The following is a 56803-nucleotide window of genomic DNA, read 5'->3' as shown; positions in this document are numbered from 1 at the left end:
GGAGCGGGACGCGAGAGCGCAGCAGGGCGTCGGTAGCGCCCATGGACGGGTTCACAGCGCCCTCGCGATGGTCCGGCACTCCGGGGCTTGTCGCCGGAAAAGCCCACTACTTCCATCAGTCGGGTTTTGAAAGGAACACTCAGTAGTCGTCCTCGCCGCGCAGCGAGAGGTGGCTGGCCGCCTGCTTGGCTTCGGCCAGGCCCTCGCCCCGCCCGTCGCCGTACTTGATCATCATGCGCAGGTCGTTGGCCGAATCGGCGTGGACCAGCGCCACCTCCTCGGAGATGCGCCCCTGCTTGAAGAGGTCATAGAGCGCCTGGTCGAAGGTCTGCATGCCCTGGTCCCGGGAGCGAGCCATGATGTTCTTGACCTCGGACACTTCGGCCTTGCGGATCAGGTCACCGATCAGCGGCGACTTGAGCATGACCTCGATGGCCGGGCAGCGCCCGCCATCCATCGTGGGCAGCAGCTGCTGGGCGACGATGGCGCGCAGGTTCAGTGACAGGTCGAGCCAGACCTGCTCGTGCCGTTCGTGGGGGAAGAAGTGGATGATCCGGTCGAGCGCCTGGTTGGCGTTGTTGGCGTGCAGGGTCGCCAGGCAGAGGTGCCCGGTCTCGGCGAAGGTCAGGGCATGCTCCATGGTCTCCCGGGTGCGGATCTCGCCGATCAGGATGACGTCCGGGGCCTGGCGCAGGGTGTTCTTCAGTGCCACCTCGTAGGAGTCGGTGTCGATGCCCACCTCGCGCTGGTTGATGATGGCGCGGCGATGCGGATGCACGTACTCGATGGGATCCTCGACGCTGATGATGTGGCCACCGATGGTCTCGTTGCGCTGCTGGATCATCGAGGCCAGGGTGGTCGACTTGCCGGTGCCGGTGCCTCCGACCACGAACACCAGGCCGCGCTTGTGGTTGGCCAGCTCACCGAGCACCGTGGGCAGCGACAACTCCTCCAGGTGCGGGATCTCGAAGGCGATGCGGCGGATCACCATGGCCGGCTGGTTGCGCTGCTGGAAGGCGCTGACCCGGAAGCGACCCCGGCCCTCCAGGCTGAGTGCGAAGTTGGCCTCGTGCTCGTCGATGAAGCGCTGGAGAGGCGCTTCCGGCATCGAGGCCGCCACCAGTTCGTGGACCTGGTCGTTGCTCAGCCCCTGATTGCCCATGGGCGTCAGCTTGCCGGCCATCTTGAGCGTCGGCGGTGCGCCCACGGAGATCAGCAGGTCCGAGGCATCCTTCTCGATCATGATATCCAGCAGCTGGTACAGCCATTCTTTTGCGGTCATATCAGGACTCCTTGCCGGTCACCCGTTCAGCTCGCCAAGACGGCCTTGGCCTTGGCCTGGGCCTCTTCCCGGGCCACCACGTTGTCGGCCACCAGACGCGCCAGGGAGGCGTCGAGGGTCTGCATGCCCAGGTTGCCGCCGGTCTGGATCGCCGAGTAGATCTGCGCCACCTTGTCCTCGCGGATCAGGTTGCGCACCGCCGCGGTGGCAATGAGGATCTCGTGGGCCGCGACCCGGCCGCCGCCCTGGCGCTTGAGCAGCGCCTGGGAAATCACCGCCTGCAGCGACTCGGAGAGCATCGAACGCACCATGGCCTTCTCGTCGCCGGGGAAGACATCGATGATCCGGTCGATGGTCTTGGCCGCCGAGGTGGTGTGCAGGGTGCCGAACACCAGGTGGCCGGTCTCGGCCGCGGTCAGCGCCAGCCGGATGGTCTCGAGGTCGCGCATCTCGCCGACCAGGATGACGTCGGGGTCCTCGCGCAGGGCGCTGCGCAGGGCGGGGGCGAAGCCGTGGGTGTCGCGATGCACCTCGCGCTGGTTGACCAGGCAGCGCTTGCTGCGATGGACGAATTCCACCGGGTCCTCGATGGTGAGGATGTGCTCGAAGCGGTTCTCGTTGACGTAGTCGATCATCGCCGCCAGCGTGGTGCTCTTGCCCGAGCCGGTGGGACCCGTCACCAGCACCAGGCCCCGGGGCAGCATGGACAGGCGGCGGAAGACATCGCCCATGCCCAGGTCCTCCATGGTCCACACCTCGGAGGGAATGGTACGGAACACCGCCCCGGCGCCGCGGGCCTGGTTGAAGACGTTGACACGAAAGCGCGAGACGCCCGGCACCTCGAAGGAGAAGTCGGTCTCCCAGAACTCCTCGAAGTCCCGGCGCTGGCGATCGGCCAGGATGTCGTAGATCAGTTTGCGGACCTCCCGGTCCTCCATGGCCGGCACGTTGAGCCGGCGGATATCGCCATCGACACGAATCATCGGCGGCAGACCCGCCGACAGATGCAGGTCCGAGGCGTTCTGCTTTGCCGAGAATGCCAGCAGTTCGGTAATATCCATGCGTTTCCCCCGCTCCCGGGATAAGGTGCTCTTAGTATGACAGACCTCGCGACATGACGGATCTGGTACTTTCCGATTCCTTGACCGCCGCCCGCCACCGCCTGGCGGCGGCGCTGGCCGATGCCGGCCGCGCCCCCGATGCGGCGCGGCTGCTGGCGGTCAGCAAGACCAAGCCCGCCGCCCGGATCCGCGAGGCCTGGCGGCTCGGCCAGCGCGAGTTCGGCGAGAACTACGTCCAGGAGGCCCTGGACAAGCAGGCCGAGCTCGCCGACCTCGACGACATCGTCTGGCATTTCATCGGCCCCCTGCAGTCCAACAAGAGCCGTGACGTGGCCGCACGCTTCGCCTGGGTACATAGCGTAGACCGCGCGAAGATCGCCCGGCGTCTCAACGATCAACGCCCGCCAGGCCTGGCGCCGCTGAATGTCTGCCTGCAGGTCAACATCAGCGGCGAGGCCTCGAAGTCCGGGGTGACGCTCGAGGAGCTGCCGGCGCTGGCCGAGGCCGTGCTGGCGATGCCCCGGCTCGCGCTGCGCGGGCTGATGGCGATCCCGGCCCCGGCGGATACGCCGGCGGCCCAGCGCGCGCCCTTCGCCCGCCTGCGCGAGGCCCTGGCGGCGCTGCGCGCACGCTTCCCGGACGCCGGCCTCGATACCCTCTCGATGGGCATGAGCGGCGACCTGGAGGCCGCGGTGCAGGAAGGCGCCACCCTGGTACGACTCGGTACGGCCATCTTCGGTGAACGCCGGCGGCCCGAGACCAACGACCGATAGCCCACGACGCCGCCGGCCCGCCGGCGGCTCCACTCGTCGACCCAGACAGGACAACACCATGGCAAGCCAAGTCACCTTCATCGGCGCCGGCAACATGGCCAGCGCCATCATCGGCGGGATGATCGACAGCGGGTATCCCCGCGAGGCCATCACCGCCACCGCCCCCCACGAGGAAGCCCTGACCCCGGTCCGCGAGAAACTCGGCATCCATACCGAGACCGACAACGCCACCGCGGTGGCCCACGCGGATGTGGTGGTCCTGGCGGTCAAGCCGCAGATCATGCACGACGTCTGCAGCGCCATGCGCGATGCCGTCCAGGCGCGCAAGCCGCTGATCATCTCGGTGGCGGCCGGCCTGCCGGCGGAGACCCTGGAGACCTGGCTCGGCGGCGAGCTCGCCGTGGTGCGCTGCATGCCCAACACCCCCTCGCTGGTCGGCGCCGGCGCCGCCGGCCTGTACGCCAACTCGCGGGTCAGTGAGGCCCAGCGCCGGCTGGCCACCGAGCTGCTCGAGGCCGTGGGCCTGGTCGAGTGGGTCGAGGAGGAGGCCCTGCTGGAGGCCGTGACCGCCGTGTCCGGCAGCGCCCCGGCTTACTTCTTCCTGATGTTCGAGGCGATGGAGGAGGCCGGCGCCAGGCTCGGGCTGCCCGCGGACACCGCCCGCCGGCTGGCCATGCAGACCGCCTTGGGTGCGGCGCGCATGGCGATGGCCAGCGACAAGACGCCCGGCGAGCTGAAGCGCAACGTGATGTCGCCGGGGGGTACCACCGAACGCGCCATCGAGCACCTGGAGGACGCGGGTCTGCGCGACATCATGCAGCAGGCCATGACCGCCTGCGCCGAGCGCGCCCGGGAGATGGCCGAGGAACTCGGCAAGCGCTGAGCCGGTAAGCAAACACGCGACATGGAGGAGCCCTGATGGGCAGTCAACTGGGAAACGCCGGCCTCTTGCTGGTCAACACTCTCGTCAACATCTACCTGTTCCTGCTGATGCTGCGCTTCCTGCTGCAGGCATCCCGGGCGGACTACTACAACCCCATCAGCCAGTCGGTGGTGAAGATCACCCAGCCGGCGGTGCGCCCCTTCCAGAGCTTCCTGGGCCCGGTGATGGGCCGCTTCGACCTGGCCACCCTGGCCTGCGGCCTGGTGATCAAGCTGGTGGCCATCATCGCCATCCTGCAGATCGCCGGCTACGGCATGGCCCCGGTGGACGACCTGGCCATCGGCGCCGTGGCGGCGCTGGCCAACGCCATCCTCAAGATCTACTTCTTCGCGCTGATCGTGATGATCATCCTCAGCTGGGTGGCGCCCCGCGCCAGCCACCCCGGGGCCATCCTGATCATGCAGCTGGTGGAGCCGATCATGGCCCCGGTGCGGCGGGTGATCCCCCCGCTGGGCATGCTCGACCTCTCGCCCATCGTGGTGTTCATCGCCATCAGCCTCATCGATGGTATCGTGGTGGGCTCGCTGATCCGCGCCGCCGGCATCGTCGGCGCCCTGGTCGGCCTCTGAGCCAACGCCATAACAACGACTGGACACGATACGCTAGATGACCGAGCTTCCCCGCGATTCGGTCGGCCTGGTGTCGCCCGAGAAGGCGCACTTCGACGACCCGCTTGCCCTGGCCTGCGGCAAGACGCTGCAGGCCTATGACCTGGTCTACGAGACCTACGGCACCCTCAATGCCGAGCGCAGCAACGCCATCCTGATCTGCCACGCCCTCTCCGGGCACCACCACGCCGCGGGCTACCACTCTCGGGACGAGCGCAAGCCCGGCTGGTGGGACGCCCATATCGGGCCCGGCAAGTCGATCGACACCGACCGCTTCTTCGTGGTCTCGGTGAACAACCTCGGCGGCTGCCACGGCAGCACCGGCCCCACCAGCCTCAACCCGGAGACCGGCGAGGCCTGGGGCCCCGACTTCCCGATGATGACGGTGGGCGACTGGGTGCACAGCCAGGCCCGGCTGGCCGACCGCCTGGGCATTGAGCGCTTCGCCGCGGTGGTCGGCGGCAGCCTGGGCGGCATGCAGGTGCTGCAGTGGACGCTGAGCTACCCCGAGCGCATCGCCAACGCCGTGGTGATCGCCGCGACGTCCAGGCTCTCGGCCCAGAATATCGCCTTCAACGAGGTGGCCCGCCAGGCCATCCGCTCCGACCCCGACTTCTTCGATGGCCACTACGCCGAGCACGGCACCCTGCCCCGACGCGGCCTCAAGCTGGCCCGCATGGTGGGTCACATCACCTACCTGTCGGAAGACGCCATGGGCAGCAAGTTCGGCCGCGACCTGCGCAGCGAGGACTTGAACTTCGGCTATGACGTGGAGTTCCAGGTGGAGTCCTACCTGCGCTACCAGGGCGACACCTTCTCGACGTCCTTCGATGCCAATACCTATCTGCTGATGACCAAGGCACTGGACTACTTCGATCCGGCCGCGGCCCACGGCGGCGATCTGGCGGCGGCCGTGGCCCCGGCCGACTGCCCCTTCCTGGTGATCAGCTTCTCCACCGACTGGCGCTTCCCGCCGTGGCGCTCCAGGGAGCTGGTCAACGCCCTGGTCCGTGCCGGCAAGTCGGTCAGCTACGCCAACATCGACTCGCCCCACGGTCACGATGCCTTCCTGCTGCCCGAACCCCGCTACCAGGCGGTGTTCGCCGCCTTCATGCAGCGCGTGGCCCGCGACCAGGGCCTGGAGGACCGCCCATGATGCGCGCCGACCTGAAACGGATCCACGACTGGGTGCCCGAGGGCGCCCGAGTGCTCGACCTGGGCTGCGGCGACGGCACCCTGCTGGCCGCCCTGGCCCGCGACAAGGGCGTCACCGGCTACGGGCTGGAGATCGACCACGAGGGCATCACCGCCTGCCTGGCCCGCGGCGTCAATGTCATCGAGCAGAACCTCGACGAGGGGCTGGCCAACTTCGAGGACGATGCCTGTGACCTGGTGGTGATGACCCAGGCTCTGCAGGCCCTGCGCCGTCCCGACCGCATGCTCGACGAGATGCTGCGGGTCGCCGGGGAGTGCATCATCACCTTCCCCAACTTCGCCTACTGGCGTCACCGCGCCTACCTGGGCCTGCGCGGCTACATGCCGGTCTCCAAGTCGCTGCCCCATGCCTGGTACGACACGCCCAACATCCACCTGTCGACGTTCAATGACTTTGAACACCTGTGCAGGGACAAGGGTCTGATAATCGTCGACCGGGCGGTGGGCATCGGCGACCACGAGGGGCACTGGACCTCGCGGTGGTGGCCCAACCTGTTCGGCGAGATCGCCATCTTCCGGGTGGCCCGCCAGCCGGGCCAAGCCGGCGGATGACGCACGAGCACGGATTTCGCGACGGGAGGGCAGACGGCATGACGATTCGACAGACCCTGGGTGCACTGGCCACCGGCCTGCTGCTGGCCGCGCCCTTGGCCCAGGCTCAGCAGTTCGAGCAGGTCGGCGACTACCAGATCCACTACAACGCCCTGAACACCAGCTTCCTCGCCCCCGAGGTGGCGACGGCGGCGGGCATCCAGCGCAGCCGCGTCACCGGGATGCTCAACGTCAGCGTGCTGCAGGAGCAGGACGAGGGCGCGCCTCGTGCGGTGAATGCCCGGGTCGACGGCCAGGTCAGCGGCCTGACCGGCCAGCCCCTGCCGCTGCGCTTTCGTACCGTGCGGGATGGCGACAGCGTCTACCATATCGCCACCTTCCGCATCCACGAGGGCGAGCCGATGCGCTTCGAGCTCGAGGTGGCCCCCGACCGCAATGCCGCCCCGGTCGACGTCAGCTTCATCCAGCGCTTCTATATCGACCGCTAGGCTTGGGGCAGGTCGCGCCCCAGATCCACCGCCAACGACTCGCCGAGCGCGACGGCGCACGGCCGGCCGTCCTCGCGGGCGAAACGACAGCGCCGGGCCAGCACCTCCACGCCCTGGGCCGCGACCCGCCGCAGCGCCTCGGCATAGGCCGGGTCCAGGTGGGCCGCCGGGGCCACCCTGTCGATGCCCTCGTGGGCCACGCAGAACAGCAGCACGGCGCGCTGCCCCGCGGCGGCGAGCCCCGCCAGCACCTCGAGGTGCCGGCGCCCCCGCTCGCTGACCGCGTCGGGGAAGTAGCCGTGACCGTCCCCCTCGCGCAGCGTCACCTGCTTGACCTCGACATGGGCCACCGCGCCGTCCCCGGCCTCCAGCCGGAAATCCAGTCGTGCGCGCTGGGCACCCTCGACCCGGGCCTCGCGCGTCAGCGTGCCCAGGCCGACCAGTTCCTCGATGCCCCCGGCCACCAGCGCCTCCTCGACGATGCGGTTGGCCCGGCCGGTGTGCACCGAGGCCAGCGCCGTGGCGCCATCCGGCTGCGGCAACTCGATCAGTTCCCAGGTCCAGGCCAGCTTGCGCCGGGGATCGTCGCTGGGCGACAGCCACACCCGGCAGCCCGGGACATCGACCGCGCGCATGGAGCCGGTGTTGGGGCAGTGGGCGACCACCTCGCGGCCGTCGTCGAGGCGCACGTCGGCCAGGAAGCGCTTGTAGCGTCGCAGCAGGGTGCCGGGCACCAGCGCCGGATAGCGCATCAGGCGCCCCCCTGCCGGCCCAGGAAGCGCCCGAGGCGCGCCACCGCTTCCTCCAGCCGGGCGCTGCTGGTGGTGAAGGCGATGCGCACATGGTGCTCGCCGCCCTGCACGGCGAAGTCGGTGCCCGGGGTGATGGCGACGTTCTCCTCCTCCAGCAGGCGCCGGCAGAAGGCCTCGCTGTCGCGGCTGTAGCGGGCGATGTCGAGCCACAGGTAGAAGGCCCCCTGGGGCGGCAGATCCGGCGCCAGCCCGAGGCCCGCCAGGCCGGCGAACAACGCATCGCGGCGCCGCTCGAGCTCGCCGCGGCGCGCCTCCAGCAGCTCGCGGCACTCGGGGCTGAAGGCCGCCAGGGCGGCGTGCTGGGCCGGGGTGGGGGCGGCCAGGAAGACGTTCTGGGCCAGCCGGGTGAGCGGCTCGACGGCCGCCTCGGGGGCCACCAGCCAGCCCAGGCGCCAGCCGGTCATGCCGAAGTACTTGGAGAAGCTGTTGACCACGAAGGCCTCGGGCGCGATGGCGGCGGCCGAGAGCGGGGCCAGCTCGTAGGAGAGCCCCTGGTAGATCTCGTCCACCAGCAGGTGACCGCCGCGCGCCGACACCGTCCCGGCGACCGCGGCGAGCTCCGCGGCATCGAGCATGTGGCCGGTGGGATTGGAGGGCGAGGCCAGCATCGCCAGCCGCGTGGCCTCGCCCCAGTGGCGCGCCACCAGCTCGGCGTCCAGCTGCCAGCCGCTCGCCGGCCCCACCGGCACGGCGTCGACCTCGGCCCCGGCCAGCGCCATGAAGTGGCGGTTGCAGGGATAGGTGGGATCGGCCATCAGCACCCGGTCGCCGGCCTCGACCAGCAACTGGCTGGCCAGCAGCAGGGCCCCGGAGGCCCCGGGGGTGACGATGATCCGCGCCGGGTCGACCTCGGCGCCGAAGTGGCGGGCATAGTGCCCGGCGATGGCCTCGCGCAGGGCCGGCAGCCCGGCGGCCGGGGTGTAGCGGGTCTGGCCCCGGGCCAGCGCCTGCTGGCCCGCCGCCAGTACCGGCTCGGGGGTGGGAAAGTCCGGCTCGCCCACCTCCAGGTGGATGACGTCATGGCCCGCGGCCTCCCGGGCCTGGGCACTTTCCAGCAGGCTCATCACGCGAAAGGGGGCAACGGCGTCGAGGCGCGAGCTCCAGGGCATGGGGGTCTCCTTGCACGGTACGGCTGGCCCGTCGACGACACGCCAGCATGGCGGGCATCTTTCCGGCCTGCCATAGTCAAACTCTGCATGTTACGACTTTTGGAGTGTCGACGCAGTCCTCATCCAGGGAGGTGTTGCAAAGCCCGAGTTTTTTCGCTAAACAAGCATCCCTTTGGCGTGAGATACCTTAGCACCGCGGCGGGTATTGATCAGCAGTCACTCAAGTAACGAGGCAGTCCCATGCCAGTAGCAGAAAAGAAGATGGAAGCGCCCAAGAAATTCACCCCGTACGAGCCGGCGCCGGGTGAAGAGTACATGAACGAGAAGCAGCTCGAGCACTTCCGACAGATCCTGCTGGGCTGGAAACAGGAGCTGATGGAGGAGGTGGACCGCACGGTTCGCCACCTGCAGGAGGAGGCGAACAACTACGCCGACCCGGCCGATCGGGCGACCCAGGAGGAGGGCTTCAGCCTCGAACTGCGCACCCGCGACCGCGAGCGCAAGCTGCTCAAGAAGATCAACGAGACCATCGACAAGATCGACGAGGACGACTACGGCTTCTGCGACGCCTGCGGCGTCGAGATCGGCATCCGCCGCCTCGAGGCCCGTCCCACCGCGACCCTGTGCGTCGACTGCAAGACCCTGGCCGAGCTCAAGGAGAAGCAGCTCGGCGGCTGAGGTCCCGCGCCGATGCCGGCCTCACGACGGGCACCCCCGGGTGCCCGTCCGCATGTTCGCCCTCTCGCCCCGGAGCCGTCCATGAACGCCTACCGCGGCCGCTTCGCCCCGACGCCCTCGGGGCCCCTGCACTTCGGCTCGCTGATCGCGGCCCTGGCCAGCTTCCTCGACGCCCGCCATGTGGACGGTCGCTGGGGGGTCCGCATCGAGGACATCGATCCGCCGCGCTGCCCCCCCGGGGCCGCCGACACCATCCTGCGCCAGTTGGAGGCCTTCGGCCTGCACTGGGACGGCCCGGTGACCCGGCAGCACGACCGCGACGCCGCCTATGCGGCGGCCCTGGCACGCCTCGAGGCGCTGGGCCTGGCCTATCCCTGCAGCTGCTCGCGCAGGCAGTGGCGGGCGTATCCGATCTACCCGGGCTGGTGCCGCGGGGGCGTCAGCGAGCCCGGCCAGCCGGTGGCCTGGCGGCTGCGCAGCGACCTGGGGCAGCGCCCGGTCACCTGGCAGGACCGGCTGTTCGGCCGCCAGACCTTCGACCCGGACGCGCTCGGCGACGTGGTGCTCAAGCGCAAGGACGGCCTCTGGGCTTACCAGTTGGCCGTGGTGGTGGACGACGCCGACCAGGGCATCACCGACGTGGTCCGCGGCGCCGACCTGCTCGACAACACGCCCTGGCAGCGCCAACTGCAGGCGGCCCTGGGGCTGCCGACGCCCCGCTACCTGCACCTGCCGTTGATCCTGGGCGGCGACGGCCAGAAGCTATCGAAGCAGAACATGGCCCCCGCCCTGCCGGAGGCGGACGCCGCGGTGCGTCCCCTGCTGCACCGGGCCCTGGACGTCCTGGACCAGGCCCCGCCCGCCGAGCTGGCCATCGCCCCGGTGGCGGAGCAGCTCGACTGGGCCATCGCCCGCTGGGAGCCGGAGCGCCTGCGCGCCGAGTTCGAGCGTGCCCTGCCGGACGACGCCGCCACGCCCTGAGGAGAGGCCCGTGTACGTCTATCGCATCATGCTGTTCCTGGTCTTCGGCGGCTACCTGCTCTCGCCGCTGCTGATGAGCGGCTGGGGCAACCCCGGGGTCGCCTGGTACCGCCCCTTCGTCATCTGGGGGGTGCTGATCGCGCTGACCCTGTGGCTGGAACAGAAACGCAAGCTCGACGAGCGGCACTAGGGAGACCCCTCGATGACTGCGAGCCTCGCCAGCCTGCTGGCCCTCGGTGTCGGCTACCTCCTGCTGCTGTTCCTCTGCGCCCTGGCCGTGGAGCGCGGCTGGCTGCCGACGCGCCTGGTCCGCCATCCGGCGGTCTACACCCTGGCACTGGGCGTCTATGCCAGCGCCTGGGCGGTCTACGGCAGCATCGAGCAGGCCAGCCGCAGCGGCTTCGGCTACCTGGCCTACTACCTGGGCGCGGCCGGGGCCTTCCTGCTCGCCCCGGTGCTGCTGGTGCCCATCCAGCGCATGACCCGCACCTACCAGCTGGCCTCGCTGGCCGACCTCTTCGCCTTCCGCTTCCGCTCGCGCTGGGTCGGCACCCTGATCACCCTGGTGAGCCTGCTGGCGGTGCTGCCCCTGCTGGCGCTGCAGGTGCAGACCATGGGCAACGCCATCCACCTGCTGTCCGGGGCCGGCTCCCCCGAGTGGCTGGCGCTCGGCTTCTGCAGCCTGATCGCGCTATTCGCGATCCTCTTCGGCGCCCGGCACAGCCATCTCAATGCCCGCCATGACAGCCTGCTGGCGGCGATCGCCTTCGAGTCGGTGGTCAAGCTCGGCGCCATGCTGGCCCTCGGCGCCTTCGCGCTCTACGGCATCTTCGACGGGCCCGCCGACCTCCAGGCCTGGCTCGACGGCCCGGGCCATCCCGCCCAGGCGGAGACCGCCCACCTCGACCCCGCCCAGTGGCGCACCCTGCTGCTGCTGTTCTTCGCCGCGGCCTTCCTGATGCCGCACATGTTCCATATCACCTTCGCCGAGACCCTCAACCGGCGCACCCTGCTCCAGGCCGGCTGGGCGCTGCCGCTGTTCCTGCTGCTGATGGCGCTGCCGGTGCCGCTGATCCTGTGGGGCGCCCAGCGACTGGGCGTCGACACCGCCGGCGCCGGTGCCGCCTACCTGGCCTTCACGCTCTCCTCGTCCTGGTGGGTGGGCGCGCTGGCCTTCATCGCCGGCCTGGCCGCGGCCAGCGGCACCATGATCATCATCTCCCTGGCGCTCTCGGGGATGGTCCTCAACCACCTGGTACTGGTGGCCCACCCGCCGGTCGACCAGCCCGACCTCTACCGCTGGCTGCGCTGGCTGCGCCGGGGACTGATCGCCGCGGTGATCTTCGGCGGCTGGGTGTTCTACCGTACCGTGGGCGTGCACCACGACCTCTCGACCCTGGGCCTGGCCTCCTTCATCGGCATGGCCCAGTGCCTGCCCGGCATGCTGGCGCTGCTCTACTGGCCCGGGGCCAACCGCAAGGGCATGGTCTCCGGCCTCACGGCGGGCGTGCTGGTGTGGCTCGCCGGGCTCTGGGTGCCGCTGCTCAGCCAGTTTCCGCCGCTGGTGATCCTGCCCCCGGGCCTCGAGGTGCTGGCCGGCGACCCCGACTGGTACGTCGTGACCCTGGTCTCGCTGGCCGCGAACATCCTGACCTTCATCCTCGTCTCCCTGGCCACCCGCACCTCGGCCGGCGAGCGCGCCGCCGCCGAGGCCTGCTCGGTGGACGCGGTGATCCGCCCCATGCGCCTGCCGCTGGTGGCCGCCAACGGCGAGGAGATCAAGCATCACCTGGCCCGCGCCCTGGGCGAGGAGGTCGCCAACCGCGAGGTCGACCGCGCCCTGACGGCGCTCAAGCTGTCGCCGCTGGACGGCCGGCCCTATGCCCTGCGCCGCCTGCGCGACCGCATCCAGGCCAACCTCTCCGGCCTGATGGGGCCTTCGGTGGCCCAGGACATCGTCGACCGCTTCCTGCCCTATCGCCAGGACGGCCCCGATGCTACCGAGGACATCCACTTCGTCGAGAGCCGCCTGGAGGCCTATCGCTCGCGGCTCACCGGCCTGGCCCGGGAGCTCGACGGCCTGCGTCGCTACCACCGGCGCACCCTGACCCGCCTGCCGGTGGGGCTGTGCGCCTTCGGCGAGGATGGCGAGCTGCTGATGTGGAACGACGCCCTGGCCGAGCTCTCCGGCATCGAGGGGGAATCGGTGATCGGCGCCCATCGCGACACCCTGCCGCCCCCCTGGAACGCCTTGCTCGGCCAGATCCTGGCCGAGCCCGCGAGCCACCTCTACAAGCAGCCGGTGACCCTGGCCAAGGGCCTGCGTTACCTGAGCCTGCACAAGGCCGAGCTGCACGAGGCCCGACACGAGCCCGGCGGCAACGTCATCCTGGTGGAGGATCACAGCGAGATGAAGTGGCTGGAGGACGAGCTGGTCCACGCCGCCCGCCTGGCCTCGATCGGCCAGCTGGCCGCCGGCGTGGCCCACGAGATCGGCAACCCCATCACCGGCATCTCCTCGCTGGCCCAGAACCTGCGCTACGACACCGACGACCCCGCGCTGCTGGAGACCGCCGACCAGATCCAGCAGCTCACCGACCGGGTCTCGCGGATCGTCGGCTCGCTGGTGGGCTTCGCCCATGGCGGGCGTCACGTCGCCGGCACCCCCTTCGCCCCGGTGTCGATGGCCGCCGTGACCGACGAGGCCCTGCACTTGATCCGCCTCGCCCGCTCGGGGGAGGATGTCCACTACGAGAACCGTTGCCCGCCGGCCCTCGAGGTGCTCGGCGACAGCCAGCGCCTGCAGCAGGTGATGATCAACCTGGTCGGCAACGCCCGCGATGCCAGCGAGCCGGGCGGCCGGGTGGTCATCGATGCCGAGCCCCGGGCGGGCTGGCTGCTGGTCAGCGTCACCGACGAGGGCCACGGCATCGACGAGCGGGTGCGCGATCACCTGTTCGAGCCCTTCACCACCACCAAGCCAGCCGGTGAGGGCACGGGCCTCGGCCTGCCGCTGGTCTACAGCATCGTCGCCGAGCATGGCGGCCAGATCGAGATCGAGTCCCCTCCCGCCGAACAGGCGACCGGCACCCGCATCCAGCTGTGGCTGCCGCTCAACCAAGAGGATGGTGAACCCCCCGATGAGTCGGATCCTGATCGTTGAAGACGAAGCCATCATTCGCAGCGCCCTGCGGCGGCTGCTGGAGCGCCATGACCACACGGTCAGCGAGGCCGGCGCCGTATCCGAGGCCCTGGACCTCGACCCCCAGCGCTTCGACCTGGTGATCAGCGACCTGCGCCTGCCCGGCGAGCCCGGCACCGAGCTGATCGCCCGGGCCGCGCCGGTGCCGGTGCTGATCATGACCAGCTACGCCAGCATGCGCTCGGCGGTGGAGGCCCTGAAGCTCGGTGCCGTGGACTACGTGGCCAAGCCCTTCGACCACGACGAGCTGCTCGAGACCGTCGCCCGGGTCCTGCACCAGCAGGCCACCCACCGCGCCGAGCCCCCCGACATCACCGAGCCCGGCGGCCGGCGCCAGACCATGATCGGCAACTGCCCGGCCATGCAGGCGGTCTACACCCGCATCCGCAAGACCGCCCCGGCCGACGTCACCGTGCTGATCCAGGGCGAGTCCGGCACCGGCAAGGAGCTCGTCGCCCGGGCCATCCACCAGCAGAGCAAGCGCGCCGCCGCCCCCCTGGTCTGCGTCAACTGCGCCGCGATTCCCGAGACGCTGATCGAGTCCGAGCTGTTCGGCCACGAGAAGGGCGCCTTCACCGGCGCCAGCGCCGCGCGTACCGGCCTGGTGGAGGCCGCCGACGGCGGCACCCTCTTCCTCGACGAGATCGGCGAATTGCCCCTGGATGCCCAGGCCCGCCTGCTGCGCGTCCTGCAGGAAGGCGAGATCCGCAAGATCGGCTCGGTGGAGACCCGCCACGTCGACGTGCGCCTGATCGCCGCCACCCACCGCGACCTGCGCGCCCTGTCGAAGACCGGCGAGTTCCGCCTCGACCTCTACTATCGCCTCAACGTGATGCAGATCGATCTGCCGCCCTTGCGCGACCGCGAGGACGACATCCTGGAGATCGCCGACGTACTGCTCGACAAGGCCTGCCGGCGACATGACCGGGAGGGACTGCGCCTGTCCCGGGCCGCCCGGCGGGTCATCCGCGACTTTCCCTGGCCGGGCAATGTGCGCGAGCTGGAGAATGCCCTCGAGCGCGGCGTCATCCTCGCCGAGGGCCACCTGATCCACCCCGACGACCTGGGGCTCTCCCCGGGACCGCGGCCGACCCCGGCGACCCGCCCCCCCGAGCCGCCGGTCGCCCCCGGGCCGGCGGCGACCGGCGGCGAGTCCGACGGCGAGGAGCAGCCGGCGCCCGACGAGGAGGACCTGTCCCTGGAGGACTACTTCCAGCACTTCGTGCTCGAGCACCAGGACCAGATGAGCGAGACCGAACTGGCCCAGAAGCTGGGCATCAGTCGCAAGTGCCTCTGGGAGCGCCGCCAGCGGCTGGGGATTCCCCGCAAGAAGGGGCCGAGGCGCAGCGCCGGCTGACGGCCTTCGCAACGCCTCGATCGTGTCAACTCGACCAAAGTGCTAGCGCCCGCGGCTCCTGCCGCGGGCGCCGTTGTGGGGGCCTCGGCGAGCCCATCCGCACCATCTGTTACCTTCCCACACACCCATTGCCCCAGGATGGCGCCGATCGGGTAACACAAGGCCCGTTCGCTCGGCATGCCCTTAGTGACTCAAATAGCAATATCATGTTTTTAAAGCATTTTTCAGATACTGGCACGACCTCTGCAACATTCCAGGGCAAGAAAAACAATTTCCGGATGTCACCCTCGACCCCCAACAACAACAAGGTCGAGGCGAGGTGACTGGGGCCCGACCCGACAACAACGACAAGACCCCGGGCCCGCGACGTTTGAGCGCGATGTCGACAACAAGCACAACAGCGACACAGAGCGCGAGTCCTTCGAGGTCAACAACAACAACACGCTCGAAGCCCGGAAGCAGGACGCGACGCACCGCCACCGGCCACACAACAACAAGGGCCGCCGTGGTGCACCCCCGTCAACAACGACAAGACGTCGGGGGAAGGCATGACCCCATGCCGTCGTGGTTGGATTATTGTTTTGAATACGAGGCGGTCGCCGTCAGGAGCGTCAACAACGACAACAACATTGCTTGCCTGAAAACTCCTTGGTGACTGTGGTGCGTATTCAAGGCGATGCGCCATCACGAAGAAGAATCAGCAGCAGGGATGCTGCACCTTGCTTGACGGGGGAGGCCAATGGCCTCCCCCTTTGCTTGTGTGGCCCCGTTGCCAGAGGCCCCCATGCTTTGCAAGGTGTCGGCCGTCCGCTACACTCAACGCTTTTCGTACCCCCGCGAGTCGATAACGCCGCATGATCAAAGGTTTTACCCGCTTTCTGCAGAGCCCGGGCGAGCACATCAGGTCGCTGTTCGGCCCTCAGGATGCGTCGGCCGGCAACCCCGTGCTTCGCATCATCCCCCGCCAGGAGCATCCGGTATCGCGCCAGCACTTCAGCGATGCCGCGCTCAAGGTACTCTACCGGCTGCACAACGCCGGGCACGAGGCCTTCCTGGTCGGCGGCTGCATCCGCGACTCGCTGCTCGGCCGCATGCCCAAGGACTTCGACGTGGCCACCGACGCCACGCCGGAAGAGGTCCGGGACCTGTTTCGCAACTCGCGCCTCATCGGCCGCCGCTTCCGCATCGTCCATGTCCGCTTCGGCCGCGAGGTGATCGAGGTCACCACGTTCCGCGGCAAGCCCGGCGACGACCATGGCGACCATATCGCCCAGCAGTCCGACGACGGCATGCTGCTGCGCGACAACGTCTGGGGCAACATCGAGGAAGACGCCCTGCGCCGCGACTTCACGATCAACGCCCTCTACTACAACATCGCCGACTTCTCGATCCACGACTTCGCCGACGGCGTGCGCGACATCGAGTCGCGGACCCTGCGGCTGATCGGCGATCCGGCGACGCGCTATCGCGAGGACCCGGTGCGCATGCTGCGGGCCGTGCGCTTCGCCGCCAAGCTCGACTTCCACCTGGACCCGGCCACCGAGGCGCCGGTCCACGAACTCGCCCCCCTGCTGCTCCAGGTGCCGCCGGCCCGGCTGTTCGAGGAAGTGCTCAAGCTGTTCATGAGCGGCCACGGCGTCGAGACCTTCCGGCTGTTGCGCGACTATGGCCTGTTCGCCATGCTGTTCCCCGAGGCCGATGAGGCCATGGCCGAACTGGAATGGGCCGAGCCGCTGGTGGAGCGGGCCCTGGCCAGCACCGACCGCCGCGTCCACGAGGAGCGCCCGGTGACCCCGGCCTTCCTCTTCGCGGCCCTGCTCTGGGGGCCGGTACAGCTGCGCCAACGCGCCCACGAGGACGACGGCATGCCGCCTATCCCGGCCCTGCAGGCGGCCTCCCAGCAGGTCATCTCGCGCCAGCTGCAGCACGTCGCCATTCCCAAGCGCTTCAGCCTGCCGATGCGCGACATCTGGGACCTGCAGCAGCGCCTGCCGCTGCGCCGCGGCAAGCGGGTCTTCCAGACGCGCGAGCACCCGCGCTTCCGCGCCGCCTACGATTTCCTGCTGGTCCGCGAGGCCGCCGGCGAGCTGGCGCCCGGACTCGGCGACTGGTGGACCGCCTTCCAGGACGCCGACGAGCACGAGCAGCGCCGCCTGCTCAGCAAGGTGGGCGCCGATCCGGCCGGCAGCGGCGCCCCGCGCAAGCGTCGTCGCCGCCGTCGCAAGCCGCGCAAGCCCCCGACCGACGAATGAGCCCTGTGCATCTCGCCTGGATCGGCCTGGGCAGCAATCTCGACGGCCCCCACGAGCATGTCGAGCGCGCCCTGGCCGAACTCGACGCCCTGCCGCTGACCCGCCGTCGGCGAGCCTCGCGGCGCTATGCCAGTCGTCCGGTCGGCCCCGCCGACCAGCCGGACTTCGTCAATGCGGTGGCCGAACTGGAGACGCGCCTGTCGCCGCTGGCCCTGCTCGACCAGCTGCAGGCCCTGGAGCAGCGTCACGGCCGGGTCCGCGCCCGCCGCTGGGGGCCCCGGACCCTGGATCTCGACCTGCTGCTCTACGATGACCGGCAGCTGTCGACACCGCGGCTGACCCTGCCCCACCCGGAGATGGTGCGGCGCGCCTTCGTGCTGGTGCCCCTGGCCGAGCTGGCTCCGGGGATGCGCCTGCCGGATGGTCGCCGAGTCGATGCCCTGGCCGAGACCCTGGACCGCCGGGACCTGCGCCAGGTGTTACCCTCGCCCTGAGGGCACCGCGCATGGTGTTACCTATCGACACCTCTGCCGGGTTCGGGTAACAATTGCGGGTTACACAGGGGCCCCGAGACGCCCCACCGACGACACGAGAACACGCCATGAAAACCGTCACCCTGAGCACGCTGCAGGCCTCCAAGCGCGCCGGTGAGCCCTTCAGCTGCCTGACCGCCTATGACGCCACCTTCGCCCATGCCGCCCATCAGGCCGGGGTCGAGGTGCTGCTGGTCGGGGATTCCCTGGGCATGGTCCTGCAGGGGCACGCCAGCACCCTGCCGGTGACCCTGGGGGATGTCTGCTATCACACCCGTTGCGTGGCGCGCGGCAAGGGTGCGAGCCTGCTGATGGTCGACCTGCCGTTCATGAGCAACACGAGCACCGAGCGCCTGCTGCAGGACGCCGGCGAGCTGATGCGCGCCGGGGCCGAGCTGGTCAAGGTGGAGGGCGAGGCCTGGATGGCCGACGGCATCCGCGAGCTGACCCGCCGCGGCGTGCCGGTCTGCGCCCACCTGGGGCTGACCCCGCAGACCGTCTACCAGCTGGGGGGCTACAAGGTGCAGGGCCGCAATGCCGACCAGGCCAGCCGCATCCTCGAGGATGCCCGCACCCTGGTCGAGGCCGGCGCCTCGGTGATCCTGCTCGAGTGCGTGCCGGCGAGCCTGGGCCGCGCCGTGGCCGAGGCCCTCGAGGTGCCGGTGATCGGCATCGGCGCCGGCCCGGACGTGGACGGCCAGATACTGGTGATGCATGACGTGCTCGGCGTGACCACCGGGCGCAGCCCGCGCTTCGTGAAGAACTACATGGCAGAGGCCGACGACATCCAGGACGCCTTCCGGCGCTACCACGAGGACGTCAAGGCACGGCGCTTCCCCGCCGAGGAGCACTGTTTCTGATGCGCACCCTGCACGAGATCCCGGCGCTGCGCGAGCGCCTGGCCGCGCACCGTCGCGCGGGCCGCACCATCGGCCTGGTGCCGACCATGGGCAACCTCCACGACGGCCACCTGGCGCTGGTCGCCGAAGCCCGGCGCCGGGCCGACGTGGTGGTGGCGACCATCTTCGTCAACCCCATGCAGTTCGGTCCCAGCGAGGATCTGGACGCCTACCCGCGCACCCTCGCCGAGGACCGGGCACGGCTCGAGGCGGCCGGCTGCGACCTGCTGTTCGCCCCCGACGAGGCCACGCTCTACCCCCGCGGCCTCGCCGCCCAGACCCGAGTCAGCGTCCCGGAGGTCTCCGAGGGGCTGTGCGGCGGGGCGCGTCCCGGTCACTTCGACGGCGTGGCGACCATCGTGACCATGCTCTTCAATCTGGTGCAGCCCGACGTGGCCTGCTTCGGCGAGAAGGACTACCAGCAGCTGGCGGTGATCCGCCGCCTGGTGGACGACCTGCACCTGCCGGTGGAGGTGGTCGGCGTGCCCATCGTGCGCGCCGCGGACGGGCTGGCCCTGTCGTCGCGCAACGGCTACCTGAGCGACGCCCAGCGCGCCGTGGCGCCCCGCCTGCACCGGACCCTGGTCGAGCTGCGCCAGGCCCTGGAGGCGGGCGAGGCGCCGGCCGCGGCCCTCGCGACCGGCCTCGCCCGCCTGCGCGAGGCGGGCTTCGCCCCCGATTACCTGGAACTGCGCGCCGCCGACCTGGGCCCGGTCGTCGAGACGACGCGCGAGGCCGTGCTGCTGGTCGCGGCGCGCCTGGGCCCGACCCGACTGATCGACAACCTGTCGCTGACCCTGCCCCGCTGAGGGCCCGGACACCGGCCACGCAAGGAATGGCCCCCTGCCGACCACCATGCTCAAGGCCAAGCTGCACATGGCCCGCGTCACCCACGCCGTCCTCGACTACGAGGGCTCCTGCGCCATGCCGGTGCAACTGGCCTGAGCCTCGCCGGGGTGCTCCCCGGCCCCTCCCGCTCGCCTATACTGAAGTTTCGCGCTTTTCCTCCCCCCGGGGGATTGCCGCAGTGCACAAGCGTCCCCTATGCTGAATGGACGCCCGTCCGTTGAACTTCAGGAGTAACCCCATGCAAGAAGTGGTGATCGTTGCCGCGCGCCGTACCGCCGTCGGCTCCTTCGGTGGCTCCCTGGCCAGCGTCCCCGCCAGCGACCTCGGCGCCCATGTCATCAAGGACATCCTGTCCGGTACCGGTGTGGCCCCCGACCAGGTGGACGAGGTCCTGCTCGGCCAGGTCCTCACCGCCGGCACAGGCCAGAACCCGGCGCGCCAGGCCTCCATCAAGGCCGGCCTGCCCGATGCCGTCCCCGCGATGACCATCAACAAGGTCTGCGGCTCCGGCCTCAAGGCCCTGCACCTGGCCACCCAGGCGATCCTCTGCGGGGACGCCGAACTGATCCTGGCCGGCGGGCAGGAGAACATGTCGCTGTCGCCCCACGTGCTGCCCAACTCGCGCACCGGCCAGCGCATGGGGGACTGGAAGGCCATCGACTCCATGGTCCACGACGGCCTGTGGGACGCCTTCAACGGCTACCACATGGGCATCACCGCGGAGAACCTGGCCGAGAAGTACGGCATCACCCGCGAGGCGATGGACGAATTCGCCGCCGCCTCCCAGCAGAAGGCCACGGCGGCCATCAAGGAAGGCAAGTTCAAGGGCCAGATCGTCCCGGTGGAGATCCCCCAGCGCAAGGGCGACCCGCTGGTCTTCGACACCGACGAGGGGCCCCGTGACGTCACGGCCGAAAAGCTCGGCACCATGCGTCCTGCCTTCAAGAAGGACGGCACCATCACCGCCGGCAACGCCTCCTCCATCAACGACGGCGCCGCCGTGGTCATGCTGTGCTCCGCCGAGAAGGCCAAGGCCCTGGGGCTGGAGCCGCTGGCCCGCATCAAGGCCTACTCCAACGCCGGCGTCGACCCCTCGATCATGGGCATCGGGCCGGCTCCCGCGACTCGCCGCTGCCTGGAGAAGGCCGGCTGGAGCCTCGACGACCTGGACCTGGTCGAGGCCAACGAGGCCTTCGCCGCCCAGGCGCTGTCGGTCAACAAGGAGCTCGGCTGGGACACCGACAGGATCAACGTCAACGGCGGGGCCATCGCCCTGGGCCACCCCATCGGCGCCTCCGGCTGTCGCATCCTGGTGACCCTGGTCCACGAGATGATCGCCCGGGACGCCAAGAAGGGGCTGGCGACCCTGTGCATCGGCGGCGGCCAGGGCGTGGCGCTGGCCATCGAGCGCTAGGCCGGCCTGCCAAGACGGGGCGGCGCCGACGGCCCGCCCCACGGCATGTCCTCACGGAAAGCCCCCGCCTCGGCGGGGGCTTTGTCGTGTCAGGACCGTCCCACCACCCGCGACGGGGTCCGGGCGACGATCCCCGCGGCGAGGGTGAACAGGCCACCGGCGGCCAGCAGCACGCCCGACAGGCCGATGCTGTCCACCACCTGGCCGCCGGCCAGGGCGCCGACGCCGATGGCCAGGTTGAAGACGAAGGCCATCAGCGCGGTGGCGGCCTCGGCGTTGGGCGCACTCTTGAGGATCCAGGTCTGCAGGCTGACCGAGATGCTGCCGAACACCGCCCCCCACAGCATCAGCAGGGCGATCGCCATGGGGGCCTGGCGACCCAGCCAGGGGAAGGCCAGGGTCGCGACGGCGAGCAGCACCGGGATGACCAGTACGGTGCGATAGGGATGCCGCCCGGCGGCGCTGCCGGCGAGGAAGTTGCCCGCCAGCCCCGCGCCGCCATAGAGCAGCAGCAGGCCGCTGACGCTGGCCAGGGGAATCCCGGCGATGTCCTGCAGGATCGGGCTGATGAAGGTATAGGCGGCGAAATGGCCGACCACGATCAGCGCGGTGACGCTCACCCCGACCCGCACGCCGCGGCTGGCGAACTGCCCGCCCAGGCTGGCCAGGCGCACCGGCTGCCGGGCCGGCAGGCGCGGCAACAGCGCCCACAGGGCCACGGTCACCGCCAGGCTCAGGCCGGCCAGGGCGGCGAAGGCGATGCGCCAGTCGGTCTGCTCGCCGAGCCAGCTGCCCGCCGGCACCCCCAGCACCGAGGCGCCGGCCACGCCGCTGAAGATCACCGCCATGGCCCGGGGCACCTGCTCCAGCGCCACCAGGCGCGACGCCAGCCCCCCGGCGATGGCCCAGAAGCCGCCGATGCACACGCCCACCAGCACCCGGGTGGCCAGCAGCACGGCGAAGCTGCCGGCCACGGCACCCAGCAGGCTGGCCAGGGTCATCAGTGCCATCAGGCCGGTCAGCATCAGGCGCCGATCCAGTCGTCCCACCGCCACCGGCAGCAGCGGGGCGGCGAAGGCCGCCACCACCCCCGGCACGGTGATCAGCAGCCCGGCCACGCCCGGGGTGACCGACAGCGTGCCGGCCACCTGGGAGAGCAGGCCGATGGGCAGCTGCTCGGCGGTGACCAGCAGGAAGATGCCGACCATCACCGCCATCACGCCCAGCCAGTCGCGGCGGGCGGTAGTGGCCTTGGCGGCCGATGTCGGCTCGCTGGGTAGTGTCTGTGCCATATCCCTTCCCTGCCCGTTCACGGGCCCGTCCCGGGCCCCCAGACAAGAACGCCCCCGTGGCGTGAGCCACGGGGGCGTTCGACGCATGACCCTGCGATCAGAGGGCGGTCTCGGCCTCCTCGGCCTCGAACGCCGCCTTCTCCTCGGCGGTCATCTCCTTGATGGTCAGCTTGACGCGATTGCGGTTGTCGATGTCGAGCACCTTGACCACGATCTCGTCGCCCTCGTTGAGGTAGTCGCGCACGTCGTTGACCCGCTCGGGCACGATCTGCGAGATGTGCACCAGGCCGTCGGTGCCCGGCATGATGTTGACGAAGGCCCCGAAGTCGGCGATACGCACCACCTTGCCACGGTACAGCTTGCCGATCTCCGGCTCGGCGGTGATCGCCAGCACGGTGTCGATGGCCGCCTTGGCCGCGGACTTGTCCTCGGCATAGATGCGCACGGTACCGTCGTCATCCAGGTCGATGGAGGCGCCGGTGTCCTCGCAGATCTTGCGGATGGTGGCGCCGCCCTTGCCGATGACGTCACGGATCTTCTCCGGGTCGATCTTGATGGTGGCCATGGAGGGCGCGTTCTCGGAGACCTCGGCACGGCTCTGGCCGATCACCTCGTTCATCTGCTCGAGGATGTGCAGGCGGGCCTCGTGGGCCTGCTGCAGCGCCTGCTCCATGATCTCCTCGTTGATGCCCTCGATCTTGATGTCCATCTGCAGGGCGGTGACGCCCTCGGAGGAGCCGGCGACCTTGAAGTCCATGTCACCCAGATGGTCCTCATCGCCAAGAATATCGGTCAGCACCGCGAAGCCGTCCTCGTCCTTGACCAGGCCCATGGCGATGCCCGCCACCGGCGCCTTCATGGGCACGCCGGCATCCATCAGGGCCAGCGAGGAGCCGCACACGGAGGCCATGGAACTGGAGCCGTTGGACTCGGTGATCTCGGAGACCACGCGGATGGTGTAGGGGAAGTCGTCCTCGGCGGGCAGCATGGCCTGGACGCCGCGACGCGCCAGGCGGCCGTGACCGATCTCGCGACGCTTGGGGCCACCCATGAAGCCGGCCTCGCCCACGCTGTAGGGCGGGAAGTTGTAGTGCAGCAGGAAGCGGTCCTTGCGCTCGCCTTCCAGCGACTCGATCAACTGGGCATCGCGCAGGGTGCCCAGGGTGGCGATGACGATCGCCTGGGTCTCGCCACGGGTGAAGATCGCCGAGCCGTGGGTCTTGGGCAGGGTGCCGACCTCGATCGACAACGGCCGCACGGTCTTGAGGTCGCGGCCGTCGATGCGCGGCTCGCCCTTGACCACCCGGGAGCGCACGACGCGCTTCTCGAGCCCGGCGAAGGCGCCCTTGACGTCGTCGGCGTCGAACCGGCCCTCTTCCTCACCGGCCAGCTGCTCGACCGCCTCGGCCTTGAGCGCGGACAGCGCCTCCTGGCGGGCCATCTTGTCGGTGATGCGGTAGGCCTCGCCCACCTTGGCCTCGAAGCCGCTCGCCACGGCGTCCTTGAGGGCGGTGTTCTCGGCGGGGGCCTGCCAATCCCACTTGGGCTTGCCGGCCTCGGCGGCCAGCTCGTTGATGGCCCGGACGGCGACCTGCATCTCCTGGTGGCCGTAGAGCACGGCGCCGAGCATTTCGTCCTCGAGCAGCTCGCTCGCCTCGGACTCGACCATCAGCACGGCCTTCTCGGTGCCGGCGACGACCATGTTCAGCTCGGAGGTGGCGAGCTCTTCCACGGTGGGGTTGAGGAAGTAGCCCTTGTCGTCGTTGAAGCCGACCCGTGCGGCGCCGATCGGCCCGTTGAACGGCACGCCGGAGACGGCCAGGGCCGCGGAGGTGCCGAGCATGGCGGCGATGTCCGGGTCATGGTTGCGGTCGGTGGACAGCACCGAGCAGATGACCTGGACCTCGTTCATGAAGCCCTTGGGAAACAGCGGGCGGATCGGACGATCGATCAGCCGCGAGGTGAGGGTCTCCTTCTCGGTGGGACGCCCCTCGCGCTTGAAGAAGCCGCCGGGAATCTTGCCGACCGCGTAGGTCTTCTCCTGGTAGTGGACGGACAGGGGGAAGAAGGGCTGGGCGGGATTCGCCTCCTTCTTCGCCACCACGGTGCACAGCACCACGGTGTCGTCCATGGTGACCATCACGGCACCGGTGGCCTGGCGGGCGATGCGCCCGGTTTCCAGGGTGACGGTGCTGCGACCGTATTCAAACGTTTTCTTGACCGGGTTCACGGCGACTTCCTTCAACTTTTCGATTCATGTTCGGGTCGTTTCGACTCGGCCCCATTTTAGGGGTTGACGCCCGCGAGAGCTACCGGTTATGCGGCCCGCCGGCCAAAGCTATGGCCCGGATGAGGCGTCCGTAGCGGGGGGCTACGCCGTGGGTGAGGAGGATTCCTCCGAACGGGCTGGCCATGGATGGCCAGCACCGGCCCTGCAAGCGGAGCAGGATGCGAGAGCGCCGCAGGGCGTCTTAGCGCCCAGGGAAGGGTTTACAGCGCCCCCTCGAGACCCGTCGCCGGATCAGCCCGAGTGGCAACATCAGACGTAGGCCCTTCCCCTGAAATGCAAAACGGGCAGCCCCGAGGGGCTGCCCGTTTCACGGCGTCCTGGACGGCGTCGCTTAGCGACGCAGACCGAGACGCTGGATCAGCGACTGATAGCGCTCGAAATCCTTGCGCTTCAGGTAGTCCAGCAGCTTGCGACGCTGGTTGACCATGCGGATCAGGCCACGACGGGAGTGGTGATCCTGCTTGTTGGTCTTGAAGTGATCCTGCAGGCCGTCGATGTTCGCGGTCAGCAGGGCCACCTGCACTTCGGGGGAACCGGTGTCGTCATCGCCACGGCCGTATTCCTTGACGATTTCGGACTTCTGTTCAGCGGTCAGTGCCATCTGTCTCTCCAGTAAGCAATATGCCTGAATGATGAATGTCGGAGACCACGCATATTTGCAGTCTCCACGCCTGCCCGATGGGCGGGTTCTATGCCGAGCCCGCCGCCACGGCGGTGCTCAGTAGGCGACGGGGCGCGATTTCCCCCGCCGCTCGCACCACGCCGAGCCCCAGGAAGGCCCCGCCGTGGTAGAGTCGTGCCAGGCCGTCGACGGGCAGCTCGCCCGTATCGAGCCTGGCGGTCTGGCCATGCCGCAGGCGGCCCGCCGCCTGGGCGTCCAGCGCCAGTCGCGGCAGTCCCGCCACCAGCACGTCCACCGGCAGCAGCACCGCCTCGCGGGCCGCCTGGTCCGGCAGGGCCTCGAGCGCCTCGGGCGTGACCATGCCCGCGGCTTCGAAGGGGCCGGTCTTGAGCCGCCGCAGGGCGCTGATATGGGCGCCACAGCCCAGCGCCAGGCCGATGTCCTCGGCCAGGGTGCGGATGTAGGTGCCCTTGCTGACGTGCACCTCCATGTCGAAGGCACTGCCCTCGAACGCCAGGAGGCGCGCATCATACACCGTCACGCGGCGTGCTGCACGCGCAACCGTCTTGCCCTCGCGGGCCAGCTCGTAGAGCTTGCGCCCCTGGTGCTTGAGCGCCGAGTGCATCGGCGGCACCTGGTCGATCTCGCCCCGAAAACGCGCGAGCACGCCCTCGAGGTCCGCCGCGGACAGCCCCGGCACCTCGCGGCGCTCGAGCACCTCGCCCTCGGCGTCACCGCTGTCGGTGAGCACGCCCAGTTCGACCCGGGTGCGATAGACCTTGTCCGCCTCCAGCAGGTAGGAGGAGAACTTGGTCGCCTCGCCGAACAGCACCGGCAGCAGGCCGGTGGCCATGGGGTCGAGGGTGCCGGTATGGCCGGCCTTCTGCGCCTGGAACAGGCGCCGGGCCCGCTGCAGGGCCTGGTTGCTGGACGCGCCCCGGGGCTTGTCCAGCAGCAGCACGCCGTCCACCGGCAGTCCGCGACGCCGACGCGCCATCAGTCCCGCTCTCCCTCGTCGTCCCCGGCATCATCGCCGTGACGGTCGCGGTCACTGGCCACCGCCTCGTCGATCAGCGAGGACAGGCGCTGGCCGCGGACCACGCTCTCGTCGAAGTGGAAGCGCAGCTCCGGGACGTGGCGCAGCTTGATGCGCCGCGCGATCTGGCTGCGCAGGAAGCCGGCGGCGCGCTTGAGCACCGTCAGGTTCTCCTTGATGCGCTCGGCGTCCTGCTCGCCCAGCAGGGTCACGTGGACGTCGGCATAGCCGAGGTCACGGCTGACCGTGACCCCGCTGACGGTGACCATGCCCAGGCGCGGATCCTTGATCTCGCGCTGGATGAGCACCGCCAGCTCCTTCTGGAGCTGGTCGGCCACCCGGTCGGTACGCTTGAACTCGCGCATGATCGGCTCCTCGAGCGGTTAGAGCGTCCGCTCGACCTTGACCTGGTCGAAGACCTCGATCTTGTCGCCGACCTGGACGTCGTTGTAGTTCTTCACGCCGATGCCGCACTCCATGCCGTTGCGCACTTCCTGGACGTCGTCCTTGAAGCGGCGCAGCGACTCGAGCTCGCCCTCGTAGATGACCACGTTCTCGCGGAGCACGCGGATCTTCTTGTGGCGATGGACGGTGCCCTCGACCACCATGCAGCCGGCGACGGCGCCGATCTTGGGCGCGCGGAAGACGTCGCGGACCTCGGCCACGCCGACGATCTCTTCCTTCCATTCCGGCTCGAGCATGCCGCTCATGGCCTGCTTGACCTCGTCGATCAGCTGGTAGATGACGCTGTAGTAGCGCAGCTCCAGGCCTTCGCGCTCGATGATCTCGCGGGCCGCGGCGTCGGCACGCACGTTGAAGCCGACCACGATGGCCTCGGAGGCCAGCGCCAGGTTGGCGTCGGTGCCGGTGATACCGCCCACGCCGGAGGACACCACGGAGACCTGCACCTCGTTGGTGGAGAGCTCTTCCAGCGCGCCCTTGATGGCCTCCAGGGAACCCTGGACGTCGGCCTTGAGCACGATGTTGAGCTTGGCCGCCTCTTCCTGGCCCATCTGGCTGAACATGTTCTCCAGCTTGGCCTTCTGCTGGCGGGCCAGACGCACCTCGCGGTACTTGCCCTGACGGAAGTTGGCGACCTCGCGGGCCTTCTTGTCGTCGGCCAGGACCATGAAGTCATCACCGGCCTCGGGGGTGCCGTCCAGGCCCTGGATCTCCACCGGCATGGCCGGGCCTGCCTCGTCGACCTGCTGGCCCAGCTCGTTGGTCAGGGCGCGGACGCGGCCGTAGTGCAGGCCGGCGAGCACGATGTCGCCCTTCTTCAGCGTGCCGTTCTGGACCAGCACGGTGGCCACCGGGCCGCGGCCCTTGTCGAGGCGCGACTCGACCACCACGCCCTTGCCGGGTGCCTCGGGGACGGCCTTGAGCTCGAGCACCTCGGAGACCAGCTGGATGGCTTCCAGCAGCGTCTCGATGCCCTCGCCGGACTTGGCGGAGACGTGGACGAACTGGGTGTCGCCACCCCACTCCTCGGAGATCACGCCGTGCTGCGACAGCTCGTTCTTGACGCGATCCGGGTCGGCGCCCGACTTGTCGATCTTGTTGACCGCGACCACCATCGGCACGCCGGCGGCCTTGGAGTGCTCCACGGCCTCGATGGTCTGGGGCATGACGCCGTCATCGGCGGCGACCACCAGGACCACCACGTCGGTGGCCTTGGCACCGCGGGCCCGCATGGCGGTGAACGCCGCGTGGCCGGGGGTGTCCAGGAAGGTCACGCCGCCATGGTCGTCCTCGACGTGATAGGCGCCGATGTGCTGGGTGATGCCGCCGGCCTCGCCGGTAGCCACCTTGGCCCGGCGGATATAGTCGAGCAGCGAGGTCTTGCCGTGGTCGACGTGGCCCATGACGGTCACGACCGGCGAACGGCTGATCTCATCGCCCTCGTAGGAGATGGCCTCGAGGACCTCGGTCTCCAGGGCATCGTCCTTGACCAGCTTGGGCTTGTGGCCCATCTCCTCGACCACGATGGCCGCGGTGTCCTGGTCGATGGTCTGGTTGATGGTCACCGCCGCGCCCATGGTGAACATCGCCTTGATGACCTCGTTGGCCTTGATCGACATCTTGTCGGCCAGGTCGGCGACGCTGATGGACTCGGGGATCGAGACCTCGCGGACGATCGGCTGGGTCGGCTTCTGGAAGCCGTGCTTGCCGCCGCCCTGGCTGCCGCCACGGCGACCGCCGCGACGCTCGGCGCGCTTGGCCTTCTTGCCGCCGCGACGCCGCTCCTCGCGGTCGCCCCGGTCGTCGTCGCGATCGTCACGCCCCTTCTTGCCGGCCTTGCCGCTGGCCTTCTTGACCGCGGCACGACGCGGTTCGGCACGGCCTTCCTTGGGCGGCGCGGGCGCCTCCTCGGGGCTCGGCCCGGCGGTCTCGAGCTCCGGCACCGGGATCTCCGGCTCGCTCGGCACGGCCGTGGCCTGCTCGGCCTTGGCCTGCTCGGCCTCGACCTTCTCGGCCGCCTGGCGCGCGGACGCCTCGGCGGCGCGACGCTTGGCCTCCTCGGCGGCCTCCGCCTCGCGCTTGGCCTCGGCCGAGGCCATGTCACCGACCAGCTGACGCGGGCCGTGATCCTGAGCCTGGGGCTCCTCGGCGGGCTTCTCTTCCTCGCGCTTGACGTAGGTGCGCTTCTTGCGCACCTGCACCTCGATGCTCTTGCCGCGCTCCCCGGACTTGATGCGGCTGCGCGTCTTGCGGGTCAGGGTGATGCGATTCTTCGCCCCGGCACCGGCGCTGCCGCCATGGCTCTTGGTGAGATAGTCGAGCAGCTGCCGCTTGTCCTCCTCGGACACGGCGTCATTCTCGGCCTTCTGGCCGAGCCCGGCTTCTTTCATCTGTTCCAGGAGGCGGGGTACATCGCGCCCCACCTTCACTGCAAAATCCTTAACGGTCATTTCTGACATTACGACCCTCCTCAGCCCGTGACCCGTTTTACTGTTCGCTCTCGAACCATGGCGCACGGGCAGTCATGATCAGTGCCGCGGCGCGCTCCTCGTCCAGCCCCTCGATGTCCGTCAGGTCATCGACGGACTGCTCGGCGAGGTCCTCCATGGTGACGATGCCTCGACTGGCCAGAATGAAGGCCAGGTGACGCTCCATACCGTCCATCTCCAGCAGGTCGTCGGCCGGCTGGGCACCATCGAGTTCCTCCTCGGAGGCGATGGCCAGGTTCAACAACTCGTCCTTGGCGCGAGCGCGCAGCTCTTCGATGAGATCCTCGTCGAACTCCTCGATTTCCAGCATTTCCTCCACCGGGACATAGGCGACCTCCTCCAGGGAGGTGAAGCCTTCCTCGACCAGCAGACGTGCCACGTCCTCGTCGATGCCCAGGTGCTGGATGAAGTGCTCGACCAGGCTGTCGATTTCCTGATCGCGCTTGGTCTCGGCCTCGTCCTCGGTCATGACGTTGAGACGCCAGCCGGTGAGTTCGGAGGCCAGGCGCACGTTCTGGCCGCTACGGCCGATGGCCTGGGCCAGGTTGTCCTCGGCGACGGCCACGTCCATGGCGTGGGCGTCCTCGTCGACGAGGATGGAGGCGACATCCGCCGGCGCCATGGCATTGATCACCAGCTGGGCGGGGTTGTCGTCCCACAGCACGATGTCCACGCGCTCGTTCTGCAGCTCCGAGGACACCGCCTGGACCCGCGAGCCGCGCATGCCGACGCAGGCGCCCACCGGGTCGATACGGCGGTCATTGGTCTTGACCGCGATCTTGGCCCGGGACCCCGGGTCGCGGGCCGCCCCCTTGATCTCGATGAGCTGCTCGGCGATCTCCGGCACCTCGATCTTGAACAGCTCGATGATCAGTTCCGGACAGGTCCGCGACAGGATCAGCTGGGCACCGCGGGCCTCGGGGTCGACCTCGGTCAGCAGGGCGCGAACCCGCTCGTTCATGCGGTAGCGCTCGCCGGGGATCATCTCGCTGCGCGGCAGGAAGGCCTCGGCGTTCTCGCCCAGGTCGATGATCAGGCCGTCGCGTGTCGTCTTCTTGACGATGCCGGCGACCAGCTCGCCCTCGCGGTCGGCGTAGAGCCGTACCACCTCGGCGCGCTCGGCCTCGCGGACCTTCTGCACGATGACCTGCTTGGCGGTCTGTGCGGCGATGCGGCCGAAGGAGGCGTTCTCGATCTGCTCCTCGACCACGTCGCCCAGCCCCAGGGGCGGGTCGCGACGCTCGGCGTAGGAGAGCTTGATCTGGGCATCGGGGCCGTCGAAGTCGTCATCCTCCACGACCTCCCAGCGCCGGAAGGTCTCGTAGTCGCCGGTCTGCCGGTCGATGTGGACCCGCACGCTGGCTTCCACGTCCTCGAAGCGCTTGCGTGACGCGCTGGCCAGCGCCGCCTCGACGGCCTCGAAGATCACCTCGCGGGGGACCCCCTTCTCGTTGGAGATCGCGTCGACGACCGCCAGAATCTCTTTACTCATGCCTTAGCCTCACCAGAAAACCCGTCCTTTAGCACCGACCTCACTGACCGAACTGCGGAACGACCCGCGCCTGGTCGATGCTCTCGATGGGAAAGCAATATTCCTCGCCGTCGAGCTGCAGCAGCACCTCGTCGCCCTCGATGCCGGCCAGCAGGCCCTGGAACTTGCGCCGCCCGTCGAAGGGCACGCGCAGCTTCACGGCCACCACATGACCGGCGTAGCGCTCGAACTGCTCGAGAGTGAACAGCGGCCGGTCCATGCCCGGAGACGAGACCTCGAGCCGGTACTCGCCGGCGATGGGGTCCTCGACATCGAACACCGCGCTGACCTGGCGGCTGACATCGGCGCAATCCTCCACGCTCACCCCGTCGTCGTGATCGATATAGATCACCAGGCGGGAATGTTTACCCTGGGACAGGTAGTCGATGCCCCACAGCTCGAAGCCCATGGCCGAGACCACCGGTTCGATCAGCGCATGTAGCGCAGCATCCTTGATTGCCACGGAAGAAAGCTCCTACAGCCGTTGCATCAGGCACCTGGCCGGGAGTGAACAGGAAAGTCAGGTGGCTGATTGGCGTTGCCCGGATCAGCGTCGCCGATATCGACCGGCGTGCTGGCCGCTAACAAAAAGCCCCTTCACAGGAAGGGGCTTTTACAAGAAACCTGTATACCACTTCGGCTCTCTGACATGCCCCGAAAACACCTGCATGCCTGCCTCGAAGATGGTAGCGGGGACCGGATTTGAACCGATGACCTTCGGGTTATGAGCCCGACGAGCTACCAGACTGCTCCACCCCGCATCAATCTAGGTCGGTGATTGTATGCCTGCCTGACTCTTGCGTCAAGTGACAAAGCACCGCTCCGCCAATCCTGCTGTTGAAGGTCCGGCGCCTGGTGAGCATCACCGTGCCGGCTTCAAATGGTGCCGAAGGCGGGACTTGAACCCGCACGACCGTAAGGTCACTACCCCCTCAAGATAGCGTGTCTACCAATTCCACCACTTCGGCATCAGGGGAGGCCGGATCCGCGACTCAGTTGCCGCTTTCCTCCAGCACTGGCGCTGCATTATCCACACCGTTGCCCTCGTCGTCAAGGGTCGGCACGGCGTTCTGCTGCTCGATCAGTTCGGCATCGGGGATGCCCGCTTCCTCCGGCGCCTGGCCGGCCTGGGAGGCGAAGTAGGCCAGGGTCAGGGAGGTGGCGAAGAAGGCCGCGGCCAGCACGCCGGTGGCGCGCGACAGGAAGCTGCCGCTGCCCCGGGAACCGAACACGGTCTGGGAGGCGCCGCCGCCGAAGGAGGCACCGGCATCGGCGCCCTTGCCCTGCTGCAGCAGGATCAGGACGACCAAGGCGATGGCGATCGCCACGTGGATCATGAGAATGGCAACTTGCATGGATTCAACCTGCTGACTGACAAATGGCTAGGAAATCGTCGACCTGAAGGGAAGCACCGCCCACCAGGCCGCCGTCGATGTCCGGCTGGGCGAGCAGCTCGGCGGCATTGGCGGCCTTCATGCTGCCGCCGTAGAGGATCCGCATGTCCTCGGCCAGGGAGGCACAGTAATCAGTCAGGCGTGCGCGGATCGCGCCGTGCACCGCCTGGGCCTGCTCGGGCGAGGCCGTGCGCCCGGTGCCGATGGCCCACACCGGCTCGTAGGCGAGCACCAGCCGGGGCCGCTCGCCGACGCCCAGGCCCTCGAGGACGGCCTCGAGCTGGCCGAGCACCACGGCCTCGGTGCGGCCGGCGTCCCGCTCCTCGAGGGTTTCGCCGAGGCACAGCACCGGGGTGAGTTCACAGGCCAGGGCGGCCCGCACCCGGGCCAGCACGGCGGCATCGTCCTCGCCGAACAGGATCCGCCGCTCGGAATGGCCGACCAGCACCAGGCGCGCCCCCAGCTCCTTGAGCATCTCGCCACTGACCTCGCCGGTGAAGGCCCCGGCGGGCCGGTCGCTGAGGGTCTGGGCGCCGACGACCAGCGGCGTGTCGCCCCAGGCCCGCCCCGCGGCCTCCAGATAGGGGAAGGGCACCATCAGCGCCACGTCGACGCACTCAGGCAGGGTGGCATCGGCGAAGGTCCGGCCGAAGCCCTCGACCAGGGACAGGGAGCCGTTCATCTTCCAGTTACCGGCGATCAGCGGCGTCGACATGGGGGGTCCTCTTTCAAGGTGGAGCGAAATGGTATAGGAGCGGCCCTGTCAAGACAACCAGGGCCTAGGAGCCTGTCGGCCTTAACGCTGATCTGCTGCGACACTCGGGCTTTCGGCCAATTTCATTCGATCTGATTCGTTAAATAGCGGGCTATTCGCCTCATCGAATCGATAAACTTGTCTCGAAATCCGGGCGTCTCGCGACGATCGGTCAAATCCGACAGGCTCCCATGGTCAGGACAGCAGGCCCTGGACGTCATCGGCCAGGCGACGGGCCAGGCCGCCCACGTCCAGATGGGGACGCCCCTCGACCATCACCCGGATCAGCGGCTCGGTGCCGGAGGGCCGCAGCAGCACCCGACCCTGGTCGCCCAGTTCGGCCTCCACCGCCGCCACGGCGGACCTCAGCGATGGTGCCTCCATCAGCGACTTGGCGTCGGCCCCCGGGCTCAGGCGCACGTTGACCAGCATCTGCGGCGCCTTCTCCAGGCCGGCCAGCAACTCGCCCAGCGGCCGCCCCTCGCGCACCATGATCGACAGCACCTGCAGCGCGGAGACGATGCCGTCGCCGGTGGTCTGCACATGACCGCAGACGATATGCCCGGAGGACTCGCCGCCCAGCTGCCAGCCGTTGGCCGCCAGGCGCTCCATGACGTAGCGGTCGCCGACCTTGGCCCGCTCGAAGGGGATCGCCATGGCCTCCAGCGCCGCGGCCAGGCCGAAGTTGCTCATCAGGGTGCCGACCACCCCGCCGCCCAGATCGCCCCGGCCGTGACGGTCCCGGGCGATCAGGTAGAGGATGTCGTCACCGTCGATCTCGCGGCCGTCGGCGTCGACCATCAGCACCCGGTCGCCGTCGCCGTCGAAGGCCACCCCCAGGTCGGCGCCCTGCTGGATGACCGCGGCGCGCAGCGCGGCGGGATGGGTGGAGCCCACCTCATGGTTGATGTTGAGGCCATCCGGTGCGGCGCCGATCACGCTGACCTGGGCGCCCAGTTCGCGGAACACGCTGGGCGCGATGTGGTAGGTGGCGCCGTGGGCGCAGTCGATGACCATCTTCAGGCCGTGCAGGCTGACCCGCTCGGGGAGGGTCGACTTGCAGAACTCGATGTAGCGGCCGGCGGCGTCGTCCACCCGCCTGGCCTTGCCCAGGGCATCCGGTGCCACGGTGGTCAGCGGCTCGTCGAGCATCGACTCGATGTCGGCCTCGACGGCATCGGCCAGCTTGACCCCCTCGGCGGAGAAGAACTTGATGCCGTTGTCGGCGAAGGGGTTATGGGAAGCCGAGATGACGATGCCGGCATCGGCCCGGAAGGTCCGGGTCAGGTAGGCGATCGCCGGAGTGGGCATGGGGCCGAGCAGGATGACGTCGACGCCGGCGGCGGACAGGCCGGCCTCCAGGGCCGACTCGAACATGTAGCCGGAGATCCGCGTGTCCTTGCCGATCAGCACCCGGGCCTGCCCCGACTCGCGGGCCAGCACCCGGCCGGTGGCCCAGCCCAGCTTGAGCATGAAGTCGGGGGTGATGGGCGCCTCGCCCACCGTGCCGCGGATCCCGTCGGTACCGAAATAGCGTCTACTCATTCTCGCACCCTTCCTTGAGGACGGCCCAGGTCATGTTCACCGCGTCCACGTGGGGGCCCACGTCGTGGACGCGCAGGATTCGTGCGCCCCGCTCCACCGCCATCGCGGAAAGCGCCAGGCCGCCGGCGAGGCGCTCCTCCACCGGCCGGTCCAGCACCTTGCCGATCATGCTCTTGCGGGACATGCCCACCAGCAGCGGCAGGCCGAAGCGCTCCAGATGCCGCATATGATGGAGCAGGCGCAGGTTGTGCTCCACGGTCTTGGCGAAGCCGAAGCCCGGGTCGAGGAGCAGACGCTCGCGGCGCAGCCCCGAGGCCTCGCAGTCGGCGATGCGCTGCGCCAGGAAGTCGGCCACGGCCTCCTCCACGGGGCGATCGTAGTGGGGCGCGTCCTGCATGTCGCCCGGCTCGCCGAGCATGTGCATCAGGCACACCGGCAGGCCACTGGTGGCGGCTGCCTTCATGGCGCCGTCGCGGCGCAGGTTGCGCACGTCGTTGATCATCCCCGCCCCCTTGAGCGAGGCCTCGCGCATCACCTCGGGGGTGCTGGTATCCACCGAGACGAGGGCATCGAGCTCGCGCACCAGGGCCTCCACCACCGGCACCACCCGATCCAGCTCCTGCTCGGCCGAGACCGGCGCGGCGCCGGGCCGGGTGGACTCGCCCCCCACGTCGATGACCGCGGCGCCCTCGGCCAGCATCTGCTCGGCGCGGCGCACGGCGTCGTCGAGGACCACGTGGCGGCCGCCGTCGGAGAAGGAGTCGGGGGTGACGTTGAGGATCCCCATCACGCGGGGAAAGGAGAGATCGAGCCGGTGCCGGCCACAGGGCAGTGGTGTCGCGGGTGTGGTGTGCATCGTCGTCCTGAAGGTGTCGTGAGGGGCGAGGGCCGGGCGGCCCTCTCCACGGCGAAGGCGCCCCGCAGGGCGCCCGATGGTCACGTCGCGGCGGGTCAGTTGCCCGCCGGTCCCCCGAGGGGGTCGGAGGGCCGACGGCTCGGCTCCTCCCCATCCTCGCCGTCACCGTCCTCGGCGACGTCCGAGGGCGAGGGCTCGCTCTCGGGGCGGCCGGTGACCGGCGACCCGCCGCCGGGGCTGCCATCCTCCCAGTCCTTCGGCGGACGCGGTTTGCGGCCTTCCATGATGTCCCTGAGCTGGTCGGCGTCGATGGTCTCGTACTGCACCAGCGCCTCGGCCATGGCATCCAGCTTGTCGCGATTCTCCTCGAGGATCTGCTTGGCCTGGGCGTAGCACTCGTCGATGATCCGGCGGACTTCCTTGTCGAGCCTGGTGGTGGTCTCGCCGGATTTCAGCATGCCGCCCTGGCCGGGGCCGCCGAGGAACTGGTGGGACTCGTCCTCGTCGTACATGACCGGCCCCATCTCCTCGGACAGGCCCCACTTGGCGACCATGTTGTGGGCCAGCTCGGTGGCCCGCTTGATGTCGTTGGAGGCGCCGGTGGTCACGCCGTTCGGGCCGAGCGTCATCTCCTCGGCGATGCGGCCGCCGAACAGCGAGCAGATCTGGCTGATGATCTGCTGGCGGGACAGGCTGTAGCGGTCCTCCTCGGGGAGGAACATGGTCACGCCCAGCGCCCGGCCACGCGGGATGATGGTCACCTTGTAGACCGGGTCGTGTTCCGGCATCACCAGGCCGATGATGGCGTGGCCGGACTCGTGATAGGCGGTGTTGAGCTTGTCCTTCTCGGTCATGACCATGGAGCGGCGCTCGGCGCCCATCATGATCTTGTCCTTGGCCAGCTCCAGCTCTTCCATGCCGACCAGGCGCTTGTTGCCGCGGGCCGCGAAGAGCGCGGCCTCGTTGACCAGGTTGGCCAGGTCGGCGCCGGAGAAGCCCGGGGTGCCGCGGGCGATCAGCGACGGCTTGACGTCGTCGGCCAGCGGCACCTTGCGCAGGTGGACGTTGAGGATGTGCTCGCGGCCGCGGATGTCGGGCAGCGGCACCACCACCTGGCGGTCGAAGCGGCCCGGGCGCAGCAGCGCCGGGTCGAGCACGTCGGGGCGGTTGGTGGCGGCGATGACGATGACGCCCTCGTTGGCCTCGAAGCCATCCATCTCCACCAGCAGCTGGTTCAGCGTCTGCTCGCGCTCGTCGTTGCCGCCGCCCATGCCGGCCCCGCGGGAGCGGCCCACGGCGTCGATCTCGTCGATGAAGATGATGCAGGGCGCCTGCTTCTTGGCCTGCTCGAACATGTCGCGCACCCGGGAGGCACCGACGCCGACGAACATCTCGACGAAGTCGGAGCCGGAGATCGAGAAGAAGGGCACCTTGGCCTCGCCGGCGATGGACTTGGCGAGCAGCGTCTTGCCGGTGCCAGGCGGGCCCACCATCAGCACGCCGCGGGGGATGGTGCCGCCCAGGCGCTGGAACTTGGTGGGATCGCGCAGGAAGTCGACCAGCTCCTCGACCTCATCCTTGGCCTCGTCACAGCCGGCGACGTCGGCGAAGGTGGTCTTGATCTGGTCCTGGGAGAGCAGCTTGGCCTTGGACTTGCCGAAGCTCATCGGGCCACCCTTGCCGGCGCCACCGCCCTGCATCTGGCGCATGAAGAACATGAAGATGCCCAGGATCAGCAGGATCGGGAAACTGGCGATCAGCAGCCGCGTCCACAGGCTCTGCTCCTCGGGCTTCTTGCCGACCACGGTGACGTTGTGGGCGAGCAGGTCATCCATCAGCTTGGGGTCGTCCGCCGCCGGCCGGATGGTCTGGAACTGGGAGCCATCGGTGCGCTCCCCGCTGATGGTGTAGCCGTCGATGGTCACGCTCTCGACCTGCTGGTTCTGCACCTGCTCGACGAACTGGGAATAGTTCATCGTCTGGGGTGCGTTCTCGACGCTGAAGTTGTTGAACACCGTCAGCAGCACTGCCGCGATGACCAACCACAGAATCAAGTTCTTCGCCATGTCGTTCAAGGGACTACCCTCATTGCAAGAATCTGTCGGCCGAACACGCCTGGTGCTTTCGACACTACATCAGCAGCACATGTTCAGCCAGCATGGGGGCGGGCCGGGCCCACCCGTGGCTATGGCATTCACTGTGACACAGACACGCCGTCGTGTCCGGCCATCGAAGCGTTAGCCTGTGACTATCGGGCCGACGGGGCACCGGCTCAGCCGCGAAACCCCTCCGCCAGCAGGTAGACCTCCCGGGACCGCGCGCGGGAGGCCTCCGGCTTGCGGGTCACCACCCGCGTGAAGTCGCTGCGCAACTCCTTCAGGTAGGCGTCGAAACCTTCTCCCTGGAAGACCTTGGCCAGGAAGGCGCCGCCGGGGGACAGGGTCTGGCGTGCCAGATCCAGGGCCAGCTCCACCAGGTACATCGCCTGGGGCTGGTCGATGGCGGCCATGCCACTCATATTGGGGGCCATGTCCGACATCACAAGGTCCACCGGCCGATCGCCGAGCCGGGCGAGGACCGCCTCGAGCACGCTCTCCTCGGTGAAATCGCCCTGGACGAAGTCGACGCCGGCCAGGGCGTCCATCTCGAGGAGGTCGGAGGCGATGACCAGGCCGGCGTCGCCGACCCGCTCGGCGGCCACCTGGCTCCAGCCGCCGGGGGCGGCGCCGAGGTCGATCACCGTCATGCCGGGGCGCAGCAGCCTGTCCTTCTCGTCCAGGGCCAGCAGCTTGTAGCTGGCGCGGCTGCGATAGCCGTCCTGCCAGCTCTGCTGCACATAGCGGTCGTCGAAGTGCTCCTTCAGCCAGCCGGCGCTGCTCTTGCTGGCGCCGCGCCGCTTGGGGCGGGAATCTTGGGAACGTGCCACGGCATCACCTGTGAATGATCCTGGATGACAGGCGGTCGAGCGGTTTCCGGAATAGACCTGGGAGGGGTGCTGACCTGCGGGCCCGGGGTGACTGGCGGCCGGCGAGGCTGGCCGCGCTTTCGCCGCGGAGCGATTCACCGTACCATGTGCGCTGCGCGCCAACCGGGAAGAATCAAGATACCATGAGCTTGTCACAGGCACAAAAGAAAGCATTCCGCAGCATCGGGCACCACCTCGACCCCGTGGTCACGGTCTCCGAGAACGGCCTCTCCGAGGGCGTGATCGCCGAGCTGGACCGGGCCCTCTCCGACCACGAGCTGGTCAAGGTCAAGCTGGCCCTGCCCGAGCGCGACGAGCGCGCCGCCATGCTCGACGAGCTGGTCGCGGCGAGCGGCGGTGAGCTGGTGCAGACGATCGGCAAGGTCGCCCTGCTCTACCGCCACAACCCCAGGGTCAACCCGAAGCTCTCCAATATCAAGCGCTTCGAGGAGCACCACGGCCGGCGCTGAGCCACCGCGCTTCGCGCGAGCTGGAAGCCCAGCAGGATCGACAGCTTCAGAAATCGAGTAGGAAGGGGAGTCGCCTCCCCCGTCCTCTCACACCACCGGGCATACGGTTCCGTACCACGGCGGTTCACGAAGAACGGCTAAGCCCTCTTACCGTATCGAGTACCGAGATCAGGCCCAGCCGATCGAACCACTTCCGTGGCAGGGCCTGATTCATGTGCGAAGCACCGGCATTCCACCAGGGGCCTCGCCCATTCCCGGCTGACTTCCACGCCCGATAGTCGTCCAGACCCAGTGCCAGAAGCTTACGGCGCCGGGTCCGCGGGCGTTTCCATTGCCGCCAGACCACGTCGCGTAACCGGCGGCGTATCCACCCATCCAGCGCTTCCAGCGGGCGCTTCACATCGACGAGACTGAAGTAACTGGCCCAGCCCCGCAGGACGGGGGCCAACTCCCTCGTGACGCGCCGAATATGGCGTCCCCTGCCACGCTTGAGGATCTCGCGGACACGCTGCATCAAGCGTGGCAGGCTGGCCTTGGCCAGCGTCAGCTTCGGCAGCTTGTGCCGGGTCAGCGTGTAGCCCAGATACCCCCGGTTCCAAGGCCGCTCCACCGCACTCTTGTCACGATTGACCGTCAGCCTGAGCGAGCTCTCGAGAAAATCACTCAGGCTGGCCATGACGCGCTCGCCCGCTCGCCGACTCCTGACATACACCTGCATATCGTCGGCGTAGCGGCAGAAGCGGTGACCGCGGCGCTCCAGTTCCTTGTCCACGTCATCCAGCAGGATGTTGGCCAGCAGCGGGCTGAGCGGTCCGCCCTGGGGCGTTCCCTGCCGGCGTGACGCGGCCTGGCAGTCCTGGAACAGACCGGCTTCCAGATAACGACGGATCAGGCGCAACACCCGCTTGTCGCGGACGCGGCGCGCGACCCGCGCCATCAGCAGGTCGTGGTTCACTCGGTCGAAGAAGGCTTCCAGGTCGAGGTCGACCACCCAGCGGTGGCCGGCCGTGACATGGGTCTTCATCGCCGCGACAGCCTGCTGGGCGCTGCGTTTGGGGCGGTAGCCGTAGCTCGATGCGGAGAAGCTCGGATCGAAGAGCGGCGTCAGCACCTGCAGCAGCGCCTGCTGGATCAGCCGGTCGGTGACCGTGGGGATGCCGAGCTGTCGTGTCCCGCCCTTGGACTTGGGGATCTCGACGGCTCGGACTGGGCTGGGGTGGTACTCACCGGCCAGCAGCCGCTCGCGCAGCGTCGGCCAGTGCTGTTTCAGGTGGTCAGCCAACTGCTCCACCGTCATGCCATCGGCACCCGGCGCGCCTTTGTTGGCGACCACCCTCCGGTAAGCCCGCGCCATGTTAGCCTTCTCTACCACGGCCTCCATGAGCGGGGCGGGCTCCGCTTTCGTCCACGATGACGACGCCGGGACCGTCTCGACGCCCACCGGCCGAGACTCGGGGTGCTGCCCCTGCCCCTCTGGGTGGGTGGCGGTATCAGCGCCGCTTTCTGTCTTCATGATCGATCCTCGAGACGTCATCGCCTACTCGCGGTTCTTCATGTTCGGCCCTTGGTGCCGCGGTGAACCGGCACTTACTATGGCCTCTGCTGACGTCTGGTGGCCCATCCCGCCGCCTCTCGACGCCGGTAGCACCGTGGCAGACCACCAGACCTCCCAGGGTAAGACGCGCGACCTTCCCGCTTATGCCTGTCGGATTTACGTCATGGCGTTCCGTGCAAGTACTGGGCTTTGATGATTGATGCCATCTCACCCCGCCATGACGCCTCATATCCGCTTCCTGTTCGTCAGGCCAGCGTTTTGCCTCGAGCTGCCTTCAGATTCCCCCTCGCGGGAGACACCCTTGCCGTCGGCTAGCACTTCCCCTTGCCGGGCGTGCAGGGGACTTTCACCCCCAAGTCATCCCGAGGCACCACCCTCGGGAACAGCGCCAGTCAGGCGCTGCGCGCCATGCCTGGCGCACATCGAAACACCCCCCGCAGCGTCGCTGCGGGGGGTGTTTTTCTTCACGCTTCCAGCTAAGGCTTCGAGCTGGGGTCACAGGTGTTCGACGCTTCCGATCTCGTACTCGACGTCGCCACCCGGGGTGCGCACCAGCGCCACGTCGCCCTCTTCCTTGCCGATCAGGGCGCGGGCGATGGGCGAGGTGACGGAGATCCGACCGGCCTTGATGTCGGCCTCGTCCTCACCGACGATGCGGTAGGTCACCTCATCGTCGGTCTCCAGGTTGATCAGCTCCACGGTCACGCCGAAGATCACCTTGCCGGTCTTGGGCAGCTTGGTCACGTCGATGACCTGCGCATTGGAGAGCTTGCCCTCGATCTCCTGGATGCGCCCCTCGATGAAGCCCTGCTGCTCGCGGGCCGCATGGTACTCGGCGTTCTCCTTGAGGTCGCCATGCTCGCGGGCCTCGGCGATCGCGGCGATCACGTTGGGGCGCGCCTCGCTCTTGAGCTCCTCGAGCTCCTTGCGAAGACGCTGCTCACCGACGACGGTCATCGGGACCTTGTTCATTGACTGACTCCTGCATGCAGTTCCTGTAACCGCCGCACGGTGATGGCGTTGCCGTATTCGAGTGCCAGACAAACGGCATTGGCCCCGGCCAGGGTGGTGGCATAGGGAACCTTGCGGGCGAGTGCGGTGCGGCGGATCACCGAGGAATCATTGATGGCCTGGCGGCCCTCGGTGGTATTGACGATATAGGCGACCTCGTCGTTCTTGAGCAGATCGACGATATGCGGACGACCCTCATATACCTTGTTGACGATCTCCACCGGCAGGTCGGCCGCCTCGAGGGCCGATGCCGTGCCACGGGTCGCGCATAGGGTGAACCCCAATTTTAACAGAGAACGGGCCACCTCGATAACACCCGCCTTGTCCGGATCGCGCACCGAGAGGAAGGCCTTGCGCTCGCCGTCCAGCGCCGGGATCGCCTCGCCGGCGCCCAGCTGGGCCTTGTAGAAGGCCTCGGCGAAGGTGTCGCCGGAGCCCATGACCTCACCGGTGGACTTCATCTCCGGCGACAGGATGGGGTCGACGCCCGGGAACTTGGCGAACGGGAAGACCGCTTCCTTGACGCTGTAGAAGTGCGGCACCCGCTCGCTCTCGAAGCCCTGGTCGGCCAGGGTGGTGCCGGCCATGCAGCGCGCGGCGATCTGGGCCAGGGAGGTGCCGATGCACTTGGAGACGAAGGGCACGGTGCGCGAGGCCCGCGGGTTGACCTCGATGACGTAGATCTCGCCATCCTGCCAGGCCAACTGCACGTTCATCAGCCCCTTGACGCCGAGTTCCACGGCCATGCGCTTGACCTGCTCGCGCATCTCGTCCTGCACGTCCGCGGGCAGCGAGTAGGGCGGCAGCGCACAGGCGGAATCGCCGGAGTGCACGCCGGCCTGCTCGATATGCTGCATGATGCCGCCGATCACCACCTGCGCCCCGTCGGAGACGGCATCGATATCGATCTCGATGGCCGCGTTGAGGAAGTGATCGAGCAGCACCGGCGAGTCGTTGGAGACCTTGACCGCGTGGGTCATGTAGTTCTCGAGCTCGGAGGCGTCATAGACGATTTCCATGGCCCGGCCGCCGAGCACGTAGGAGGGCCGCACCACCAGCGGGTAGCCGATCGCCTCGGCCTTGGCGAAGGCCTCGTCGAAGCTGCGCGCGGTGGCATTGGGCGGCTGCTTGAGGCCCAGCTTGTCGATCATCTGCTGGAAGCGCTCGCGGTCCTCGGCGCGGTCGATGGCGTCCGGGGTGGTGCCGATGATCGGCACGCCGGCGGCCTCCAGCTCGCGGGCCAGCTTGAGCGGGGTCTGGCCGCCGAACTGCACGATCACCCCGGCGGGCCGTTCCTTGTCGGCGATCTCCAGCACGTCCTCGAGGGTCACCGGCTCGAAGTAGAGGCGGTCCGAGGTGTCATAGTCGGTGGAGACGGTCTCCGGGTTGCAGTTGACCATGATGGTTTCAAAGCCGTCGTCGCGCATGGCGAGCGCGGCGTGGACGCAGCAGTAGTCGAACTCGATGCCCTGGCCGATACGGTTCGGGCCGCCACCCAGCACCATGATCTTCTGGCGGTCGGAGACCTCGGCCTCGCATTCCTCCTCGTAGGTGGAATACATGTAGGCGGTATCGGAGGCGAACTCCGCGGCACAGGTGTCCACCCGCTTGTAGACGGGACGGATGCCGGCCTTCTGGCGGGTCTTGCGGAACTCCTTCTCGGCGACGCCGAGCAGCGTCGCCAGGCGGGCGTCGCTGAAGCCCTTGCGCTTGAGGCGCAGCAGCTCGCGGGCGTCCAGCTCGGAGAGCGAGCGCCTGGCGACCTCGGCCTCGCTGTGCACCAGGTCCTCGAGCTGGACCAGGAACCAGGGGTCGATCCTGGTCAGGCGGAAGATCTCGTCGCGGCTCATGCCGGCACGCATGGCGTCGGCGACATAGAAGATGCGCTCGGCGCCGGCGGCCTGCAGTTCGCCCTTGATGTGGGCCAGGGTCTCGTCGGTGAAGCGGGTGACCTTGGGGTCGAGGCCGTCGTTGCCGGTCTCCATGCCGCGCAGTGCCTTCTGCAGCGACTCCTGGAAGGTGCGACCGATGGCCATCACCTCGCCCACCGACTTCATCTGGGTGGTCAGACGGTCGTTGGCCTGGGGGAACTTCTCGAAGGTGAAGCGCGGGATCTTGGTGACCACGTAGTCGATGGACGGCTCGAAGGAGGCCGGGGTGCGACCGCCGGTGATGTCGTTCTGCAGCTCGTCCAGGGTGTAGCCGACGGCCAGCTTGGCGGCGATCTTGGCGATCGGGAAGCCGGTGGCCTTGGAGGCCAGCGCCGAGCTGCGCGACACCCGCGGGTTCATCTCGATGACCACCATGCGCCCGGTATCCGGGTCCATGCCGAACTGGACATTGGAGCCGCCGGTCTCGACGCCGATCTCGCGCAACACCGCCAGGGAGGCGTCGCGCATGATCTGGTATTCCTTGTCGGTCAGCGTCTGGGCCGGCGCCACGGTGAGGGAGTCGCCGGTGTGCACGCCCATGGGGTCGAAGTTCTCGATCGCGCAGACGATGATGCAGTTGTCGTTCTTGTCGCGAACGACCTCCATCTCGTACTCCTTCCAGCCCAGCAGCGACTCGTCGATCAGCAGCTCGTGGTTGTTGGAGAGTTCGAAGCCGCGGTTGCAGATCTCCTCGAACTCCTCCTTGTTGTAGGCCACGCCGCCGCCGGAACCGCCCATGGTGTAGGAGGGGCGGATGATCACCGGGAAGCCGAGCTCGCCCTGGATCGCCCAGGCCTCGTCCATGGTGTGGGCCACCTTGGCCTTGGGGCACTCCAGGCCGATGCGCTTCATGGCCTGGTCGAACAGGTCGCGGTCCTCGGCCTTGTTGATGGCGTCGGCGTTGGCGCCGATCATCTCCACGCCGTGCTTTTCGAGCACGCCGTGCTTGTCCAGGTCCAGGGCGCAGTTGAGCGCGGTCTGGCCGCCCATGGTGGGCAGCACGGCATCGGGCTTCTCGGCCTCGATGATCTTCTCCACCGCCTGCCAGGTGATCGGCTCGATGTAGGTGGCATCGGCCATCACCGGGTCGGTCATGATGGTGGCCGGGTTGGAGTTGACCAGGATGACCCGGTAGCCCTCCTCGCGCAGGGCCTTGCAGGCCTGGGCGCCGGAGTAGTCGAACTCGCAGGCCTGGCCGATGACGATGGGGCCGGCGCCGATGATCAGGATGCTCTGGATGTCGGTACGTTTGGGCATGACGGTTCCCGCGGCTAATCGGTGTAAAGACGGACTCGATGGTGACTGAGGATCAACGCTTAGCGGCGTTCCTTCATCATGGAGATAAAGCGGTCGAACAGCGGCGCGACATCCCGCGGGCCGGGGCTCGCCTCCGGGTGGCCCTGGAAGCTGAAGGCCGGCCGGTCGGTGCGCTCGATGCCCTGCAGGGTGCCGTCGAACAGCGAGCGGTGGGTGGCCCGCAGGGTCTCGGGCAGCGTCGACTCCTCGGCCGTGAAACCGTGGTTCTGGCTGGTGATCATCACCTGGCCGCTGTCGAGGTCCTGCACCGGGTGGTTGGCGCCGTGGTGGCCGAACTTCATCTTCACCGAGTTCGCCCCGCTGGCCAGCGCCAGCAGCTGGTGACCCAGGCAGATGCCGAAGATCGGCACCCCGGTCTCGAGCAGCTCGCGGATGGCGGCGATGGCGTACTCGCAGGGCTCCGGGTCGCCGGGGCCGTTGGAGAGGAAGATGCCGTCCGGGTTCAGCGCCATGACCTCGCTGGCCGGGGTCTGGGCCGGCACCACGGTCAGGCGGCAGCCGCGGGAGGCCAGCATGCGCAGGATATTGCGCTTCACCCCGTAGTCGTAGGCGACCACGTGGTAGGGACGCTCGGCCTCGGCGGTGTCGGCATAGCCCTGGCCCAGGGTCCACTCGCCCTCGGTCCACGCGTAGGGCGACTGGCAGGAGACGACCTTGGCCAGGTCCATGCCCTTGAGCCCCGGGAAGGCCCGCGCCGCCTCGAGGGCCCGTGCCACGGCGTCCTCGCCCTCGGCGTCGGCACCGGCGAGGATGGCGCCGTTCTGGGCGCCCTTGTCGCGCAGGATGCGGGTCAGGCGGCGGGTATCGATGTCGGCGATGCCCAGCACGTTCTGGCCGGCCAGGTAGTCGGAGAGCGTCTGCTCGGAGCGGAAGCTGCTGGCCAGCAGCGGCAGGTCGCGGATCACCAGGCCGGCGGCGGCGATGGCGCCGGACTCCACGTCCTCGGCATTGATGCCGGTGTTGCCGATGTGCGGATAGGTCAGGGTGACGATCTGGCGGGTATAGGAGGGGTCGGTAAGGATTTCCTGATAGCCCGTCATGGCCGTATTGAACACCACCTCACCGCTGGTTTGCCCATCGGCGCCGATGGCGGTGCCATGAAACACACTGCCATCTTCCAAGGCCAGTATCGCGGGTCTGTTCAATGCAACGTCCTCCCAAGTTTTAAGAGACAGCTCGTCAAGGAATACTCCGGGGCCGGGCCGCAAAAAAGCGGGACGAAACCCGATGCAGACCGGTTTCATCCCGCTTGTTGTCATTCGCTCGGAATGCGGGGCCGAAGCAACAAGCGCAGCGAAGGGGGCTCTCGCCCATGCGCCCGGCCAAAATTTTGGGGATATTACAGGAAATGGCGCCCGACGGCTACCCCCAGAGAGGTAAGAAGGCAGAGCTATCGTTCGGGGCTGTTCCGTCGACAGGCCTACAGGGAGGCGCTGTGAACCCCTCCCTGGGCGCTACCGATGCCATTCCTGGCATAGGACCTCCCCTTCGGCCTGTCCCCGGCGCCCCTCATGATGTGCGCTCTGCTCGCCTCGGGATCAAAGCCCCAGCACATCCTGCATGGCGTAGCGGCCGTTGTCCCGGTCCGCCACCCAGCGCGCCGCGCGTACCGCCCCCTTGGCGAAGGTCATGCGGCTGGAGGCCTTGTGGGTGATCTCGATGCGCTCGCCCTCGGTGGCGAACATCACCGTATGCTCGCCGACGATATCGCCCGCCCTGACGGTCGCAAAGCCGATCTCCCGGTCGGTGCGCGGCCCGCACTGGCCGACCCGCTCGAAGACGCCATGCTCCTTGAGGCTGCGGCCCAGGGACTCGGCGACCACCTCGCCCATCTTCAACGCCGTGCCGGAGGGCGCATCGACCTTGTGGCGATGGTGGGACTCGATCACCTCGATGTCGTAGCCCTCGTCGCCGAGCGCCCTGGCGGCCGTCTCGAGCAGCTTGAGGGTCAGGTTCACGCCGACGCTCATGTTCGGGGCGAAGACCATGGCCAGGCGCTCACCATAGCCGTCCAGCTCGGCCAGCTCGTCGTCGGAGAGCCCGGTGGTGCCGATGACGATGCGCTTGCCGTGGGCAGCGCAGAAGGCCAGGTTGGCCAGGGTCACCTGCGGGGCGGTGAAGTCGATCAGCACGTCGAAGTCGTCGACGATGGCCTCCAGGGAGTCGGCGGCGGCCACGCCCAGCTTGCCGATGCCGGCCAGCTCGCCGATATCGGCACCGGCGAGCGAGCTGCCCGGTTCGACGATGCCGCCGGCCAGGATGGCCTCGGCATCCTGCTGCACGGCGTTGACCAGGGTGCGGCCCATGCGGCCGGCGACACCGACGATGGCGATACGGGTCATGCGGGCTCCTGAGGTTCGATGGCATGAAGTGCCCGGAGTATACCAGAGGCCGCCCCGCTCGGGGCCCGCCGCCTTGGGGTCGGGACGCGATATCGCCCACACTGGAGCTATCCGCCCAGGAGAGCCCGCGCCATGCCGGAGCCGACCCCGCTGTCCGCCGACCACCCGCTGCTGGCGCTGCTGCGCCGCCACCAGCGGGTGCTGCTGGCCGGCGCGCCGGGCACCGGCAAGACCACCCTGGCCGCCGCGGCGGCCGCCACCCTGGCCCGCCGGGGCGTGGTCTGCCGCTGCCTGAGCGTCGACCCCGGCCTGCCCGGGTTCGGCCCGCCGGGGGCCGTGGCGCTCGGGGTGTGGCGAGGCGCGGGCTGGCACCCGGAACGGCTGGCCGCGCTGTGCAGCCTCGACGCCGCCCGCTTTCGCCTGCCGCTGGTGGACGCCCTGCGCCGGCTGGCCGCCCACTGCCCGCCCGGCCCGCTGCTGATCGATGCCCCCGGCGTGGTGCGCGGCGCCGGGGCCGCCGAGTTGCTGCCGGCCCTGGCCGGGGTCGGTGATGCCCGGGCGCTGGCCCTGCTGGTGCCGGAGGGTGCCGCCGCCCCCCTCGCGGACGAATGCCGCGCTTTGGGGCTGCCCAGCCGTCGCCTCATCCCCGCCGCCGAGGCCCGCCACCCGGGGAAGCTGGCGCGCCGGCAGCGCCGCACCGCGGCCTGGCAGGCCTGGCTGGACGGCGCCGGTGAGCTGACCCTGAGGCTGGACGGCCTGGCGGTGCTCGGCACCCCGCCGCCGCGCGCGGCCCCCGGCGCCTGGCGGGGCCGTCAGATCGGCCTGCTCGACGCCCGGGGCGAGACCCTGGCCCTGGGCGAGGTACTCGAGCTGACGGCGGATCGCCTGCGGGTACGCGCCGCGCCCCCCTCGGCCAGCGTGGCCGCGGTGGTGATCCGCGACGCCCACCGGGAGCGTGACGGCACGCTGGCGACCGCCCCCCGCCATCGGCAAGCTCGCCCGGCCGTGGCCCTCCCGGAGCTGACCCGCCGCCTGCCGCCGGCCACGGCCGACGGCGGCCCGCGGCCGGTGGTGCGCCTCGAGCGGGCCGTGGCCACCCTGGTCAACGGCGTCTTCGGCGACCCCCTGCTGCACCTGCGGCTGCGCCACCAGCGACGCAGCCTGCTGTTCGACCTCGGCGACGCCGGGCGCCTGCCGGCGCGGCTCGCTCACCAGGTCAGCGACGTCTTCATCAGTCACGCCCACTTCGACCATATCGGCGGCTTCCCGTGGCTGCTGCGCTCGCGCATCGGCGACTACCCGGCGTGCCGGCTGTATGGCCCGCCGGGGCTCGCCGGGCACGTGCAGGGCCTGATGAGCGGCGTGCTGTGGGATCGGGTGGGCGACAAGGCCCCGCGCTTCGAGGTGGCGGAGCTGCACGGCGAACGGCTGCGGCGCTACGCCCTGGTGGCCGGTCGCGAACCCGAGACGCTGCCGTCACGGCCCGCCGAAGGGGGCCTGCTCCTCGAGGAGCCCGGCTTTGGCGTGCGGGCGACGCGCCTCGACCACGGCACGCCGGTGCTGGCCTTCGCCTTCGAGTCCCAAACCCGGGCCAGGGTGCGCAAGGCGCGGCTGGCGGCGCGAGGCTGGCCGCCCGGCCCCTGGCTCGGCGAGCTCAAGCGGCGGATGCTGGCCGGCCAGGGCGACGCCCCGATCCAGCCGCCCGGCGAGGCGGCGCGACCCGCCGCGACCCTGGCGGCGGAGCTGCTGGACATGCGCCCCGGCCAGCGGCTGGTCTATGCCACCGACCTGGGCGACACGCCGGCCAACCGGCGCCGCCTGCAGGCCCTGGCGAAGGACGCCGACATCCTGGTCTGCGAGGCCCCCTTCCTCGAGGCGGAGGCGGACCAGGCCCGCCGCACCGGCCACCTGACCGCCCGGGCCTGCGGCGAGATCGCCACGGCGGCGGGCGTGGCGTGCCTGGTGCCCTTCCACTTCTCGCGTCGCCATGCCGGCGACCCGCGCCCGCTCTACGACGAGATCCGCTCCCGCTACCCCGGCCTGGCGGTGCCGGCGGACGAATAGTCGCCGGACTCAGTCGGCCGCCGGGTCATGGCACAGCAGCAGGCCGATGGCCAGCAGCACCAGGGCGCTGCCGGGCAGCCAGACCCAGCCGAGGCGCGAGGGCATCTCGACGAACAGCAGCAGCATCGAGACGAAGGGCACCAGGTAGCCGTAGGCGGTGATGGCGCCGGGGGTCAGCACCGCGGTGGCCCGCTGCATCAGCCAGAAGGTCAGGGCGCTGGAGAAGAGCCCCAGGTAGACCAGCAGCAGGCCATCGCGCCAGCTCATGGTGGCGAGCCGGCCCACCGGCTCCACCGCCAGGCCCAGCAGGCCGATCAGCACTCCGCCGAGCCCCAGGCTCCAGAAGGTGCGCACCGCCGCCGAGGCGGGCAGCACGCCCCGGGTCAGGCCCCACTTGCTGAGCACCGGGTAGAGGGCCGAGCACAGGCAGCCGAGGAAGAACACCGCCTCGCCCACCCCGAAGCGCAGCGCGCCACCGCGCTCCAGCGCCTCGGCGAAGGCCAGCCCCAGGGCCCCCGTCGCGCCCAGGGCGAGGATCGCCGGCAGTCGCCAGGCCAGCCGCTCGACGCCGGCCCCCAGGCCCAGGCCGTAGGCGAGCAGCGGCACGGTCACGTAGAGGGTGGCCATGGACAGCGCCGTGGCGTAATGGGCCGCCCAGAACATGGCGCCGAAGAAGCCGGCCAGGCACAGCCCCATGGCGGCGAACAGCGGCAGTGCCCGCCAGCCCGGCCAGGCACCCGGCACCCGGCGGACCAGCCACCCCAGGCCCAGGCAGGCGATGGCGAAACGCAGCGCGGTGAGCGAGAACGGCGGCAGCGCACTCATCAGCCCCACGGCGGGGAACGACAGCCCCACCAGCAACGCCCACAGCAGCATGCCCAGATGGGCGGTGCGGACCGTCGGCGCCTCGCCGCTCAATTTTCCCAGACGATCTGCAGGGCCTCGTCGCCGGCCATGCGCTCCAGGTGACTGGCGACCACGCCCTCCAGGCGATCCAGGCCCTCCTCGTCCAGGGCCTCGACGGCCACCTGCAGCCTGTCCGGCTCGGCCCACAGCAGGCAGGAGCCATCCTCGAAGCTGACCCGCCCCTCGTTGCCCTGCTGCTCCACCTCGAGCTTGTGGGCCCAGTGCTTGCACAGTCGCTCGAGCAGCTTCTCGCCGGATTCGGTGGCGATCTGGGCACGTGATATCGGCATGGTGATCTCCGCTTTCCTTGAAGGTGAGTCTCCAGCCTATGATGGGCGCCCACCGGAGCGCCAGGGCCCCGCGTTGGCGCCGCGAGTCGAGCCCGGCCGGGCGGTGGGGCTATGCTCATCCCTGAGGGATTCGTTCACCCGCCAGGAGGGACGCCGCGATGATCGTCAACTGCGTGGCCTACGAGCAGGGGCGTCGACTGCGCGATATCCAGCCGGCGGACGTCGCCGACTACATGGCCCGGCCCAACTGCTTCGTGTGGGTGGCCCTGCACAATCCCGACGAGCGAGAGCTGGCGCCCTTCCAGACCGTCTTCGACCTGCACGAGCTGGCCGTCGAGGACGCCCTGCACGGCGACCAGCGCCCCAAGGTCGAGGAGTACGGCGAGGCGCTGTTCGTCACCATGCACATGATCACGGTCGCCGACGGGGAGCTCGTGGCCGGCCAGGTCGCGGTGTTCGCCGGCCCCGGCTACGTGCTCTCGGTACGCCAGCATCCCGGGCAGGGCTTCTCCGGGGTGCGCAAGCGCTGCGAGAAAGAGCCGGAACTCCTGCAGCAGGGCCCCTCCTTCGTGCTCTATGCGCTGATGGACGTGATCGTCGATCGCTACTTCCCGGTGATCGAGACGCTGGAGGCCGAGCTCGAGAGCATCGAGGACCAGATCTTCGTCCGCGGCACCGCCCGCTCGAGCCTCGAGCGCCTCTACCAGCTCAAGCGCCAGACCATGCAGGTCAAGCACGCCGTGACCCCGCTGGCCGAGGCCAGCGCCCACCTCTTCGGCGGCCGGGTGCCGGCACTGTGCCTCGATACCCAGGAGTACTTCCGCGACGTCTACGATCACCTGCACCGCCTCGAGATGGCGGTAGAAACCATGCGCGAGACCATCATCACGGCGATCCAGGTCAACCTGTCGATGGTGGCCATCGACGAGAGCGAGGTGCACAAGCGCCTGGCCGCCTGGGCGGCGATCTTCGCCGTGGCCACCATCCTGGCCGGCGTGTGGGGCATGAACTTCGCCCATATGCCGGAACTCGACTGGCGCTTCGGCTACCCCCTGGCGCTGCTGCTGATGGGTCTGGCCTGCGGCGGGCTCTACCGGCGCTTCCGGCGCACCGGCTGGCTGTAGCCCCCGCCGCCGTCTCGACGAGGCCCGACGATTCGGCCATACTGGCCATCGCTTGCGAATAGGAACGATACGCAACGGCCAACCAGGTGCGCTTGCGGCAAGCCTCCGGACGGACGAGGGCGCGCGCCTGCGTGACACGGCCCCTGTCCTGCGAGGCGTGCCCGGCCTTCGACGCGACCCATCAACGAGTACGACATCCGCACATGCACACATCCCTGCTCAACGCCGTCGGTGGCACGGCCATCGCCCTCGGTTGCGCGGCCGCCCAGGCCGCACCGATCACCGTCACCGACGTCGCCGGCCGCGAGGTCACCGTCGACGCCCCCGTGGAGCGCATGATCCTCGGCGAGGGTCGCCAGATCTACCTGCTGGGCGCGCTGCAACCGGAAGACCCGTTCGCCCACGTCGTGGGCTGGCGCGAGGACTTCGCCCAGGCCGACCCGGACAACCATGCGCGCTACGCCGCCAGGTTCCCCGAACTGAAGGACCTCCCGACCTTCGGCGGCTTCAAGGACGGCACCTTCGACGTCGAGCAGGCCGCCGCCCTCCAGCCGAATGTGGTGCTGATGAACCTCGAGGCCAGGGCCGCCACCGAGGATGCCGCCTATGACGACAAGCTGGCCGAACTCGGCATCCCGATCGTCTACGTGGACTTCCGCGAGCAGCCGCTCGAACACACCGTTCCCTCCATGCGCCTGATGGGCGAGCTGCTGGGCGAGGAGCAGAAGGCCGAGGACTTCATCGACTTCGCCGAGGCCCAGATGGCCCGCGTCACCGAGACGATCGCCGCCGCCGACCCGGCGCGCCCGAAGGTCTTCGTGGACCGCGCGGGCGGCTACTCCGAGGACTGCTGCATGAGCTTCGGGCCCGGCAACTTCGGCGAGTATGTCGAGATCGCGGGAGGCTCCAACATCGCCGAGGGCATCATTCCCAACACCTTCGGCTCGCTGAACCCCGAGCAGATCATCGCCGCCGACCCCGACCAGGTGGTGGTCACGGGGGGCAACTGGGAGGCCTACGTGCCCGGCGGCGACTGGGTCGGCGTGGGGCCCGGCGCCGACATGGACGCCGCCCGTGCCAAGCTCCAGGCGCTGACCGAGCGCACCGCCATGACCGGCATCGAGGCCGTCGAGACCGGCGACTTCCACGCCATCTGGCACCAGTTCTACAACAGCCCCTACTACTTCGTCGCCGTGCAGCGGCTGGCCAAGTGGTTCCACCCGGAGCTGTTCGCCGACCTCGATCCCGAGGCTACCCTGCAGGAGCTCCACGAGCGCTTCCTGCCGGTGGACTACGCGCCCGGCTACTGGGTCTCCCTCGATGAGCACTGAGATGACCGCCGGCACCGCCGCGCCCCGGGAGCGCGGCTTCTACCGCGCCCTGGTGATACGCCGCCAGTTGATCCTCGCCGCCCTCACGCTGGCACTGGGGCTGAGCCTGTGTGTCGACCTGGCGCTCGGGCCCGCGCGCTTCGGCCTGGGCGAGGTGGTCGCCGCGCTGGTCACGCCCGATGCCGTGAGCCAGCAGGCCAGGGTGATCCTCTGGGACATCCGCATGCCCGTGGCGCTGATGGCGCTGGTGGTCGGCGCCAGCCTGTCGATCGCCGGCGCCCAGATGCAGACCATCCTCAGCAACCCCCTGGCCAGCCCCTTCACGCTGGGCATCTCGGCCGGGGCGAGCTTCGGCGCCGCCCTGGCGCTGGCCTTCGGCGTGGTGCTGATCCCCGCGGCGGTCGATTACGTCATCCCGATCAACGCCTTCGTCATGGCCATGCTGACCGCCTTCGCCATCCATGCCCTGAGCATGCGGCGCGGGGTGACCATCGAGACCATCGTGCTGCTGGGCATCGCCATGGTGTTCATCTTCAACGCGCTGATGGCGCTGATCCAGTTCTTCGCCAGCCAGCAGGCCGTGGCCGCGGTGGTGTTCTGGACCATGGGCAGCCTGACCAAGGCGACCTGGCCCAAGCTGTGGATCGCCCTGGGGGTGCTGGTGGCCGTCCTGCCGCTGCTCGCCCGCCATGGCTGGGCCCTCACCGCCATGCGCCTGGGCGATGCCAAGGCCGAGAGCCTGGGCGTGAAGCCGCGTGCGCTGCGCCTCGAGGTGCTGGTGCTGGTCTCGCTGCTGGCCGCCATCGCCGTGGCCTTCGTCGGCACCATCGGCTTCATCGGCCTGGTCGGGCCGCATATCGCGCGGCTGCTGCTGGGCGAGGATCAGCGCTTCTTCCTGCCGGGCGCGGCGCTGTGCGGGGCGCTGATCCTCTCCGTCGGCTCGGTGCTGTCGAAGGTCATCCTGCCCGGCACCATCATTCCCATCGGCATCATCACCTCGCTGGTGGGGATCCCCTTCTTCCTGTTCCTCGTCCTCAGCCACAAGAAGGCCTCATGGTAACGCTCACCCTCGACCGCCTGTCGGCCCGCTACGGTCGGCGCCGGATCCTCTCCGAGATCACCACGCCCGCCTTCACGGGCGGCCAGGTCGTGGCCCTGCTCGGCCCCAACGCCGCCGGCAAGTCCACCCTCTTTCGGCGCATCCTCGGGCTGCTCGACGGCGAGGGCGAGGCCCGCATCGGCGGCGCGACCGCCGAGCGTCCGGTGGCCTACATGCCGCAGGACACCGGCGCCAACGCCGTGCTGACGGTCTACGAGTCGGTGCTGCTGGCGCGCATGCAGGGGCGCAGCCTGAAGGTCCGGGACGAGGACCTTGCCGAGGTCGACCGCGCCCTGGCGGACCTGGGGATCGCCGAGCTCGGCGAGCGCGACATCGGCGATCTCAGCGGCGGGCAGCGACAGCTGGTGAGCGCGGCCCAGGCGCTGGTGCAGGCCCCCGAGATCCTGCTCCTCGACGAGCCCACCTCGGCGCTGGACCTGCATCGCCAGATCAGTCTGCTGTCGATCCTGCGACGGCTGGCCCGCGAGCGGGGGATGCTGGTCATCGCGGCCCTGCATGACCTGGGCCACGCACTGCGCTTCACCGACCAGGCGCTGGTCCTCGAGGGCGGCCGGCTGGTGACCTGCGGGCCGACCGAGGAGGTGGTCACCCCCGAGCTGCTGCGTCGCGTCTACCGGGTGGACGCCCGCATCGAGCCCTGCTCGATGGGCCGACCCCAGCTCATTGTCGAAGAGGCCGTGTGAGCCTCCGCCCCTCGAGCGCCGCCAGCCCGGCCCCGCCCAGGACGAGGGGCAGGGCCAGCAGGAACCCGCTGGACAGCGGCAACCCGAAGATCAGCAGGTCCGCCAGCACCGGCCAGATCAACGCCACGTACTCGAAGGGCGCCAGGCGCGAGACCTCGGCGAAGCGCAGCGCCAGGGTCATGCAGATGTGGGCGGCACCGCCGAACAGGCCGGCCAGGATCAGCAGCCCCAGGGTCGGCCCCGACACCCCCACCCAGCCCAGCGGCAGGGTGGCCAGGCCCGCCAGGGTGGTGACCAGCACGAAGTAGAAGGCGATGGAGGCCGGCGTCTCGGTGCGGGAGATGCGCCGCACCGTGACCAGCGCCCCCGCCGTCAGCAGGGCGGCCAGGATGCCCAGCGCATATCCCGTGACACGCCCGTCCGCCTGAGCGCCCCCCAGATCGGGCACCACCAGGGCCGCCACGCCGCCCAGCACCAGGGCCAGGGCCGCCGCCCGATACAGGGTGAAGCGCTCCCCCAGCAGCATCACGCCGCCCACCGCCATGGCCACCGGGGCCAGCTGCGCCAGCAGCGTCGCCTCGGCCACCGGCAGCCTGGCCACGGCGGCGAAGGAGGCGAACATCGCCGCCGCCCCCAGCCCCGAGCGCAGCAGATGGCCGAGCGGGCGCCGCGTGGCCAGGGCCCGGGGAAACTCCCGCCGCCAGGCCATGAAGGCCACGATGGGCAGCAGCGCGAACGCCGAGCGGAAGAACACGGTCTGCCCCAGCGGCACCTCGGTGCTCACCGCCTTGACGCACACCATCATCCCGGTGAACAGCACGCCCGACAGCAGCCGGAGCAGGATGCCGGCCAGCGGCCGGTCCGTGACGTTGTCCATGAATTTCCTTGTCGACAGATCCGAATAACAAAGGGCGTTGCCGCCCTCGGCACGAAGGCCAACGGCACGACCCGACTCGACTGACACCGCCGCGGGGGCCGCTGTCGAGCGTCGGCTCGGCGCAACCCCGGGCCGGCATCGAGTTCGAGAGCTTCCGAGGGAGAGCAGCACGACCGGGGCTCACGCCATCCGCTCGCCGAGCCCCGGGCTGCACGGTGAACGCGCCATGATACACGGCCACCAGGAATGATTCCCATCCCCGGCATGATCGGAGCAGCCCGGCATGACCATCATTCGGTGTCGACCTCGGCCCGAAATGACAGCACCTGCCTGAGCACGCTACCTTGTCCCCGCAGCATGGCAGGGACAGGGAGAACGGATGGACACGTGGCTGGATGGACGATTGGAATGCCTCAAGCATCTTCGCACGGGAAGCCCTTTCAACAAGCCCTGCCTGTTACTGGCGATCCTCTGCGAGATCCAGAGCGGTCATGTCGTCTCGAGCCGCGTCGCCCTCGACACTCGACTGATTGCCCGCTATCACGATCTCTATGAAATCGTGACCGGCGAGCGCCAGAAGGCCAACCCCTGGCTTCCTCTCTGGCATCTGCGCAATGACCAGGGGCCTTCGGGGCCGCTCTGGTCACCGGATTATGCGACCGAATTGGCGCCCGTTGCGGATCGGCTCGGCCAGCCGAAGTCCCTGAACAAGCTCCTGGAGCGCTTCTCTTCCGCCCGGCTCGACGGCGAGCTGTTTGCCGCCTTGCAGGATAGCGCCATCGCTCGACAGGCCTGCGCACTCCTGACTCACCAGTACCTTGACGTCGATGCACTGACACTGGAACGCCTGACGGAATATCTCGAAACCGCGCTGGTCAGTGGTGATTACCAGCGGCACCCGGATCGACTCGCCTCAGGCGTCGCGGAAGCCGGCTCGCAATACGCCCGCTCCGCCGCCTTCCGGACCCTGGTGCTGGAGGCCTACGACTATCGCTGTGCGGCCAGCCGGCTGCGCTATATCACACCCGACTTTCGATACCTGGTGGAAGCCGCCCACCTGATCCCCTTCGCCGTCAACCAGGACGACCGCCCCATGAATGGCCTGGCCCTCACACCCAACCTGCACTGGGCCATGGACAACCAGCTGATCGCCCCGGGCCCGGACCATCGCTGGCATGTCAGCCCCTCGGTGGACCGCCTGGTGCCGGACAACGATTGGCTCTGCCGACTCGACAGCCAGCCACTGGTGCTGCCCGTGAACCAGCGCTGGCGGCCCGACGCCGAGGCACTGGCATGGCGAATGGATCACCTGCGACGCTGACCCGGACACGACAAGGCCCCGCCTCCTTGCGGAGCGCGGGGCCCTTGCGTACCGACGAGGCGAGCCCTAGGGCTTCATGTCCTCGAAGAACTTCTTCACGCCGTCGAAGAAGCTGGTCTTCTTCGGCGAGTGATGACTGTGGCTGCCCTCCAGGCTCTCCTGGAAGCGGCGCAGCAGTTCCTTCTGCTCCTCGGCCAGCTTGACCGGGGTCTCGACC

At 69.1% G+C, this 56803-nt stretch carries 50 protein-coding genes, 2 tRNA genes and 1 pseudogene (1 of these 53 cut by a window edge); 24 read left to right on the top strand and 29 right to left on the bottom strand.

Features of this window, described 5'->3' with window-relative positions; all coding sequences use genetic code 11:
- Positions 1-139: 139 nt before the first annotated feature.
- On the bottom strand, positions 140-1282 hold the full coding sequence (locus tag OCT48_RS01060; RefSeq protein WP_263590958.1) for a PilT/PilU family type 4a pilus ATPase: 1143 nt from the start codon (positions 1280-1282) through the stop codon (positions 140-142).
- A gap of 26 nt (positions 1283-1308) precedes the next feature.
- Complete coding sequence (locus OCT48_RS01055; protein WP_263590957.1) at positions 1309-2343, bottom strand: type IV pilus twitching motility protein PilT; 1035 nt, start codon at positions 2341-2343, stop codon at positions 1309-1311.
- 53 nt (positions 2344-2396) lie between these two features.
- On the opposite strand from OCT48_RS01055, the gene OCT48_RS01050 reads away from it, so the two are divergent.
- Genes OCT48_RS01050 through OCT48_RS01025 form a run of 6 tightly spaced genes read left to right on the top strand, consistent with a single transcriptional unit; the run spans position 2397 to position 6922 of the window.
- Positions 2397-3116, top strand: coding sequence for a YggS family pyridoxal phosphate-dependent enzyme (locus OCT48_RS01050; RefSeq protein ID WP_263590956.1), 720 nt, complete (start codon positions 2397-2399; stop codon positions 3114-3116).
- Between the two features lie 58 nt (positions 3117-3174).
- Positions 3175-3999 (top strand): pyrroline-5-carboxylate reductase, encoded by an 825-nt coding sequence (gene proC, locus OCT48_RS01045; protein ID WP_263590955.1) that lies wholly within the window; start codon positions 3175-3177, stop codon positions 3997-3999.
- Between the two features lie 35 nt (positions 4000-4034).
- Positions 4035-4628, top strand: coding sequence for a YggT family protein (locus tag OCT48_RS01040; protein WP_263590954.1), 594 nt, complete (start codon positions 4035-4037; stop codon positions 4626-4628).
- Between the two features lie 37 nt (positions 4629-4665).
- A complete protein-coding gene (metX, locus tag OCT48_RS01035) occupies positions 4666-5823 on the top strand; it encodes a homoserine O-succinyltransferase MetX (RefSeq protein ID WP_263590953.1) in 1158 nt (385 codons plus the stop codon).
- Complete coding sequence (gene metW, locus OCT48_RS01030) at positions 5823-6434, top strand: methionine biosynthesis protein MetW (RefSeq protein WP_263592552.1); 612 nt, start codon at positions 5823-5825, stop codon at positions 6432-6434. Before metX ends, metW begins: the two co-directional genes overlap by 1 nt.
- Before the next feature lie 38 nt (positions 6435-6472).
- Positions 6473-6922: a DUF4426 domain-containing protein gene (locus OCT48_RS01025; RefSeq protein ID WP_263590952.1), complete on the top strand. Its 450-nt coding sequence runs from the start codon at positions 6473-6475 to the stop codon at positions 6920-6922.
- Here the strand turns inward: OCT48_RS01025 and sfsA are convergent.
- Both sfsA and OCT48_RS01015 read right to left on the bottom strand, forming a co-directional pair.
- Positions 6919-7674: a DNA/RNA nuclease SfsA gene (gene sfsA / locus OCT48_RS01020; RefSeq protein WP_263590951.1), complete on the bottom strand. Its 756-nt coding sequence runs from the start codon at positions 7672-7674 to the stop codon at positions 6919-6921. The genes OCT48_RS01025 and sfsA overlap by 4 nt on opposite strands.
- The gene (locus tag OCT48_RS01015; protein WP_263590950.1) at positions 7674-8843 is read right to left on the bottom strand and encodes a pyridoxal phosphate-dependent aminotransferase; all 1170 of its coding nucleotides are present in this window, start codon (positions 8841-8843) and stop codon (positions 7674-7676) included. Before OCT48_RS01015 ends, sfsA begins: the two co-directional genes overlap by 1 nt.
- A gap of 240 nt (positions 8844-9083) precedes the next feature.
- On the opposite strand from OCT48_RS01015, the gene dksA reads away from it, so the two are divergent.
- The 11 genes and pseudogenes from dksA (at position 9084) to OCT48_RS00960 (ending at position 21008) form a co-directional block, all read left to right on the top strand.
- Positions 9084-9521, top strand: a complete 438-nt coding sequence (gene dksA, locus OCT48_RS01010; RefSeq protein WP_183385491.1) for an RNA polymerase-binding protein DksA — start codon at positions 9084-9086, stop codon at positions 9519-9521.
- Positions 9522-9602: 81 nt separating this feature from the next.
- Positions 9603-10502 (top strand): tRNA glutamyl-Q(34) synthetase GluQRS, encoded by a 900-nt coding sequence (gluQRS, locus tag OCT48_RS01005; RefSeq protein WP_263590949.1) that lies wholly within the window; start codon positions 9603-9605, stop codon positions 10500-10502.
- Positions 10503-10512: 10 nt separating this feature from the next.
- Entirely contained in the window at positions 10513-10692 is a 180-nt protein-coding gene (locus tag OCT48_RS01000) for a hypothetical protein (RefSeq protein WP_263590948.1), read from the top strand.
- Between the two features lie 12 nt (positions 10693-10704).
- Positions 10705-13665, top strand: a complete 2961-nt coding sequence (locus OCT48_RS00995) for an ATP-binding protein (protein ID WP_263590947.1) — start codon at positions 10705-10707, stop codon at positions 13663-13665.
- On the top strand, positions 13643-15061 hold the full coding sequence (locus OCT48_RS00990) for a sigma-54-dependent transcriptional regulator (RefSeq protein ID WP_263590946.1): 1419 nt from the start codon (positions 13643-13645) through the stop codon (positions 15059-15061). Before OCT48_RS00995 ends, OCT48_RS00990 begins: the two co-directional genes overlap by 23 nt.
- An 854-nt stretch (positions 15062-15915) precedes the next feature.
- Positions 15916-17313 carry a polynucleotide adenylyltransferase PcnB gene (pcnB, locus tag OCT48_RS00985; protein WP_263590945.1) on the top strand — a complete coding sequence of 466 codons (1398 nt, stop codon included), beginning with the start codon at positions 15916-15918 and terminating at the stop codon, positions 17311-17313.
- A complete protein-coding gene (gene folK, locus OCT48_RS00980) occupies positions 17310-17807 on the top strand; it encodes a 2-amino-4-hydroxy-6-hydroxymethyldihydropteridine diphosphokinase (protein WP_263590944.1) in 498 nt (165 codons plus the stop codon). The genes pcnB and folK overlap by 4 nt, the downstream gene beginning before the upstream one ends.
- Before the next feature lie 107 nt (positions 17808-17914).
- Entirely contained in the window at positions 17915-18706 is a 792-nt protein-coding gene (gene panB, locus OCT48_RS00975) for a 3-methyl-2-oxobutanoate hydroxymethyltransferase (protein ID WP_263590943.1), read from the top strand.
- Positions 18706-19554: a pantoate--beta-alanine ligase gene (panC, locus tag OCT48_RS00970; RefSeq protein WP_263590942.1), complete on the top strand. Its 849-nt coding sequence runs from the start codon at positions 18706-18708 to the stop codon at positions 19552-19554. The genes panB and panC overlap by 1 nt, the downstream gene beginning before the upstream one ends.
- Positions 19555-19588: 34 nt before the next feature.
- Positions 19589-19672 (top strand): annotated as a pseudogene (locus tag OCT48_RS00965) (aspartate 1-decarboxylase); the annotation flags it as partial.
- A gap of 160 nt (positions 19673-19832) precedes the next feature.
- The gene (locus OCT48_RS00960) at positions 19833-21008 is read left to right on the top strand and encodes an acetyl-CoA C-acetyltransferase (RefSeq protein WP_183385480.1); all 1176 of its coding nucleotides are present in this window, start codon (positions 19833-19835) and stop codon (positions 21006-21008) included.
- Between the two features lie 89 nt (positions 21009-21097).
- On the opposite strand, the gene OCT48_RS00955 is transcribed toward OCT48_RS00960, so the two are convergent.
- The 16 genes from OCT48_RS00955 to rlmE form a co-directional block, all read right to left on the bottom strand.
- Positions 21098-22225: an MFS transporter gene (locus tag OCT48_RS00955; RefSeq protein WP_263592551.1), complete on the bottom strand. Its 1128-nt coding sequence runs from the start codon at positions 22223-22225 to the stop codon at positions 21098-21100.
- A gap of 172 nt (positions 22226-22397) precedes the next feature.
- Complete coding sequence (gene pnp / locus OCT48_RS00950) at positions 22398-24530, bottom strand: polyribonucleotide nucleotidyltransferase (RefSeq protein ID WP_263590941.1); 2133 nt, start codon at positions 24528-24530, stop codon at positions 22398-22400.
- Between the two features lie 391 nt (positions 24531-24921).
- Complete coding sequence (rpsO, locus tag OCT48_RS00945; protein ID WP_183385360.1) at positions 24922-25191, bottom strand: 30S ribosomal protein S15; 270 nt, start codon at positions 25189-25191, stop codon at positions 24922-24924.
- Between the two features lie 88 nt (positions 25192-25279).
- Positions 25280-26209, bottom strand: a complete 930-nt coding sequence (truB, locus tag OCT48_RS00940; protein WP_263590940.1) for a tRNA pseudouridine(55) synthase TruB — start codon at positions 26207-26209, stop codon at positions 25280-25282.
- Complete coding sequence (gene rbfA, locus OCT48_RS00935) at positions 26209-26613, bottom strand: 30S ribosome-binding factor RbfA (RefSeq protein WP_263590939.1); 405 nt, start codon at positions 26611-26613, stop codon at positions 26209-26211. The genes truB and rbfA overlap by 1 nt, the downstream gene beginning before the upstream one ends.
- Before the next feature lie 18 nt (positions 26614-26631).
- Complete coding sequence (gene infB / locus OCT48_RS00930; protein WP_263590938.1) at positions 26632-29169, bottom strand: translation initiation factor IF-2; 2538 nt, start codon at positions 29167-29169, stop codon at positions 26632-26634.
- 28 nt (positions 29170-29197) lie between these two features.
- A complete protein-coding gene (gene nusA / locus OCT48_RS00925) occupies positions 29198-30691 on the bottom strand; it encodes a transcription termination factor NusA (protein ID WP_263590937.1) in 1494 nt (497 codons plus the stop codon).
- Positions 30692-30731: 40 nt separating this feature from the next.
- Positions 30732-31193 carry a ribosome maturation factor RimP gene (gene rimP / locus OCT48_RS00920; RefSeq protein WP_263590936.1) on the bottom strand — a complete coding sequence of 154 codons (462 nt, stop codon included), beginning with the start codon at positions 31191-31193 and terminating at the stop codon, positions 30732-30734.
- Positions 31194-31414: 221 nt separating this feature from the next.
- A tRNA-Met gene (locus OCT48_RS00915) sits at positions 31415-31491 on the bottom strand.
- 120 nt (positions 31492-31611) lie between these two features.
- Positions 31612-31698 (bottom strand) — tRNA-Leu (locus tag OCT48_RS00910).
- Between the two features lie 24 nt (positions 31699-31722).
- Positions 31723-32085, bottom strand: coding sequence for a preprotein translocase subunit SecG (gene secG, locus OCT48_RS00905; RefSeq protein WP_263590935.1), 363 nt, complete (start codon positions 32083-32085; stop codon positions 31723-31725).
- Between the two features lie 4 nt (positions 32086-32089).
- Positions 32090-32839, bottom strand: coding sequence for a triose-phosphate isomerase (gene tpiA / locus OCT48_RS00900; protein WP_263590934.1), 750 nt, complete (start codon positions 32837-32839; stop codon positions 32090-32092).
- A gap of 234 nt (positions 32840-33073) precedes the next feature.
- Positions 33074-34423, bottom strand: coding sequence for a phosphoglucosamine mutase (gene glmM / locus OCT48_RS00895; RefSeq protein ID WP_263590933.1), 1350 nt, complete (start codon positions 34421-34423; stop codon positions 33074-33076).
- Positions 34416-35279 (bottom strand): dihydropteroate synthase, encoded by an 864-nt coding sequence (folP, locus tag OCT48_RS00890; RefSeq protein ID WP_263590932.1) that lies wholly within the window; start codon positions 35277-35279, stop codon positions 34416-34418. The genes glmM and folP overlap by 8 nt, the downstream gene beginning before the upstream one ends.
- A gap of 95 nt (positions 35280-35374) precedes the next feature.
- Entirely contained in the window at positions 35375-37354 is a 1980-nt protein-coding gene (gene ftsH, locus OCT48_RS00885; protein WP_263590931.1) for an ATP-dependent zinc metalloprotease FtsH, read from the bottom strand.
- A 197-nt stretch (positions 37355-37551) separates the two neighbouring features.
- Complete coding sequence (rlmE, locus tag OCT48_RS00880; protein WP_263590930.1) at positions 37552-38205, bottom strand: 23S rRNA (uridine(2552)-2'-O)-methyltransferase RlmE; 654 nt, start codon at positions 38203-38205, stop codon at positions 37552-37554.
- Between the two features lie 182 nt (positions 38206-38387).
- Between rlmE and yhbY the strand changes: the two genes are divergently transcribed.
- Positions 38388-38714, top strand: coding sequence for a ribosome assembly RNA-binding protein YhbY (gene yhbY, locus OCT48_RS00875; protein WP_263590929.1), 327 nt, complete (start codon positions 38388-38390; stop codon positions 38712-38714).
- 124 nt (positions 38715-38838) lie between these two features.
- Here yhbY and ltrA read toward each other — a convergent pair whose 3' ends face one another.
- From ltrA to dapB, 5 genes are all read right to left on the bottom strand, one after another.
- Complete coding sequence (gene ltrA / locus OCT48_RS00870; protein ID WP_263589980.1) at positions 38839-40227, bottom strand: group II intron reverse transcriptase/maturase; 1389 nt, start codon at positions 40225-40227, stop codon at positions 38839-38841.
- Positions 40228-40764: 537 nt separating this feature from the next.
- On the bottom strand, positions 40765-41241 hold the full coding sequence (gene greA / locus OCT48_RS00865) for a transcription elongation factor GreA (protein ID WP_263590928.1): 477 nt from the start codon (positions 41239-41241) through the stop codon (positions 40765-40767).
- A complete protein-coding gene (gene carB, locus OCT48_RS00860; protein ID WP_263590927.1) occupies positions 41238-44468 on the bottom strand; it encodes a carbamoyl-phosphate synthase large subunit in 3231 nt (1076 codons plus the stop codon). The genes greA and carB overlap by 4 nt, the downstream gene beginning before the upstream one ends.
- Before the next feature lie 59 nt (positions 44469-44527).
- Complete coding sequence (gene carA / locus OCT48_RS00855) at positions 44528-45673, bottom strand: glutamine-hydrolyzing carbamoyl-phosphate synthase small subunit (RefSeq protein WP_263590926.1); 1146 nt, start codon at positions 45671-45673, stop codon at positions 44528-44530.
- A gap of 393 nt (positions 45674-46066) precedes the next feature.
- On the bottom strand, positions 46067-46870 hold the full coding sequence (gene dapB / locus OCT48_RS00850; protein WP_263590925.1) for a 4-hydroxy-tetrahydrodipicolinate reductase: 804 nt from the start codon (positions 46868-46870) through the stop codon (positions 46067-46069).
- Between the two features lie 132 nt (positions 46871-47002).
- On the opposite strand from dapB, the gene OCT48_RS00845 reads away from it, so the two are divergent.
- On the top strand, positions 47003-48934 hold the full coding sequence (locus tag OCT48_RS00845; RefSeq protein WP_263590924.1) for an MBL fold metallo-hydrolase: 1932 nt from the start codon (positions 47003-47005) through the stop codon (positions 48932-48934).
- Positions 48935-48943: 9 nt separating this feature from the next.
- On the opposite strand, the gene OCT48_RS00840 is transcribed toward OCT48_RS00845, so the two are convergent.
- Positions 48944-49852, bottom strand: a complete 909-nt coding sequence (locus tag OCT48_RS00840; RefSeq protein ID WP_263590923.1) for a DMT family transporter — start codon at positions 49850-49852, stop codon at positions 48944-48946.
- Positions 49849-50130 carry a DUF2218 domain-containing protein gene (locus OCT48_RS00835; protein ID WP_263590922.1) on the bottom strand — a complete coding sequence of 94 codons (282 nt, stop codon included), beginning with the start codon at positions 50128-50130 and terminating at the stop codon, positions 49849-49851. Before OCT48_RS00835 ends, OCT48_RS00840 begins: the two co-directional genes overlap by 4 nt.
- A gap of 158 nt (positions 50131-50288) precedes the next feature.
- Between OCT48_RS00835 and corA the strand changes: the two genes are divergently transcribed.
- The 4 genes from corA (at position 50289) to OCT48_RS00815 (ending at position 54388) form a co-directional block, all read left to right on the top strand.
- Positions 50289-51254 carry a magnesium/cobalt transporter CorA gene (corA, locus tag OCT48_RS00830; RefSeq protein ID WP_263590921.1) on the top strand — a complete coding sequence of 322 codons (966 nt, stop codon included), beginning with the start codon at positions 50289-50291 and terminating at the stop codon, positions 51252-51254.
- A 203-nt stretch (positions 51255-51457) separates the two neighbouring features.
- A complete protein-coding gene (locus OCT48_RS00825) occupies positions 51458-52585 on the top strand; it encodes an ABC transporter substrate-binding protein (protein ID WP_263590920.1) in 1128 nt (375 codons plus the stop codon).
- Entirely contained in the window at positions 52575-53645 is a 1071-nt protein-coding gene (locus OCT48_RS00820) for a FecCD family ABC transporter permease (RefSeq protein WP_263590919.1), read from the top strand. Before OCT48_RS00825 ends, OCT48_RS00820 begins: the two co-directional genes overlap by 11 nt.
- A complete protein-coding gene (locus OCT48_RS00815; RefSeq protein WP_263590918.1) occupies positions 53639-54388 on the top strand; it encodes an ABC transporter ATP-binding protein in 750 nt (249 codons plus the stop codon). Before OCT48_RS00820 ends, OCT48_RS00815 begins: the two co-directional genes overlap by 7 nt.
- On the opposite strand, the gene OCT48_RS00810 is transcribed toward OCT48_RS00815, so the two are convergent.
- Positions 54366-55265 (bottom strand): DMT family transporter, encoded by a 900-nt coding sequence (locus tag OCT48_RS00810; protein ID WP_263590917.1) that lies wholly within the window; start codon positions 55263-55265, stop codon positions 54366-54368. The genes OCT48_RS00815 and OCT48_RS00810 overlap by 23 nt on opposite strands.
- A 379-nt stretch (positions 55266-55644) precedes the next feature.
- Between OCT48_RS00810 and OCT48_RS00805 the strand changes: the two genes are divergently transcribed.
- Complete coding sequence (locus OCT48_RS00805; protein ID WP_263590916.1) at positions 55645-56586, top strand: HNH endonuclease; 942 nt, start codon at positions 55645-55647, stop codon at positions 56584-56586.
- Positions 56587-56652: 66 nt separating this feature from the next.
- Here OCT48_RS00805 and dnaJ read toward each other — a convergent pair whose 3' ends face one another.
- Positions 56653-56803 carry the 3' portion of a molecular chaperone DnaJ gene (dnaJ, locus tag OCT48_RS00800; RefSeq protein ID WP_263590915.1) on the bottom strand. 989 nt of this gene lie beyond the right edge of the window, so the window shows 151 of its 1140 coding nt (coding positions 990-1140); its start codon lies beyond the right edge, outside the window; it ends in the stop codon at positions 56653-56655.

It is taken from the genome of Halomonas sp. M4R1S46 (genome assembly GCF_025725685.1).
GTDB lineage: Bacteria > Pseudomonadota > Gammaproteobacteria > Pseudomonadales > Halomonadaceae > Halomonas.
This window is presented reverse-complemented; position numbering and strand designations above follow the sequence as displayed.

Coding starts and splice junctions, on each gene's coding strand:
- OCT48_RS01060 (WP_263590958.1), bottom strand. CDS start 1,282: ATGACCGCAAAAGAATGGCTGTACCAGCTGCTGGATATCATGATCGAG.
- OCT48_RS01055 (WP_263590957.1), bottom strand. CDS start 2,343: ATGGATATTACCGAACTGCTGGCATTCTCGGCAAAGCAGAACGCCTCG.
- OCT48_RS01050 (WP_263590956.1), top strand. CDS start 2,397: ATGACGGATCTGGTACTTTCCGATTCCTTGACCGCCGCCCGCCACCGC.
- proC (WP_263590955.1), top strand. CDS start 3,175: ATGGCAAGCCAAGTCACCTTCATCGGCGCCGGCAACATGGCCAGCGCC.
- OCT48_RS01040 (WP_263590954.1), top strand. CDS start 4,035: ATGGGCAGTCAACTGGGAAACGCCGGCCTCTTGCTGGTCAACACTCTC.
- metX (WP_263590953.1), top strand. CDS start 4,666: ATGACCGAGCTTCCCCGCGATTCGGTCGGCCTGGTGTCGCCCGAGAAG.
- metW (WP_263592552.1), top strand. CDS start 5,823: ATGCGCGCCGACCTGAAACGGATCCACGACTGGGTGCCCGAGGGCGCC.
- OCT48_RS01025 (WP_263590952.1), top strand. CDS start 6,473: ATGACGATTCGACAGACCCTGGGTGCACTGGCCACCGGCCTGCTGCTG.
- sfsA (WP_263590951.1), bottom strand. CDS start 7,674: ATGCGCTATCCGGCGCTGGTGCCCGGCACCCTGCTGCGACGCTACAAG.
- OCT48_RS01015 (WP_263590950.1), bottom strand. CDS start 8,843: ATGCCCTGGAGCTCGCGCCTCGACGCCGTTGCCCCCTTTCGCGTGATG.
- dksA (WP_183385491.1), top strand. CDS start 9,084: ATGCCAGTAGCAGAAAAGAAGATGGAAGCGCCCAAGAAATTCACCCCG.
- gluQRS (WP_263590949.1), top strand. CDS start 9,603: ATGAACGCCTACCGCGGCCGCTTCGCCCCGACGCCCTCGGGGCCCCTG.
- OCT48_RS00995 (WP_263590947.1), top strand. CDS start 10,705: ATGACTGCGAGCCTCGCCAGCCTGCTGGCCCTCGGTGTCGGCTACCTC.
- OCT48_RS00990 (WP_263590946.1), top strand. CDS start 13,643: ATGAGTCGGATCCTGATCGTTGAAGACGAAGCCATCATTCGCAGCGCC.
- pcnB (WP_263590945.1), top strand. CDS start 15,916: ATGATCAAAGGTTTTACCCGCTTTCTGCAGAGCCCGGGCGAGCACATC.
- folK (WP_263590944.1), top strand. CDS start 17,310: ATGAGCCCTGTGCATCTCGCCTGGATCGGCCTGGGCAGCAATCTCGAC.
- panB (WP_263590943.1), top strand. CDS start 17,915: ATGAAAACCGTCACCCTGAGCACGCTGCAGGCCTCCAAGCGCGCCGGT.
- panC (WP_263590942.1), top strand. CDS start 18,706: ATGCGCACCCTGCACGAGATCCCGGCGCTGCGCGAGCGCCTGGCCGCG.
- OCT48_RS00960 (WP_183385480.1), top strand. CDS start 19,833: ATGCAAGAAGTGGTGATCGTTGCCGCGCGCCGTACCGCCGTCGGCTCC.
- OCT48_RS00955 (WP_263592551.1), bottom strand. CDS start 22,225: ATGGCGGTGATGGTCGGCATCTTCCTGCTGGTCACCGCCGAGCAGCTG.
- rpsO (WP_183385360.1), bottom strand. CDS start 25,191: ATGGCACTGACCGCTGAACAGAAGTCCGAAATCGTCAAGGAATACGGC.
- truB (WP_263590940.1), bottom strand. CDS start 26,209: ATGGCGCGTCGGCGTCGCGGACTGCCGGTGGACGGCGTGCTGCTGCTG.
- rbfA (WP_263590939.1), bottom strand. CDS start 26,613: ATGCGCGAGTTCAAGCGTACCGACCGGGTGGCCGACCAGCTCCAGAAG.
- infB (WP_263590938.1), bottom strand. CDS start 29,169: ATGTCAGAAATGACCGTTAAGGATTTTGCAGTGAAGGTGGGGCGCGAT.
- nusA (WP_263590937.1), bottom strand. CDS start 30,691: ATGAGTAAAGAGATTCTGGCGGTCGTCGACGCGATCTCCAACGAGAAG.
- secG (WP_263590935.1), bottom strand. CDS start 32,085: ATGCAAGTTGCCATTCTCATGATCCACGTGGCGATCGCCATCGCCTTG.
- tpiA (WP_263590934.1), bottom strand. CDS start 32,839: ATGTCGACGCCGCTGATCGCCGGTAACTGGAAGATGAACGGCTCCCTG.
- glmM (WP_263590933.1), bottom strand. CDS start 34,423: ATGAGTAGACGCTATTTCGGTACCGACGGGATCCGCGGCACGGTGGGC.
- folP (WP_263590932.1), bottom strand. CDS start 35,279: ATGCACACCACACCCGCGACACCACTGCCCTGTGGCCGGCACCGGCTC.
- yhbY (WP_263590929.1), top strand. CDS start 38,388: ATGAGCTTGTCACAGGCACAAAAGAAAGCATTCCGCAGCATCGGGCAC.
- ltrA (WP_263589980.1), bottom strand. CDS start 40,227: ATGAAGACAGAAAGCGGCGCTGATACCGCCACCCACCCAGAGGGGCAG.
- greA (WP_263590928.1), bottom strand. CDS start 41,241: ATGAACAAGGTCCCGATGACCGTCGTCGGTGAGCAGCGTCTTCGCAAG.
- carB (WP_263590927.1), bottom strand. CDS start 44,468: ATGCCCAAACGTACCGACATCCAGAGCATCCTGATCATCGGCGCCGGC.
- dapB (WP_263590925.1), bottom strand. CDS start 46,870: ATGACCCGTATCGCCATCGTCGGTGTCGCCGGCCGCATGGGCCGCACC.
- OCT48_RS00845 (WP_263590924.1), top strand. CDS start 47,003: ATGCCGGAGCCGACCCCGCTGTCCGCCGACCACCCGCTGCTGGCGCTG.
- OCT48_RS00835 (WP_263590922.1), bottom strand. CDS start 50,130: ATGCCGATATCACGTGCCCAGATCGCCACCGAATCCGGCGAGAAGCTG.
- corA (WP_263590921.1), top strand. CDS start 50,289: ATGATCGTCAACTGCGTGGCCTACGAGCAGGGGCGTCGACTGCGCGAT.
- OCT48_RS00825 (WP_263590920.1), top strand. CDS start 51,458: ATGCACACATCCCTGCTCAACGCCGTCGGTGGCACGGCCATCGCCCTC.
- OCT48_RS00820 (WP_263590919.1), top strand. CDS start 52,575: ATGAGCACTGAGATGACCGCCGGCACCGCCGCGCCCCGGGAGCGCGGC.
- OCT48_RS00815 (WP_263590918.1), top strand. CDS start 53,639: ATGGTAACGCTCACCCTCGACCGCCTGTCGGCCCGCTACGGTCGGCGC.
- OCT48_RS00810 (WP_263590917.1), bottom strand. CDS start 55,265: ATGGACAACGTCACGGACCGGCCGCTGGCCGGCATCCTGCTCCGGCTG.
- OCT48_RS00805 (WP_263590916.1), top strand. CDS start 55,645: ATGGACACGTGGCTGGATGGACGATTGGAATGCCTCAAGCATCTTCGC.